General features: G+C 35.4%; 47 protein-coding genes (2 of these 47 only partly in view). 26 read left to right on the forward strand and 21 right to left on the reverse strand.

Annotated features, from left to right (window positions below; genetic code table 11):
- Both JST55_02760 and JST55_02765 read left to right on the forward strand, forming a co-directional pair.
- Positions 1–169, forward strand: partial view of a VOC family protein gene (locus JST55_02760; protein ID MBS1492401.1) — the end only. The gene continues 203 nt to the left of window position 1, outside the view; the window shows 169 of its 372 coding nt (coding positions 204–372); its start codon lies beyond the left edge, outside the window; its stop codon occupies positions 167–169.
- Between the two features lie 204 nt (positions 170–373).
- The gene (locus JST55_02765; GenBank protein MBS1492402.1) at positions 374–805 is read left to right on the forward strand and encodes a DUF1761 domain-containing protein; all 432 of its coding nucleotides are present in this window, start codon (positions 374–376) and stop codon (positions 803–805) included.
- Positions 806–1,027: 222 nt separating this feature from the next.
- Here the strand turns inward: JST55_02765 and JST55_02770 are convergent, their stop codons facing one another.
- The gene (locus JST55_02770; GenBank protein ID MBS1492403.1) at positions 1,028–1,189 is read right to left on the reverse strand and encodes a hypothetical protein; all 162 of its coding nucleotides are present in this window, start codon (positions 1,187–1,189) and stop codon (positions 1,028–1,030) included.
- 234 nt (positions 1,190–1,423) lie between these two features.
- On the opposite strand from JST55_02770, the gene JST55_02775 reads away from it, so the two are divergent.
- The 4 genes from JST55_02775 (at position 1,424) to JST55_02790 (ending at position 8,518) form a co-directional block, all read left to right on the forward strand.
- Positions 1,424–1,840: an SRPBCC domain-containing protein gene (locus tag JST55_02775; protein MBS1492404.1), complete on the forward strand. Its 417-nt coding sequence runs from the start codon at positions 1,424–1,426 to the stop codon at positions 1,838–1,840.
- 952 nt (positions 1,841–2,792) lie between these two features.
- On the forward strand, positions 2,793–5,303 hold the full coding sequence (locus JST55_02780; GenBank protein MBS1492405.1) for a T9SS type A sorting domain-containing protein: 2,511 nt from the start codon (positions 2,793–2,795) through the stop codon (positions 5,301–5,303).
- Between the two features lie 222 nt (positions 5,304–5,525).
- Complete coding sequence (locus JST55_02785) at positions 5,526–6,938, forward strand: hypothetical protein (protein MBS1492406.1); 1,413 nt, start codon at positions 5,526–5,528, stop codon at positions 6,936–6,938.
- A 191-nt stretch (positions 6,939–7,129) separates the two neighbouring features.
- Positions 7,130–8,518 carry a hypothetical protein gene (locus tag JST55_02790; GenBank protein MBS1492407.1) on the forward strand — a complete coding sequence of 463 codons (1,389 nt, stop codon included), beginning with the start codon at positions 7,130–7,132 and terminating at the stop codon, positions 8,516–8,518.
- A gap of 59 nt (positions 8,519–8,577) precedes the next feature.
- Here JST55_02790 and dinB read toward each other — a convergent pair whose 3' ends face one another.
- The 5 genes from dinB to JST55_02815 all read right to left on the reverse strand — a co-directional run bounded on the left by dinB (position 8,578) and on the right by JST55_02815 (position 13,573).
- Positions 8,578–9,744: a DNA polymerase IV gene (gene dinB / locus JST55_02795; protein MBS1492408.1), complete on the reverse strand. Its 1,167-nt coding sequence runs from the start codon at positions 9,742–9,744 to the stop codon at positions 8,578–8,580.
- A complete protein-coding gene (locus JST55_02800) occupies positions 9,741–10,430 on the reverse strand; it encodes a 1-acyl-sn-glycerol-3-phosphate acyltransferase (GenBank protein MBS1492409.1) in 690 nt (229 codons plus the stop codon). Before JST55_02800 ends, dinB begins: the two co-directional genes overlap by 4 nt.
- Before the next feature lie 43 nt (positions 10,431–10,473).
- A complete protein-coding gene (gene ggt / locus JST55_02805; protein MBS1492410.1) occupies positions 10,474–12,171 on the reverse strand; it encodes a gamma-glutamyltransferase in 1,698 nt (565 codons plus the stop codon).
- A gap of 189 nt (positions 12,172–12,360) precedes the next feature.
- Positions 12,361–13,179 carry an NAD+ synthase gene (locus tag JST55_02810; GenBank protein MBS1492411.1) on the reverse strand — a complete coding sequence of 273 codons (819 nt, stop codon included), beginning with the start codon at positions 13,177–13,179 and terminating at the stop codon, positions 12,361–12,363.
- 145 nt (positions 13,180–13,324) lie between these two features.
- Positions 13,325–13,573, reverse strand: coding sequence for a hypothetical protein (locus JST55_02815; protein ID MBS1492412.1), 249 nt, complete (start codon positions 13,571–13,573; stop codon positions 13,325–13,327).
- 637 nt (positions 13,574–14,210) lie between these two features.
- Between JST55_02815 and dsbD the strand changes: the two genes are divergently transcribed.
- The 4 genes from dsbD to JST55_02835 are packed head-to-tail and all read left to right on the forward strand — an operon-like array spanning position 14,211 to position 18,449.
- A complete protein-coding gene (dsbD, locus tag JST55_02820) occupies positions 14,211–16,046 on the forward strand; it encodes a protein-disulfide reductase DsbD (protein ID MBS1492413.1) in 1,836 nt (611 codons plus the stop codon).
- An 18-nt stretch (positions 16,047–16,064) separates the two neighbouring features.
- Entirely contained in the window at positions 16,065–16,784 is a 720-nt protein-coding gene (locus JST55_02825) for a hypothetical protein (protein MBS1492414.1), read from the forward strand.
- A gap of 12 nt (positions 16,785–16,796) precedes the next feature.
- Complete coding sequence (truA, locus tag JST55_02830; GenBank protein MBS1492415.1) at positions 16,797–17,558, forward strand: tRNA pseudouridine(38-40) synthase TruA; 762 nt, start codon at positions 16,797–16,799, stop codon at positions 17,556–17,558.
- Positions 17,559–18,449 (forward strand): hypothetical protein, encoded by an 891-nt coding sequence (locus tag JST55_02835; protein MBS1492416.1) that lies wholly within the window; start codon positions 17,559–17,561, stop codon positions 18,447–18,449.
- A 38-nt stretch (positions 18,450–18,487) separates the two neighbouring features.
- Here the strand turns inward: JST55_02835 and ispE are convergent, their stop codons facing one another.
- The 3 genes from ispE to JST55_02850 all read right to left on the reverse strand — a co-directional run bounded on the left by ispE (position 18,488) and on the right by JST55_02850 (position 22,983).
- Positions 18,488–19,351 carry a 4-(cytidine 5'-diphospho)-2-C-methyl-D-erythritol kinase gene (ispE, locus tag JST55_02840; protein ID MBS1492417.1) on the reverse strand — a complete coding sequence of 288 codons (864 nt, stop codon included), beginning with the start codon at positions 19,349–19,351 and terminating at the stop codon, positions 18,488–18,490.
- Between the two features lie 91 nt (positions 19,352–19,442).
- Complete coding sequence (locus JST55_02845) at positions 19,443–20,447, reverse strand: ketoacyl-ACP synthase III (protein ID MBS1492418.1); 1,005 nt, start codon at positions 20,445–20,447, stop codon at positions 19,443–19,445.
- Positions 20,440–22,983: an ATP-dependent Clp protease ATP-binding subunit gene (locus JST55_02850; protein MBS1492419.1), complete on the reverse strand. Its 2,544-nt coding sequence runs from the start codon at positions 22,981–22,983 to the stop codon at positions 20,440–20,442. The genes JST55_02845 and JST55_02850 overlap by 8 nt, the downstream gene beginning before the upstream one ends.
- An 800-nt stretch (positions 22,984–23,783) precedes the next feature.
- Here JST55_02850 and JST55_02855 point away from each other — a divergent pair.
- From JST55_02855 to lspA, 4 genes are all read left to right on the forward strand, one after another.
- Positions 23,784–24,614: a hypothetical protein gene (locus JST55_02855; GenBank protein ID MBS1492420.1), complete on the forward strand. Its 831-nt coding sequence runs from the start codon at positions 23,784–23,786 to the stop codon at positions 24,612–24,614.
- 260 nt (positions 24,615–24,874) lie between these two features.
- On the forward strand, positions 24,875–28,015 hold the full coding sequence (locus JST55_02860) for an isoleucine--tRNA ligase (GenBank protein MBS1492421.1): 3,141 nt from the start codon (positions 24,875–24,877) through the stop codon (positions 28,013–28,015).
- Between the two features lie 32 nt (positions 28,016–28,047).
- Complete coding sequence (locus tag JST55_02865) at positions 28,048–28,779, forward strand: conjugal transfer protein TraR (GenBank protein ID MBS1492422.1); 732 nt, start codon at positions 28,048–28,050, stop codon at positions 28,777–28,779.
- A 101-nt stretch (positions 28,780–28,880) separates the two neighbouring features.
- Positions 28,881–29,624: a signal peptidase II gene (gene lspA / locus JST55_02870; GenBank protein MBS1492423.1), complete on the forward strand. Its 744-nt coding sequence runs from the start codon at positions 28,881–28,883 to the stop codon at positions 29,622–29,624.
- Between the two features lie 9 nt (positions 29,625–29,633).
- On the opposite strand, the gene JST55_02875 is transcribed toward lspA, so the two are convergent.
- On the reverse strand, positions 29,634–29,966 hold the full coding sequence (locus tag JST55_02875) for a 4Fe-4S dicluster domain-containing protein (protein ID MBS1492424.1): 333 nt from the start codon (positions 29,964–29,966) through the stop codon (positions 29,634–29,636).
- A 429-nt stretch (positions 29,967–30,395) separates the two neighbouring features.
- On the opposite strand from JST55_02875, the gene secA reads away from it, so the two are divergent.
- From secA to JST55_02915, 8 genes are read left to right on the forward strand one after another with little or no spacing between them, the layout of a single operon-like run.
- Positions 30,396–33,476: a preprotein translocase subunit SecA gene (gene secA / locus JST55_02880; protein MBS1492425.1), complete on the forward strand. Its 3,081-nt coding sequence runs from the start codon at positions 30,396–30,398 to the stop codon at positions 33,474–33,476.
- Between the two features lie 3 nt (positions 33,477–33,479).
- Entirely contained in the window at positions 33,480–33,917 is a 438-nt protein-coding gene (locus tag JST55_02885; GenBank protein MBS1492426.1) for a hypothetical protein, read from the forward strand.
- 1 nt (position 33,918) lies between these two features.
- Positions 33,919–34,296 carry a cupin gene (locus tag JST55_02890; GenBank protein MBS1492427.1) on the forward strand — a complete coding sequence of 126 codons (378 nt, stop codon included), beginning with the start codon at positions 33,919–33,921 and terminating at the stop codon, positions 34,294–34,296.
- Between the two features lie 9 nt (positions 34,297–34,305).
- On the forward strand, positions 34,306–34,701 hold the full coding sequence (locus JST55_02895; GenBank protein ID MBS1492428.1) for a thiol-disulfide oxidoreductase DCC family protein: 396 nt from the start codon (positions 34,306–34,308) through the stop codon (positions 34,699–34,701).
- 25 nt (positions 34,702–34,726) lie between these two features.
- Positions 34,727–36,721, forward strand: coding sequence for a methionine--tRNA ligase (metG, locus tag JST55_02900; protein ID MBS1492429.1), 1,995 nt, complete (start codon positions 34,727–34,729; stop codon positions 36,719–36,721).
- Positions 36,721–37,554, forward strand: coding sequence for a dihydropteroate synthase (gene folP / locus JST55_02905; GenBank protein MBS1492430.1), 834 nt, complete (start codon positions 36,721–36,723; stop codon positions 37,552–37,554). Before metG ends, folP begins: the two co-directional genes overlap by 1 nt.
- Positions 37,551–39,794 (forward strand): copper-translocating P-type ATPase, encoded by a 2,244-nt coding sequence (locus JST55_02910; GenBank protein ID MBS1492431.1) that lies wholly within the window; start codon positions 37,551–37,553, stop codon positions 39,792–39,794. The genes folP and JST55_02910 overlap by 4 nt, the downstream gene beginning before the upstream one ends.
- A 10-nt stretch (positions 39,795–39,804) precedes the next feature.
- Positions 39,805–40,293, forward strand: a complete 489-nt coding sequence (locus tag JST55_02915; protein ID MBS1492432.1) for a heavy-metal-associated domain-containing protein — start codon at positions 39,805–39,807, stop codon at positions 40,291–40,293.
- A gap of 30 nt (positions 40,294–40,323) precedes the next feature.
- Here JST55_02915 and JST55_02920 read toward each other — a convergent pair whose 3' ends face one another.
- From JST55_02920 to JST55_02945, 6 genes are all read right to left on the reverse strand, one after another.
- A complete protein-coding gene (locus JST55_02920) occupies positions 40,324–41,223 on the reverse strand; it encodes an NAD-dependent epimerase/dehydratase family protein (protein MBS1492433.1) in 900 nt (299 codons plus the stop codon).
- A 9-nt stretch (positions 41,224–41,232) separates the two neighbouring features.
- Positions 41,233–42,156, reverse strand: a complete 924-nt coding sequence (locus JST55_02925; GenBank protein ID MBS1492434.1) for a glycosyltransferase family 2 protein — start codon at positions 42,154–42,156, stop codon at positions 41,233–41,235.
- Between the two features lie 24 nt (positions 42,157–42,180).
- Positions 42,181–42,951, reverse strand: coding sequence for a class I SAM-dependent methyltransferase (locus tag JST55_02930; protein ID MBS1492435.1), 771 nt, complete (start codon positions 42,949–42,951; stop codon positions 42,181–42,183).
- 65 nt (positions 42,952–43,016) lie between these two features.
- Positions 43,017–43,985 carry a Gfo/Idh/MocA family oxidoreductase gene (locus JST55_02935; protein MBS1492436.1) on the reverse strand — a complete coding sequence of 323 codons (969 nt, stop codon included), beginning with the start codon at positions 43,983–43,985 and terminating at the stop codon, positions 43,017–43,019.
- A 1-nt stretch (position 43,986) separates the two neighbouring features.
- Entirely contained in the window at positions 43,987–45,387 is a 1,401-nt protein-coding gene (locus JST55_02940; protein ID MBS1492437.1) for an NDP-hexose 2,3-dehydratase family protein, read from the reverse strand.
- Between the two features lie 13 nt (positions 45,388–45,400).
- Complete coding sequence (locus tag JST55_02945; GenBank protein ID MBS1492438.1) at positions 45,401–46,990, reverse strand: hypothetical protein; 1,590 nt, start codon at positions 46,988–46,990, stop codon at positions 45,401–45,403.
- Positions 46,991–47,468: 478 nt separating this feature from the next.
- Here JST55_02945 and JST55_02950 point away from each other — a divergent pair, with 478 nt between their 5' ends.
- On the forward strand, positions 47,469–47,924 hold the full coding sequence (locus tag JST55_02950; protein ID MBS1492439.1) for a hypothetical protein: 456 nt from the start codon (positions 47,469–47,471) through the stop codon (positions 47,922–47,924).
- Between the two features lie 49 nt (positions 47,925–47,973).
- On the opposite strand, the gene JST55_02955 is transcribed toward JST55_02950, so the two are convergent.
- A complete protein-coding gene (locus JST55_02955) occupies positions 47,974–48,504 on the reverse strand; it encodes a porin family protein (protein ID MBS1492440.1) in 531 nt (176 codons plus the stop codon).
- A gap of 260 nt (positions 48,505–48,764) precedes the next feature.
- Between JST55_02955 and JST55_02960 the strand changes: the two genes are divergently transcribed.
- On the forward strand, positions 48,765–49,133 hold the full coding sequence (locus JST55_02960) for a DUF559 domain-containing protein (GenBank protein ID MBS1492441.1): 369 nt from the start codon (positions 48,765–48,767) through the stop codon (positions 49,131–49,133).
- A gap of 226 nt (positions 49,134–49,359) precedes the next feature.
- Complete coding sequence (locus JST55_02965) at positions 49,360–50,715, forward strand: NgoFVII family restriction endonuclease (protein MBS1492442.1); 1,356 nt, start codon at positions 49,360–49,362, stop codon at positions 50,713–50,715.
- A 392-nt stretch (positions 50,716–51,107) separates the two neighbouring features.
- On the opposite strand, the gene JST55_02970 is transcribed toward JST55_02965, so the two are convergent.
- From JST55_02970 to JST55_02985, 4 genes are all read right to left on the reverse strand, one after another.
- A complete protein-coding gene (locus JST55_02970; GenBank protein ID MBS1492443.1) occupies positions 51,108–52,955 on the reverse strand; it encodes an aryl-sulfate sulfotransferase in 1,848 nt (615 codons plus the stop codon).
- A 308-nt stretch (positions 52,956–53,263) separates the two neighbouring features.
- Positions 53,264–55,705, reverse strand: coding sequence for a sodium-translocating pyrophosphatase (locus JST55_02975; GenBank protein ID MBS1492444.1), 2,442 nt, complete (start codon positions 55,703–55,705; stop codon positions 53,264–53,266).
- A gap of 45 nt (positions 55,706–55,750) precedes the next feature.
- A complete protein-coding gene (locus JST55_02980) occupies positions 55,751–56,335 on the reverse strand; it encodes an aminoacyl-tRNA hydrolase (GenBank protein MBS1492445.1) in 585 nt (194 codons plus the stop codon).
- Between the two features lie 198 nt (positions 56,336–56,533).
- Positions 56,534–57,172 carry a 50S ribosomal protein L25 gene (locus JST55_02985; protein MBS1492446.1) on the reverse strand — a complete coding sequence of 213 codons (639 nt, stop codon included), beginning with the start codon at positions 57,170–57,172 and terminating at the stop codon, positions 56,534–56,536.
- 105 nt (positions 57,173–57,277) lie between these two features.
- On the opposite strand from JST55_02985, the gene rsmG reads away from it, so the two are divergent.
- A protein-coding gene (gene rsmG / locus JST55_02990) for a 16S rRNA (guanine(527)-N(7))-methyltransferase RsmG (GenBank protein ID MBS1492447.1) crosses the window boundary here: on the forward strand, positions 57,278–57,671 show its 5' portion. Its footprint extends 230 nt past the window's final position; only the first 394 of its 624 coding nucleotides appear in the window; its start codon is at positions 57,278–57,280; its stop codon lies beyond the right edge, outside the window.

A 57,671-nucleotide genomic window follows, 5' to 3' on the forward strand; every position in this document is an offset into this window, starting at 1 on the left:
CGGTTCATTATACATCAATACAAATGAAGTAGATGATGTATGGAATGAACTGAAAGATAAATGCAAGGTCTGCTACCCGATTGAAGATTTCTCCTATGGAATGCGGGAGTTTGCAATTTATGATAACAACGGATATCTTCTACAGTTCGGGAAAGAAACCCGAAAGTAATTCATCGGTCACTTTTATAATTATCTCTTGTAATTATTTCTTGCCCTTTAAAAAGATATTCCGTAATTTTACCAATCACACCGCACAGATAAAAAGTTAAGTCATTTTGACCGCGTCAGAATAAATTATTTGGCTCCGCACAATTTTTCCGGATCTCATATAAATTTTGTATTTCTCATATTATAAAATTTATTTCTTACTCATATGGCTTTTCTTTCAATGATATTAGACCATATAAACATTCTTGCCGTTATCGTATCGGGTGTTGCATATTGGCTTCTCGGAGCTGTCTGGTTTTCACTTATTTTCGGGAAAACCTGGGGCAGTGAGCTTGAAAAGCACGGTGTCAAAGTCAGTATGCCTGAAAAAGGCGGAATGGCAGCAAAATTCATTGGTACATTCGTAATGGAAACCCTTGTTGCATTCGGATGCGCATTCTTAGTCTGGTACATGAAAATTGTTACTGTTACACAGGCAATCAAGCTTGGTTTGGTAGTCGGTATTATCTTCGCCGCTCTTCCTATGATGATTGCTTACTCATGGGAGAGCAGGCCAATGAAACTTGTATTAATTGATATCGGCTATCCTGTAATCGGCATTACCATTTGTATGATAATTTTAACAATCTGGAAGTAACAAACTATAATTTTCGCTTTATGTAAGAATAAGCGAGGTTATTATTAAAACGGGACTTGGGCACTTTTTATAAGAAATAAATAATTTCGGCTTCACCGGACAGATTTTTGGTATAACTTATTTCATCCATAGGTTAAGCGAGGTGAAACCGCATGAACGGCTTCTTTCCGGACTTAGGTTTGGGGGAAGCCGTTCTAATTTTCCGGCTTCCAAATTGAAAGATTAAGAAATCTGCCAGCCTATTAAGTTCTGGATATTTTTTATCTCGGAATCTGATACTGAAAGTTTAGTATTGGATTTTTTCTGAACGGACAGTTTTTGATTTTTATTGCCTGCACCTTCAGAACTTAACTGCGATGATTTTTTTGAGGGATTGTCATTCATTTGTTTCTTATTAATCCACATTGGAGTAGGTCTTCCTGTTTATGTTTTCTTAATAATGTTTGTATATTTTACCTCAAAAATAGTACCGAAACACATTGCTAATTTTGCTCAGATTCTCAATTAATTTATTAAGATTAATGTCACTTTATAAAAAGAATGTCATGTTTGTCTAATAAGGTATAATTTGAATTCATTTATAAGTTTGAAATTTGTATTTTTAACCATTATCCCCCTATGGCGCAGCATAATTTAAAAGTAAACGATTCAATAGAAATCAACGCATCACCCGATCTTGTTTTCTCATATTTCACCAATGCAGAAAAGATAGCAAAGTGGTGGTCAAAATCCGCACGCTGTGATGCCCGGCAAAACGGAACGCTCGTTTTTAACTGGGAAAACGGCACATCGCTCGAAACGCAGTTTAAAGTGTTCCGTCTTAATGACAGGCTATACTTCCCTTTCGGTCCCGAGTTTGTTGAAGTCATCTTTAAGGCAAACAAGAGTAAAACTATTCTTTCCGTCTGTCATTCAAATATTATAATTGAAGATAACGACTTTTCACTGCTTATTCATATCACTCAGAGCTGGAGTTTCCTGCTTATAAATCTCAAAATGTTCATTGAGCATAATATCGATTTAAGGATCTCTTGAAACCTGTTATCAAAGTAACATTATTGTCACATTTTTTATTGTATGAAGTCAAAAGTAGAAGGTATAAAGTAATTTTGCTCGCTATATCTCCTCTAACTATTTCAATATTTGAAAAAAGTCGGAAAATAGTCTGGTTTTCATTTAGTATTTAGTAACAAGTAGTTAGTATCAAGTAAAACCCCTAATTTTTTTTTGAAAAAAGTCGGGTTTTGGTCGGATTTTTATTATTCATTATACTTTATTAATTATTCATTAAATAAATTTGTCGGGAAATAGTCGGGTTTTTTCTGTTAATTGATAAATTGTTAATTGCATAGTCGCATTATTGTCACATTTTAAACCACCCCCTTAATCCCCCTCCTTCTAAAGGAGGGGGAAACTTGTTTAAGATCAATTTCAACAACCCTCGTTACGAACGTCCTCGTTCGTAACGTATGCATTCTCAACGAGGACATTGGTGAATGAGTATAAAAAAGTAACATTATTGTCACATTTTGTTCTCCGAATATTGATTTAACAATCCCGCCGATTTTTATTCTTCAATTGACGGGTTTTTGACGGATTTTGTTTACATCCGACAAGGCGGATTCTGCAAAATAAGGTTACTCTCAATTACGAAGTATTCCCTCAAATACTTCACTCTAAAATATAAAATTTATTTTTCGGAACAAAGCTTTTCTTCCCTATTAGTAGGTATGGGGAGATAAATATTATAACCACCCCTCGTTCCAATGCTGGAGCATTGGAACGAGGGGTCTTGTTTAAATATACAATCTCCTTGCATAGATACAGAGATTAAGATATTCATAATTCTACATTCTAAATTCAGAATCTCCATCCCCCCTCACAAACTGAAATCTTTTTCCCTTCTGATACGTTCATATATAGTGAAATAATCCTTTAATATCGTTAATTTCAATTTCTGAAAAACTAAACCGGAATAAATCCAGCAATGAGAAAACCCTTTCTGTACCTTTTTGCAGTTCTATCCCTGATTCTTTCAAACAACTTTGTTCTTGCCCAGGCAGATGACGAGGAAAACGAAGAAACTTCTGAAACCATCTTCCAGCGCGAGCAATATATCTACGAAAGAAGAGCCGGCGGACCCGGTAAGATAATCTCCCCCGACGCTTATCATAATGCCATCGTTCAGATGCAGCAAATGAAAAGAACTTCCGAAATTCCTGATGCGCCTTACGGCACAGCTACATGGCAGAGCGTTACTCCAACGGGTATGTTCTATCAGGTAACTAACGCAAACTATGTTTCAGGAAGAACTAACTCAATTGCCTTCCATCCTACTAATGCCAATATAATGTACATTGCAACAGCAGGCGGAGGAGTATGGAAAACAACAAACGGCGGAGTGAACTGGACTGTAATGACGGACGGGCTTTCAAACATCGCAGGCGGTGATATTGCAATCGACCCGAATAATCCTAACGTACTTTATTTCGGTACAGGTGAGCTTAACTATTCGCTCGATAGCCATTACGGAGACGGAATTTTTAAATCTACCGATGCTGGTTTAACATGGGCACAGGTAGCGCCTTACAGTCTTAATTCGAATTACTCAAAAATAATTGTAACACCATCAAATTCTAATATAGTTTACGCTGCAGGCAAGAACGGAGTTTTTCGTTCTATAAATGCCGGAGCTAACTGGTCTCAATTATCATCTGCGGGAAATGTAAACTCGCTGATTATGGATTATACAAATAATCAGATAATGTATTTTACAAACTCAGCTAATACAGGTGCAGGCGCAGTAAGAAAATCAACTGACGGCGGAACTACATGGGTAAACCTGACTAACGGACTACCCACAGGTGGACTTGGAAGGTCACCAATGGTAATGTCAACGACAGACCATTTAACTTTGTATTTAGGTTTTGCCTCAAGCAGCAGCGGAAGTCTGCTCGGTGTTTATAAAACAACTGACGGCGGAAGCAATTGGACACTTCAGAACAACTCAACAAATTATATGGGTACACAGGGATGGTATGATAATGCAATGGCAATAAAACCGGGCACAACGGATTTTATTGTTACAGGAGGACTTGACTTATATAATTCAACAAACTCAGGTACAACACTTACAAAAAGAACAAACTGGTCAACAGGCACAACTTCAAATTTTTGCCACGCAGATATTCACTATTTAACATACAACCCGCTTAACAATTATCTTTATTGCTGCTCAGACGGAGGAATTTATCAGTCAACAAATGACGGCGCAAGCTGGACAGATCTGAACACAACAATTTCCACGCTTCAATATCAAAGCGCAGATTACGATCCTGTAAATCCTTCATTGATGCAAGGGGGATGTCAGGATAACAATAAACAGACTTCAACAAATAACGGACTTGTATGGGTACAAAGAACGACAGGAGACGGCGGATACACAGTTATCGATGCTGAAAACTCACAATATGTTTACGGTCAGTATGTTAACGGTTCAATACAGCGCTCTGCAAACTCAGGCGCAAGCTTTAGTGATATAACTCCAACCGGTTCAGCAGGCGGCTTATTTTATAATCCTTATGAAATGGCTTCAGGCAACAGTCAGTTCATTGTATTCGGAAGAGCAGACGTATGGGTAACTTCAAATGCAAGAACAGCAAGCTCTGGCAGCGGATGGACTCAGATTGCAACAACAACAACTGTCAGCGGAAGCGTATCAGGAATTGGAATCGGGAACGGAACGAATCCAACTAAAATTTACATCGGAACATCGAACGGAAGAATTTTATCAACATCAAACGGAGGAACAAACTGGACTACTTATACAGGACTTCCATATATAAGTGACTTCGCAGTTGATAAAACTAACGATGATATTTGTTATGTATCATGCGCCGGCACTTCACAAAGCCAGAAAGTATTTAAAACAACAAACGGCGGAGTGACATGGGTTAACATTTCAGGCAATTTGCCGAACGCAGCAGTAAACACAATTATACTCCGCAATGCTGCGCCAAGAGCAATATTTGTGGGGACAGACTTAGGTGTGTACATGTCTTACAACGATGGAGCAACATGGTCACTCCATAATACAGGAATGCCGACTGTAGAAATTTTTGATTTAAAATACAGAGAAGGAAATAAAATTTTGTTAGCTGCAACTCATGGAAGAGGATGCTTCAAGCTTGACCTTACAACCTTCACAGGAATATCCAATAACAATATTACTGCTGAAAGTTTTGGATTATCACAAAACTATCCTAATCCGTTTAATCCTACTACAAAGATAAGATACTCTATACCATCATCTGCCTTTGTAACATTGAAAGTATACGATATACTTGGTCATGAAGTTGAAACAATCGTAAGCCAGAACCAGGGCAGAGGAGTTTATGATGTTCAGTGGGATGCAAGCAAATACTCAAGCGGTGTTTACATATATAAAATTAATGCAGGCAGCTTTAATGAAAGCAAATCAATGCTGCTTGTGAAGTAAATATTTTATAAAAAATTATTTAATTAAAAGGGACGTGATTTTTTTATTGCGTCCCTTTTTTATTTATCACAAATCTTCGTTTTCATAGGTATATATACTGATTAATTTTATTGGAAAATTAATTAATATTTAATATTTTGAATAATATCCCGCTATTAAATCTCATCTGAAAAATCTGCATCAGCAGAATGTTCGGTATTTTTTAACCCTAATCATCCAGGCATGAAAAACATTTATTTTTCTTGTATTCTATTGCTTGTGTTTTTTGTAAGCAATAAATCTTATTCACAAAAATTGTACGACGATATTAATCCCCTAGCTGAAACAAAAGGAAGAAGGTTAACTGTCGGAAGCTCTACAAATCCCATGTTCCCGGGAGATTTACTTTCCCTTGAATATCAGGACACTGCAAATTTTAATTATAAATTAAATTTATATGCTGATTACAGGCAGTGGAAATTTACAAAAAATCTTCTGCTTGGCGGATATGTACGCGCAACGGTAGAATATCAGAAAGCAAAATTCAATGCGGGAATTATCCCTGTATCAAATACATCTGAATCCAAAAATTTTAATACACAGCTTTACGGAGCAGCCAGTTATTATTTAATGCCGAATAAAGTTTATGTAACGGGAGCTTTAGGTTTAAGCCTTCAGCATACTAAACAGGTTTATACATCAGACCCGGGTCCAACACCCCCAACAGTTGATTCAACAATTGCACCCGCTTTTTTCTGGGGAGCATTGGGTTACGGAAGAATTAATAACAGGCAGGTTGTTGAAGTCGCTTACGACTTTGACGAGAGCCTTATGAAGAAAGGAATTACAGACAGAAAGCTTGATGACAATACTTTACGCAAAATTTCTGAAATGCTTTATCGCCAGGCAGACGGAGAGTATCAGGATAAATATGAAGACGATCAATACTCAAAACTCTTTAAAGATATTGAAGCAGAGCTTTTAACTGCAGGTTATATCGACGGAAAATTAGGAGCAGAGCAGGCAATTACCATGTATGAAATTTTAAGAAATACCAGCAAGAAATATATTTTCTATCCTAAGTACAGCGGTTATCAGGTGCAGGGGCAGGTTCAATATCAGCTTGCAAATGAAAGCAAAGATAAAACGCATGAACATTATTTTTCTCTTTCGGGAGCATATTGCCTGAACCTGACAAACAAAACAAATATGGTCTTCTCAGGTTTTTTTGCAGTTCCCCTTGATACAGCTGCATTCAAAGAAGCGCCGATTGCAACAACTACTTCTGACTTCGAAAATTATCTTGCATTTCTTCCTGATAGAAACAATCTGGATTTCTTTAAGACTTTCATAGGGGCAGGTGAATACGGAAAGAGATATGTAACCGGCTTGCATACAATGTACGGTGTCCGCGCAGATGTATATCACAGCCTAAGTTCAGTTGCCGGCGTTTCAGGAACACTGGCAGTAGGTGTAAATAAATTCAAATATCTTGATGCAAACGTGCAGTTTTTACTCGGAGCAAGAATAGATTATAATATATTCAACAGCCTCACATCTTACGGTAAGATAGAAGTGCTGAAAGAAACCGACCCATTTGAAGTTACTCCGACTAAATATTCATTATCGGCAGGATTTTCATACAGAATATTCTGAAATACTTTTTTAATATGATTTATATAAAAGCCCTTTGATTTTTCAAAGGGCTTTTTTTTAAAATGATTTTGAATTGATTAGTAATAATTGATCTAAATCTATATGTTGTAACATATCCCGCACTTATTTCATCCATCTGAAAATTCGCCTCAACGAATTCTTCAGCCTTTTCTAAATTAATCTTACTTAATATGAAAAAAATTTACCCGTTCCTAGTACTATTATTATTTTCTTTTGTGAGCAATTCTTTTGCTCAAAAGCTTTACGACGATATGAATGTGCTTTCTAATACTCATGGGAAAAGACTTTATCTTACAAGCAACCTGGGTGATGAGACTGCTGATTTCCTCAGCTACAAGAAAAATGATTCCGTAGGTATAACGGAATTCAAAATGAATCTAACTGCTGATTACAGACAGTGGAAGTTTACAGACAACTTGCTGCTTGCAGGTTATGGAAAAGCAAGTTTTATAAGAACTTGGTCAAAGACTCCACAAGGACCTGATACAGGTAACTTTGGATTCTCGCGTTTTCAGGCAGCATTATATGCCGCAGCAAGTTATTATTTTAAGCCTAATAAATTTTATATTACGGGAGCTATTGGCGGCGGTAATGATATGTTTAAGCTCGATAGAGATTTTCAGGAAGTTGAACACATTGATACAAATGTTTCTTCATCAGCATTATGGGGAGCATTAGGTTACGGAAGAATTAATAACAGAGCAGTAGTACAGGACGCTTATGACTTTGATGAAGCACTTGTAAAGAAAAAAATTATCGACAGAAATTTAGATGATAAAACTTTAAGAGAAATTTCAGTATTACTTTATCAGCAGCGCGATGGAATGTACCTTGATAAATATGAAGATGATGAATTTATCGAGCTTTTTGGAGATGTGGAAAAAGCCCTTTTACAGGCAGGATATATTTCAGGTCCTCTGGGCGCAAGACCATCTATTGAGCTCTATGAAATTTTAAGAAACACAAGCAAGAAATATGTTTTTTATCCAAAGTATGCAGGATATCAGGTACAAGCACAGATTCAATATCAGCTTTCTAACATTGAAAAAAATAAACCGCACGAACATTATGCATCTGTTTCAGGAGTTTATGCTATAAACATGAATAAGAAAACTAACTTACTGCTTTCAGGGTTTTATTCAATGCCGTTAGATACAATGGCAGTTGGCAGCGATTTAAAGTCGGGCAGTAATCCTGAAAGTATATTTCAGAATTATTTAGCATTTCTTCCCGATAGGAATAATCTTGACTTCTTCAAAGAGTTCAACGGCACAGGTGTTTTCGGAAGCAGATACGTTCCGGGCTTACAAAGTCTTATAGGCGCAAGAGTAGATATGTTTTACAACTTAAGTTCAGTTACAGGTGTGCAGGCAAATCTTTTAGTAAGCAACAGATTCTTTAAATACGCCGACTCAAGACCACACGTAGGTCTTGTTGCGAGATTTGATTATAATATATACAGTCAGTTATTCTCGTACGTTAAAGGTTCATGGATTGCCGAGAAAGGCGTTCCCCCATCTTATGTATTCGGAATTGGCTTTGGATACAGAGTATTCTAAAAAAAATAGAAGTTAAAATTTCTTTCAATAAAAAGCTCTTCTGCCATGGCGGAAGGGCTTTATTTTTTTATATTCTTCCCATAAGATAAAACTCCAAAGTTATATTTACTTCGAAGTAAATCTATCTTCTCTACAAGATTTTTTTCTTTATCTACATCGGTAAACAACTCTTCCTGATATGTGTTATCAGATTCTTCCAGCTCGGAAAACTTTACGCCAATCAGTCTTATTTTTTTTCTTGAAGACATCATCATCTCTAGCAGTCTGACTGCGGCTTCGTAATAATCTTTTTCCATGTTGGAATATTTAGTCCGTGTGAATGATTTCTGATTCACTTTGAAATCAGTAAATTTAATTTTCACTGTAATAGTTTTCGCAACAGTGTTCTCTCTTCTCAGACTGAAACAAGCTCTTTCCATCAAAGAGTATAGCTCCGCTTTTAAAAACGTCATGTCATTAGTATCTTCCCAGAAAGTATTTTCTTTAGATAGAGATTTTCTGTCATCTTCACCTTCAAAATTAACTTTGTCGGAAGTTGTTGCATTGGCAACGTTCATTAAAAAATCAGTGTGCATTCCAAGCGACTCGTAAAACTCCTTATCATATTTTAGAATATCTCCTATAACATTAATGCCGTACTTTTTTAATTTCGGCTGTGATGACTTACCCACTCCCGGAATATTTTCAATCGGAATGTTTTTTATAAAATCTTTTTCTTTACCAAGCGGCATTATTGTTAGTCCGTCAGGCTTCTGCATTTTCGAAGCCATCTTTGCGCATAGCTTTGTTGATGCAACACCTATTGTAGCAGTAATATCAAGTGTATTTTTTATTTCAGCTTTTAATTCTTTTGCCAGCTTAATGTAATCATTATTATATGCATGCAATACATCTGTTACATCCATGTAAGCTTCATCTACGCTTACAGGCTGAACCATAGGAGTGTATTTATAAAAAATTGCGCGGACTTTTTTAGAGTAATCAGAATACAATCCCCTTGTGCTGCGGATATAATTTGCTTCGGGACAGAGCTGAATTGCTTTTCCAATAGGCATGGCAGTACGGACTCCTTTTGCGCGGGCAAGATAGTTGGGGCACATTACAATTCCCCTCCTGTCTTCTTTGTTGCCGCCGACAATAAGCGCTTTGCCTCTTAGCTTAGGATTGATGGCCTCCTCGCAAGATGCAAAGAATGCATCCATATCGATATGAAAAATAATTCTCAATGTTTGCCTGTCAATATTTTCTTAAAATCTTTTGTATCTCTGTTTGCAATTTTCTGCTGAAATTCTTTTATCTTGTATTCAAATTTCTGTTCAAGGTTCATCGTGAATGACTCTTTATTCAGATAACTTATCCCCGTAAAATTTTTGCTTTCAAAAAAATCTATGAATATCTCCGGCTTCTTGCTATCGATGTAATGATAATCAATCATGCAGCTTAATAAAATAACTTCTTTAAGACTTTCAACAAGGTCTGAAACTATAGGAGTAAATCTTATCTCTTTATTTATATCGGTAATATCGTTCTGCGGGAAAATCCATAAGAATTTTGAACTTTCTTTAAGATAATTTGAGATTGATTCAATTTTATCTTTTAAATTTTCAGAATCAATATGAACAGCACCGAGCTTGTTAAGATTTTTATTAAATCTTTCTTTACCGGTTGTGATGAAATAAGAATCTATTTTAAAATACTCGAGACATAATAGTATTACAAGGTTTACATCCCACCAGTTAGAATGGTTTGAACAAAAAATAACAGGAGTATTATTTTGCCGTGATTGCGATATTACGTTAATTACATTCTCAAAATTTTTTACATTAATGCCTGCAAAGTTTTTCTTAAAGTTATGATAGAAAATCTGCTTATATAAAAAATTATCAAACTTGCTTTTAGGGGCAAATATCACGGGGGAATTAAAATTAATATTTAAACTTTCTTATATATCTAACTTAGTATCCTATGGCCTTGCCGTAACCTCTTCTGTCTGAGTGTCCTATAAAACTCCCGTCTTCTTTAAATAAAATTGCTTCAACTCTTCCGAATTGAGGGATTTCTTTTAATCCATATCCCATATTCTTCAATGCTTTCTCTGTACTATTATCGAACACACCTTTTTCAATCTGAATTTCATCCGGCAGCCACTGATGATGGAAGCGCGGTGAATCAACTGCATCGCTTAAGCTCATGTTAAACTCAATAACGTTCACAATCGTTTGCAGAACGGAAGTGATAATTCTTCCTCCGCCGGGAGAACCGACAACCATGAACGGCTTATTATCTTTGAGAATTATTGTCGGAGTCATACTGCTAAGCATTCTTTTTTGGGGAGCGATTGAATTTGCTTCGCTGCCTACAAGTCCGTACATATTCGGCGCTCCTGGTTTGGATGAGAAGTCATCCATTTCATCATTCCAGAAAAATCCCGCGCCTTTTATAATAAGCTTGCTTCCGAAGTTATCGTTGAGAGTTGTTGTTGTTGAAACTAAGTTCCCGTCCTTATCAACAACGCAATAGTGAGTTGTCTCAGTTTTTTCTTTCTTTGTAATTTCTCCCGGCTGAACATCCTTGCTGTTGCCTGCCTTGCCCGGTTCATAATTTTTCATTCTCTCCTTCGCATAATTTTTGGATACAAGAACATCAACAGGAACTTCTACAAAATCAGGGTCGCCCATGTATTTACTTCTATCTGCATAAACTCTTCTCATTGCTTCAGTCATAAGATTGACCGTTTCAGGTGAATGAAATCCCAATGATTTCAAATCATAATTTTCAAGTATGTTCAGTAGATACAATAAACAAATTCCGCCGCTTGAAGGAGGAGGCATTGAAATAACTTCATACCCTCTGTAATTCCCAACTAACGGAGTTCTTTCCTTTACATCATATGCTTCTAAGTCTGTTTTTGTAACGATGCCGTAACCCGTTCGCATTTCTTCAGAGATATATTCGGCAGTTTCTCCATTGTAGAATCCGTCTCTTCCCTGCTCAGATATTCTTCTTAATGTTTTTGCCAAGTCCTTCTGAACTAATAAATCACCTTCTTTAAATTTGCCTCCGAAAATTTCCATTGTTGAAGGAAACTTTTGAAATTCTTTTTGCTGTGAGTTTATATTTTCCGCTAAGCGTTTGTGGATTTTAAATCCGTTCTCTGCGTAATCAATTGCATACTGCATTACTTCCTGTCGGGACATTGTGCCGTACTTCTCAAGTGCATAAAGCATTCCTGCAACAGAGCCCGGAACGCCTCCTGCAAGCGGTCCTGTGGTGCTTAAACCATTAACTACATTGCCGTTGGAATCAAGATACATATCTTTGAACGCACCAATCGGAGCTTTCTCTCTGTAATCGATTGAAATATTTTTTCCGTCCTTAAGATGTATAAGCATAAATCCTCCGCCGCCTATATTTCCTGCTCCGGGATAAACGACTGCAAGCGTGAATCCCACTGCAACTGCAGCATCAACTGCGTTGCCGCCTTTTTTAAGAATTTCAATTCCTACCTGTGATGCAAGCTCATCTGCGGAGCTGACTATTCCGTTTCTGAATCCCTCTGAATTAACTGAGCCGGAAGAAACTTTAGAATCAGTTTGCGCAAAGCAGCCGTTGAAAAGGAAAAGAAGAAGAAATGTGAGTTTGAAAATTTTCATTTTTGATACCGCCCCCTAACCCCCTCCTTATAATGGAGGTGGAACAAGTGCTATAAAATTTTATATGAATAGTTTTATTTGGGCTTTAATCAATTGTGTTTTTGATAGCCACCCCCAACCCCCTCCTTGAAAAGGAAGGGGCAAAGGTTTAAGTGAGTTTTAATCTGTTAATTGTTAATTACTAATTGATTATGTCATCCAGTCCCTATTGTATCTGAAGTCAACGTTTACTGTTCTGTTCATAACTTTTGCAATCAAAGGAGGAAGACGCTTGAACTGATTCCTGTGAATCATTTTATTAACCCGTTCGATAAATTCTTTTTCAAACCCCATTGCTTCAATCTCTTCATTTGTTCTTCGTTCATCAATTTTCTGAAATAAGAACTCATCAACTTTTTTATAGGTAAAACCGAGTTCGTTTTCGTCTGACTGCCCTTCCCACAAATCTGCGGATGGCTGCTTTTCAATTAACTCTTTAGGAATGTTAAGATGTTTTGCTAAATCCCAAAGCTGGGTTTTATATAAATCACCTATGGGATTTATTGCCGAAGCAGAATCTCCGAACAAAGTCGAGTAGCCAAGAAGTATTTCCGATTTATTACTCGTCCCTATTACAAGTGCATTTTCCTTTGCTGACTGGTCATATAAAATTATCATTCTTGCGCGAGCCATCATATTTCCTTTGCGCATATTTGTGATGTCCTTATCATTCGTGTTTTTGATAAAGGCATCTACCATATCGGTAATTTCAATTTTTTCGTGCGGGACTTTCAAATCGTTCACGACTCGCATTGCATCAATGACAGATTCCTTGCTGCTGGTTTTGTAAGGCATAAGAATGCACTTAACATTCTCCGCTCCGAAGGCACGGACAGCAAGATAAGTTGAGACGGCAGAATCTATTCCGCCGGAAAGACCGATGACGGCTTTTTTAAGACCTATCTTATATGTTTCATTTCGCAAAAACTCTGTCAGGAGTTTTTCAACAATTACATTATTTAGCTTCATTATTTGTTAAAATCATTTAATTAATTCAAATTTTCAATTCATTCTCATTTTACATCTTAATCTCAATATACAATTGATATAAATAAAAAAGCCGTCCTGACAATGCCCGGACGGCTTTACTTTTTTCAAATATAATCAAATAAAATTATTTGGAAACCTGATAAACGATTTTTCTGATTGTATCGAATTGGAGATAAGGAAATAATTCCTGAATCTTGTCAATAGCTTCACCTGCACTCATTTCTCTCCTCATATCCTTGTACATCTGACGGATTTTGTAATCCCTGATAGCCTTCTCGTCGAGTAATTTGTATTTTTTCAGTGTATTGTACACATCATCATCAATCAGCTCGCTCAAGGGATTATCACTCTTGGATTTTGTTGTTGGTTTCAATTTATTATTTCTCCTTTAGTTTTTAAAAATTTTACAGCCAATGGTATTGTTTTATCTCTATAGCGCTTTTTAAATTGACTTTCAAATAAACTTTGTATATACAAAAATAACTTAATTTAATTGAAGTTTCAAGGATGGGAGCCCAATGATATTACACTAAAATTGTTAAAACAATAACTTAGCTCTCTATTTTACTATTTTTTATTTACAAAATAGAACCGAATTTATACCTAAAAAGTTTAAAATCATAGTAATCATATTGTCCCTTTGAATTTCAAGGATTAAAAATACTTACTTTCCGGAATCACTTTCATTGTCACATTATTGTTACATTTTCAAAAAGTGTATACTGTTTTTTCAGTACTTTTATTTTCAGGGATTGCTGATTGTCACATTATTGTTACATTTTATTTCCGGTAGAAGTTCCTGCTTATAACTATCACAAATCTTATTTCATAACAACTTTTTATTCAATTAAGTTGTTGAACTTTACATCAATATAATAAATTTGAGGCATAGCACAAAACAGTTACCCCCTATTAGTAGTAATACGCATTAAAAATTTTTTTTAACGTTTTATTTTATATTGAATTTAAAATATTATGGGTATAATTTATTCATTCACTAAATCCCAGCCATGCCAATAAAAAGTATATTCAAAAATATTTTTGTTCTGCTTCTTTTACTGATTTCCTCAGAAAGTTTTTCACAGACTCAGTATATCGACGCAAAGTTTTTCACAGGACAAAGTTCTTATAAAAATTCCGATTCCATTTTAATCGCAGCAAAAGTTTATGTGAAAGAAAAATATCACATGAATTCTTACGAAGTTTCTGACCCGACTTTAATTCCTACTTCCATCTCATCTTCATCAGATAATTTTGCAATCTCAAAAATTTATTATCCGAAGGATGAACTGTTAAAATTTGAATTCAGCTCAACTCAGCTTCGAGTCTATCAGCACGAAATTATCATTGGTATTTTACTAAAACCTAAAGAAGGTTTAGCTGAAGGGAATTATTCAGTACCTCTGCAAATCGGCTACCAAGCATGCGATGATAAAGTTTGCTATCCTCCTAAAACATGGAAGGACAGCGTGCAGATTTCAGTCTCTGCCAAAGGAGACAGCAAAGCGGGACTTAACTCACTTTACTTTTCAAAAATACAATATACTTTTCCTCAGGTACCGACAGCTAAAACCGAAGGGACAAAAAATACAACTAAGCTGACTGAAAATCCCAAGACTTCAAATCCTGACGAAGAACAGGTTACGAACATCGTTGAAGAAAAAGGATTAGCATTAGCTTTGATATTTATTTTCCTTGGCGGACTTGCATTGAACTTAACTCCCTGCGTTTACCCGCTTATTCCAATTACAGTCAGCTACTTCGGCGCGCAGGTAAGCGGAAGCAAATCACAGAGTGTTATGATGGGAGTGTTCTATGCTCTCGGTATGTCAGTAACATACTCATCACTCGGTGTTTTTGCCGCATTAACAGGAGGACTTCTAGGTACTGCATTACAAAATCCTTTTGTGATTGCAGGCGTTGCATTAATATTAATTGCACTTGGTACAAGCATGTTCGGACTCTTTGAAATCCGCGTTCCGCAGAAACTTGCATTGATGGGAAATAAAAACCGTTCAGGTTACGTCGGTTCATTAGTTATGGGATTAACCGTCGGTTTCATCGCCGCGCCATGTATCGGTCCCTTTGTATTAAGCTTGCTTGTTTATGTCGGTAAAACAGGAAGCGCATTCATGGGATTTTTATTGTTCTTCGTTCTCTCATTAGGACTCGGAGTTCCGTATATATTTCTTGCAGCATCATCAAGTTCACTCAGCAAGCTGCCGCGTTCAGGCGCATGGATGGAAGGCGTGAAAACAATTTTCGGACTGATACTTTTCGGAATGGCGCTGAACACACTTGCTCCTATTTTCGGCAAACATTTGTTCGCACTCATATACCCTATATATTTAATAGCAGCGGGAATTTACTTAGCTATCCTGGATAAAAAAGGAAGCAACTCAACCGGCTTCTCAAAATTCAAAACTTTGATTGCACTGCTTGCAGTATTTTACGGAGCATGGATATTAAAACCAAACGAAGGAAAAGAAGAAGTTAAGTGGAAGAATTTAACATCGGTGGAACAAATCAGCAGTTCAGTCAGTTCAGATAAGAAACCTGTTATGATTGATTTCTACGCTGACTGGTGCGCGCAATGCAAGGAACTGGACGAATATACCTATACAGATAAAGAAATTATTGACTTGTCTTCTAAGTTAAACACCATTAAAATTGATTTAACAAAGGAGAACGAAGCCATCTCCAATAAATACAACATCAAAGGGCTTCCCGTAGTATTATTTATGAACTCAAAAGGAGAAGAGATTACCGGATTGAGAGTTACTGGTTTTTTAAAGCCGTCTGAATTTAAACAAAAAATTACAAAATTATTAGAGTCGGAGAAATAAATGTTCAAAAAGTTTTTAATGGTAATACTCTGCGTTTCATTTGCTAACGCAGCATTCTCTCAATCAACTGAGTTCTCACAAGAGAAATTTAACAAAAAGGATTTAACGAACAACTTTTTAAATCTGAAATCGGATTCCGCAAAAGTTGAAATCAAAACTGCCGGCAGCAAAAAATCTGCAGGACTTGCAATGATACTCTCATTAATTCTACCCGGTGCAGGACATCTTTACATAGATAGAATGGACGTGGGTAAATTCTTCGTAATGGGTGAAGCCGCCTCATGGCTCGGTTATGCAGGATTAAATATCTATGGAAATGCTTTGAGAGAGGATTCAAGAACATTTGCAGCTGAAAACGCAGGTCTTAATAAAACCGGTAAAGATGATAATTATTATGCTAATGTTGGAAACTACAACAGTATTTATGATTACAATAACGATGCATTAGCCAGAGGACAGTACACTCAGTTATATGATGTAAACACCTATTACTGGAACTGGAACAGCGTTAATAACAAAAGCACATTTGAAGAGCAAAGAAAGAAAAGTGAAAGAGTTTATAATACAAGGGTTGTGTTCGGCACAACACTTATAGTTAACAGAATTGTAAGCGGGATAAGCGCTCTTATTTTAGCGAACAGAAGGAATAATTCGACTACGTTAAATATTCAGCCTGAACTTATTCAGAAAGATTACGGAATCGACGGACTTAAGCTGAACTTCTCTAAGAATTTTTGATAAAAAAAATTTTTGGATAAAGAATTAAAAGGAAATAAGTTCTACAACTACAAGCTGACAATTGAATATGATGGAACAGATTTTTTAGGATGGCAAAGACAATCTTACAGTAAAGAAACAATACAAGGACATTTAGAAGAAAAGCTTGAAGTTTTATTAAAAGAGAAAATAACTTTATATGCAGCCGGCAGAACAGATGCCGGCGTGCATGCAATAAACCAGATAGCAAATTTCAAAACTAATCATAAAATCCATTCTGATAAATTCCTCTACCGGTTAAATTCACAGTTACCAAAATCTATTACAGTTAAAAAAATCAGTATTGTACCTGAGAAATTTCATGCGCGTTTCTCAGCTAAACAAAGAGAATATATTTATAAAATATCTTTGCGAAGAAAATCCATCGAAGGAAATTACTATTGCAGAATTTTCGGAGAGCCTGATTTTAAAGTAATCGATAATTTAATCAAATTCTTCATCGGAAGAAAAAGTTTTTTCCCTTTAACTAAAAAGAAAGACGATAAGCATAATTTTATCTGCGACCTTAACCTGCTTACTTACAAATTTTACAAAAGTAAAGGTGAGATAATTTTTAAATTACGCGCCGACAGGTTTTTACACAGTATGGTAAGAAGTATTCTCGGCTGCTTAATAGATGCGGGAAGAGGAAACATAACTGTTGAAGAAGTAAAAAAAGAATTTAACGCAGGAGAAAAAATAAAGACTCAATATTTACCGGCTCACGCCCTATTTTTAAACAAAATTTATTATTAGATGAAAAACGCATTGGTAATAATCATTTCTTTCGTTCTTATTTCCTCGTCATTTGCACAGGAATTATCCAAGAAAGAAGACCTTACAAATTATATTTTATCCGCAAAAAAAGTTTCTCAGGCAAATGAAGTAGAAAAAGATGTAAAAGATAATTTTCATAAATCTATTTCTGCTTCAACTGAAAAATCTCCCGTACTTGGAGCAGTGCTTTCAGGCATATTACCCGGCGCAGGTGAATTTTATGCAAAGAGTTATATCAAGGCAGGGATATTTTTAGCAATTGAAGCAGGCTTGTGGTACGGATATGTTAATTACCAGAACAAAGGCGATGCGCAGACAGATTATTATCATACGTATGCTGACCAAAACTGGAACATTCATAAATACGCTCAGTGGATTCATGATAAGGTAACAGGCGGAGCAACCGTTAACCCTAATGAACAGGATTTAAATGTGCTCCGTTCACAGCTTAATGCAGTCGAGTCGCAAAATTTTTCGCACACACTTCCTGTATTCGGAACTCAGCAGTATTATGAACTCATAGGTAAATATCAGAACTTTGTAGCAGGATGGCCCGATGCAGATATATCGGTAATAAATCAGAACGGTGGAGCAAATGATCCCAACTGGTACGAAAATTATAAGACACCTATTTTTATAAGTTACTCGTATGACAGACAGAGAGCTAATGATTATTATGATACCTCAACAAGATTTGTGATGGGAGTAATCGTCAATCACGTGCTAAGTGCTGCAGATGCAGTATGGAGCGTAAACATGTTCAATAAAAAAATGGAAGTGAAAACAGGAATGAGAGTTGAAGAAAGATACGGGGGGATATTTATGGAGAAGTATTCACTGCCAACTGCAAAACTGACAGTTCAGTTTTAAAAAAATTTCAAATCCCCTTCTTAGAAAGGGGATTTTTTTTATGATATAAACACAAAATAATTTCTTTCCTTAAAATACCTGTAAGCTCTGTTCAAAAATTTCTTATCATCTTTTTTAAAGAAAGCATACATCGTCGCTCCGCTTCCGCTCATTGATGAAAACACTGCTCCCTGATTTATCAGTTCATCTTTAATCTGCTTAAGAGTATTATATTTCTGGAATACAACTCTCTCAAAGTCATTTACAAACATTTCTTTTTTATCTAAATCAAAAGAAGTTACTTTCTTCAAATCTGATTCATATATTTTTCCGGGTTCAAGTCCTAGATTTTCATAAGCCCATTTTGTAGAAACATGAAGATTGGGATTTATAATTAATATATCATAAGGGATATTAAACTCGGGCAAAATTTTCATCTTCTCTCCCCTGCCTTCACCGAAGCAAGGTTTCATTATAAGAAAGAAAGGAACATCACTGCCGATTGATAAAGCAGTCTGCATTATTTTTTCACGGTGCTCTTTTATATTTATCTTGAAAAATCTTATGAGCTGCTTAAGCACTGCTGCAGCATCAGAGCTTCCGCCGCCAAGTCCCCCACCGACAGGAATTTTTTTGCTGATATTAATGGCAATCTTGTAACAATCTTTTATATGAAAATTTTTAAAGAATGCTTCAACAGCTTTAAAGCAGATATTATCTTTATTGGACGGAACGTAATATTTATTGCAGGTGATATAAACTGTGTTGTAATTCTCGCAGGGCTCTATTGAGATTTGTATTTCATCGTGCAGCTTTACCGGATAAAAAATCGTCTCTATATTATGAAAACCGTCTTCACGTTTGCTGACGATTTTCAAACCTATATTTATTTTTGCATACGAGTCTAATCGTACTTCTTCCATAAACTTATTTGTAACAAATATAAATGAAAATGCCCTCTTTTGAGAGGGCATTTTTTATATAAAAATTTAAGTACAACTACTTATGATTATTTTAATAAGCCCAGCGGACTAACACTGAACCCCATGTATATCCTGCTCCGAAACTTGCAAGCACGATGTAATCGCCTTTCTTTATCTTCCCTTCATGCCAGTATTCCGAAATGCAAAGCGGAATAGTAGCGCACGTTGTATTGCCGTACTTATGAATGTTCACCATTACTTTCTCAGGAGGCAGTCCCATTCTTTCACCGGCAGCAGTTATGATTCTCATATTTGCCTGGTGAGGAACAAGATAAGAAATATCCTCGCCCTTGAGATTATTTTTCAAAACAATTTCTTCCGATACATCTGCCATGCCTACGACTGCGACTTTGAACACTGCTTTTCCGTCCTGATGAACGTAGTGCATATCCTTATCAACAGTTTCATGTGATGCAGGATGAAGGCTTCCGCCTCCGGGCTGATATAAAAATTCTCCACCCGAACCATCGATGTGGAGAATTGAATCTATGATACCGTACTCTTTATCTTCAGTGGGTTCAAGCAATACTGCAGCTGCGCCGTCACCGAATAATATACAGGTGTTTCTGTCTTTGTAATTCGATATTGATGTCATCTTATCAGCGCCTACCACTAAAACTTTTTTGTAGGAACCTGACTCGATTAACTTTGCTCCCGTGTTAATAGCAAATAAAAATCCTGAACATGCCGCAGATAAATCGAATCCCCAACAATTCTTTGCACCAATGGCTTCCTGAATAATACAGGCAGTCGAAGGGTAAGGCATATCGGGTGTAACAGTCGAAACAATTATTACATCAAGCTCATCCGCTGAGATACCTCTGTTTTTCAGGAGCATCTGTACTGCCGGAATTGCCATCGTTGATGTCGGCTTATCTTTATCGAGATATCTTCTTTCTTTTATTCCCGTCCTAGTCTGTATCCATAAATCATTCGTATCTAAAAAACTTTCAAAATATTTATTATCGACAACTCTCTCAGGCACATAGTGTCCTACGGCAGTTATCATTGCATTAACAGGGCTTGTTTTAGACATTTTTCTCCCCGGAGTTATTATTATCCGAATTTGATTCTTCTAAAATTTCAGTGATTTCTTTTTCAATATCGCTTTCTTTTTTCAGGTCAACAAATTCAAAATCCTCCGCATTCTTTCTGTGCTTAACTTTTATTACTGAGCCTTCTTTGAAGTTACCTTTGAGTATCTCTTCACTGAGAGGATCTTCAAGATATTTCTGAATTGCTCTTCTTAAAGGTCTTGCGCCGTAGTTCTGGTCGTATCCTTTATCTGCAAGGAATTCCTTCGCAGCTTTTGTTACATCGATTGTAATTCCCTGAAGCTTGATTCTCTTGAGTAATTTTTCAATACCAACGTCAACAATTTTAACGATGCTTTCTTTAGCAAGCTGTTTGAATACAATCATCTCGTCAATTCTGTTCATGAACTCAGGAGAAAATACTTTCTTCGCTGTTTCATCAATAGCTGATTTCATCTTATCATATTTGGTACCTTCTTTACCTTCGCCGAATCCGAATACTTTATCAAGCTTAATATCGCGTGTTCCGATATTTGAAGTCATGATAATAATTGTATTCTTGAAGTCAACTTTTCTTCCGAGACCATCTGTAAGAATACCGTCATCCAATACCTGTAAAAGAATATTGAATGTATCAGGGTGAGCTTTTTCGATTTCATCTAAAAGCACAACTGAGTATGGTTTTCTTCTGACTTTCTCAGTAAGCTGACCGCCTTCTTCGTATCCCACGTATCCGGGAGGCGCTCCGACAAGTCTGGAGACGTTAAACTTCTCCATGTATTCACTCATATCAATTCTAATCATGTTATCTTCGGAATCGAATAAGAACTTTGCAAGCTGTTTGGCAAGCTCTGTTTTACCGACACCTGTAGGACCTAAAAATACGAATGAACCGATAGGTCTGTTCGGATCTTTTAATCCTGCTCTTGCTCTTCTTATAGCGCGTGAGATTTTTTCAACTGCTTCATCCTGACCGATAACCACTTTCTTAAGATGCTCTTCCATCTTAACAAGTTTTTGTGATTCGCCATCGGCAATTCTGTTTACAGGAATTCCTGTCATCATTGCAACAACGTCTGAAACGTTATCTTCAGTTACATCGAACACCATGCTCTGTGATTTTATATCCCATTCAATCTTAAGCTGTTCAAGCTCGTTCAGTAATTTCTTTTCGTTATCACGAAGCATTGCTGCTTCTTCATAGTTCTGATTTTTTACAACCTGATTTTTTGACTGACGGACTTTTTCAACTTCAAGCTCAAGGTCAACAATTTCCTTAGGAACAGTTATGTTCGCAAGGTGGACTCTTGAACCGGCTTCATCCATTACGTCAATCGCTTTATCAGGTAAAAATCTGTCTGTAATATATCTGTCTGAAAGCTTTGCAGCTTGTGAAAGCGCTTCAGGTGAGTATCTTACATTGTGATGCTCTTCGTATTTGCTCTTAATATTATTCAGAATCTGAATGGTTTCATCCACTGTTGCAGGCTCTACCATTATTTTCTGGAATCTTCTGTCAAGCGCTCCGTCTTTTTCAATATATTGTCTGTACTCATTTAAAGTTGTTGCACCTATGCATTGGAGATCTCCGCGTGCAAGAGCCGGCTTGAAAATATTTGAAGCGTCCAATGATCCGCTTGCTCCGCCTGCGCCTACAATTGTATGAAGCTCGTCAATGAAAAGAATAACATCTTTTGCTTTTTCAAGCTCATTCATTACAGCCTTCATTCTTTCTTCGAACTGTCCTCTGTATTTTGTGCCTGCAACAAGTGCAGCTAAATCCAGTGTAACAACTCTTTTATTATGTAATACTCTCGATACCTGTTTGTTGATAATTCTTAATGCAAGACCTTCGGCAATAGCAGTTTTACCTACGCCTGGCTCACCGATGAGCACCGGATTATTTTTCTTTCTTCTGGAAAGAACCTGCGCTACTCTTTCAATTTCTTTTTCACGACCTACGATTGGATCAAGCTTGCCTTCAATAGCGCTCTTAGTTAAGTCGCGTCCGAAGTTATCAAGCACCGGAGTCTTAGTCTTCTCGGCTTTCTTTTCTGCCTGAGGCTTAGGAGCAGATTGAGGCGCTCCGCCTGCAGTAGGTTTTCCGCTGAGAATGTTTAAAAGTTCGTTCTTGGTATTTTCATAGTTGATGTTGAACTGATGTAAAATCTGCGCTGCAAGATTATCGTCTTCTCTTAATATAGATAATAAAAGATGCTCCGTACCGATGACATCCGATTTGAAAAGCTTTGCTTCTAAATATGTGATCTTTAAAACTTTTTCTGCCTGCTTTGTGAGAGGGATATTGCCGACAGTAAGTGAACCGCCTGATTGACGCACTGTATCCTCTACAGCTTTTTTGATCTTGCTTGCTTCAACTCCGAGGTTCTTAAAAATCTTGATAGCTATACCTTCACCTTCGCGGATAATTCCGAGGAGGAGATGTTCAGTCCCGATGTAATCGTGCCCTAACCTTATTGCTTCTTCTCTGCTTAGCCTGATCACATCCTGAACTCTGTTTGAAAAGTTACTGTCCATAGTGGTTTTAGTTTGTTGTAATTTCTAAAAAATTTTATTCAATTAAAATTCAAAATTTTTATATCTTATTTATTTAAAAATAACTTTGTTCTTAAGTCTTTAACCAAATTCTAAAAGAATAGTTCATTTAATTATTAGCAATTAGTAAGCCAAAGTTAATTTTGGAAAATTAGTTCATAAATTTGAAACGTTCTTCGGAGGGAGTGAATCAGGGTTCAATTTTATGAAGTATCGAACTTAAATAGTAGTTTGCCTGCTGCGCTGTACATTTGAATAGTATAACAAATGGCGTGTGAAAAAAATCTCATGAAAGGAGTAATAAGTTCCCCCTCCTTTCTAAGGAGGGGGAAAGGGGGAGGTAAAGAGGATTAACAAATTAAATTTACATGCATCCCATAACTCCTCCCTAACCCTCCCCTTAGTAAGGGGAGGGAATTTAAATACCTATGTGCTCACTTTCTCCTACTTCCCAAACCCTGTTTGGGAAGTTATAATTCAATGAAACTTGCTTCACTGCGGAACGGAGTTTCGCTCCTTAGTTCCGTCACAAACAGGGGTTTGGGACGGAGAACGCAGTGCCTAGACAACTTCTAAATTTCTCCGGAAAATTCCTGATTTTTACACAGATGAGAATACTACTTCCCCGACACTTCTGACATTTATTTCGTCTTATGACACACATTTCTTATTTGACAGCAGATTAATTTATTAATAAAACAATTTTTAAGTGGCTGCCATTCGGTATATATATTGCTTTAATGTCTTGTAGAAACTTTTAGCATTAAATTAATATATAAGCCATGAAAAAACCAAGTTCGTTTTTAGCCTTTCTCATAACAGGAATTATTTCTTTATCCATTTTCATTAATTCCAATGCGTTTTCGCAAGGCGGAGCAACGGTAACAACCACACCTCCGACTGATAATGCGAAATATTTATCGCAATCGACACCCGGAGTTATGGAATCAGGAAAATCTTACGATGCAACGATATCTATGAAAAATTCAGGCTCAACAACCTGGCAGAAAGGAAATTACAAACTGAGATTGATGAATCAGACAGAAGCGCTTTCTAAAATCTGGGGAATAAGTGATTTGGATTTGGGCTCAAACATTGCTCCCGGCGAATCTGTAACTTTCAGCCTTACATTAAAATCACCTGAAACTCCCGGCGATTATAATCTTCAGTGGCAGATGGCAAACGGAAATGCATTTTTTGGCGAACCGACTGCAAATATCCCTGTAAAAGTTGTTGGACCAGAAACAACTCCGCAGCCTAAAAACGATGTAAACTATAATTCTACTTATAAATATAATAATTTCCCTGCAGAAGTTTCTGAGGGTGGAGTTTATGATATTGTGATTACAATGCGAAATACAGGAGCAACTGGATGGAATCCATCAGAAGACCATCTTAAATTAACAACATCAGGTATAAACGATACAAAAAACACATGGACTATTGCCGATGTGAATTTACCTGAAACAGTAGTTGCCGGCGGAGAGTATTCTTTTGCTTTCAAATTAACTGCACCTCAGGAATCAGGTGAATACAGCGTTCAGGCACAAATGGTGCATAAAGATGTGCCTTTTGGCGAGCCGTCACCGGTTGTACAAATAAAAGTAAAATAATTTTTCAGTACTTCTTAATTAGCGAAGCCGGGCCAATACCGGCTTCGCTAGTTAAGCCCTCTTCATTTCCGAAAATGCATCTTTTGAACTTACTGTCCTCTTTTCGTGTTATTCATCAACAAATCTCTTAAAAGTATCTAATTTCCTTTTACATTGAATATATTTATTTATTTCAATACCTTTAAAGATTTACCAAATTTTTCATTAATTACTGTTAAAATCAGAATTTAGAGCAGATTAAAATACGATAACCCTTCTATATGTATAAAGATTTACCTGAAAATATATCATTACCCGAACTCGAAAAAGAGATAATAAATTTCTGGCAGGAGGATAATACCTTCGAAAAAAGCATAGAATGCAAGTCGCCGGAAAAATCATTTACTTTCTACGAAGGACCTCCGACAGCTAACGGCTTACCGGGCATCCACCACGTAATTGCACGTACAGTTAAAGACTTATTCTGCCGCTATAAAGCAATGCAGGGCTATAAAGTGAACCGCAAAGCGGGATGGGATACTCACGGACTTCCGGTAGAAATTGAAGTTGAAAAGCAGCTTGGACTGAAATCCAAAGCAGATATAGAAGAATACGGAGTTGTTGAATTTAATAAGGCATGTAAAGATTCCATATTCAAATATGTAAGCCGATGGGAAGAACTGACTCAAAGAATGGGTTACTGGGTCAACCTTGATGACGCTTATGTTACCTACCACAATTCTTATATAGAATCAGTCTGGTGGGCATTAAAAAATTACTTCGATAAAGATCTAATATATAAAGGATATAAAATCCTTCCATTCTGTCCTAAGTGCGAATCTTCACTTTCATCACACGAAGTTGCGCAAGGATATGAAGATTTAAAAGACCCTTCAGTTTATGTGAAGTTCAAAATCACAACAGGTGAATTTGCCGGAAGTGATTTTCTTGTATGGACAACTACACCATGGACACTACCATCTAACGTTGCATTGGCAGTAAATCCAAAATTTACCTATGTAAAAATCAAAACGGCTAAAGGTGAGGATTTAATTTTATTAAGAGAAAGACTTTCAACCATAAGCGACGAGTATACAATTGAAAAAGAATTTACAGGAAGCAGCTTAGAGAAAACTGAATACGAACCTTTATTCTCATTCTATGAATTAGAAAAGAAAGCTTATTATGTAACTCTTGGTGATTTTGTATCTGCCGAAGACGGTACAGGCATAGTTCATATTGCCCCGGCATTCGGTGAAGATGATTATGCCATAGGAAGAAAATACGATCTGCCGATAATACAGGCAGTCGGTAAAGACGGACTTTTCAAAAAAGAAGTTACTCCATACGCAGGTAAAAATTTCAAAGAATCAGATAAACAGATTTCTGATGATTTAAAAGCAGCGGGACGTTTATATAAACGCGAGATGTTCACTCACTCATATCCTCATTGCTGGAGACATCACGTACCGCTTATGTATTATGCCACTGACTCATGGTTTATAAAGACTACATCATACAATAAAAAGATGATGGAGCTTAACTCAAAAGTTTACTGGTCACCTGAAGATATCGGTACAGGGCGCTTTGGGCAATGGCTTGAAGATAATATTGACTGGTCACTTTCACGCGACAGGTTCTGGGGCACTCCCCTTCCGATATGGTCTTACACAGATGAAAACGGCAAAGAGCAATTTGAATGTATAGGCTCAATAGAAGAATTAAGAGAGCGCTCATATAATTTTAATGAAGTATTCCCGACTGACATAGATATTGATTTACACAAACCGTTCATAGATGAAGTAAAGATAAAAAGCAAAGACGGACATGAAATGAAGCGCGTGAGAGAAGTAATAGACTGCTGGTTTGACTCCGGCTCTATGCCTTTTGCTCAGTGGCATTATCCTTTTGAGAATAAGGAAAAGTTTGATAAAAATTTTCCTGCTGATTTTATTGCAGAAGGAGTTGACCAGACAAGAGGATGGTTCTATTCATTGCTTGCGATAAATTCTTTCTTATTTGATAAAGCTCCTTATAAGAGTGTAATGGTTAACGGACATATACTTGATAAGTTTGGGAAAAAAATGAGTAAGTCATTGGGTAACGTTGTAAATCCTTTTGACATGATGGAAAAATACGGAGCGGATTTATTAAGATGGTACCTTGTTGGAAATTCTCCTGTAGGAAAATCGAAGCTGTTCAATGAAGACGAGCTTGTTGAACTAAAAAATAAGTTATTCGATACATTACTTAATACATATAAGTTTTTTACAATATATACAGGACTTACAAATTTTGATTATAAAAAATCAGAATATGTTCCTGTAGAAAACCGTTCTACAATTGATAAATGGATTATCTCAAAGCTTAATACTCTTAAGAAAGAATATTTTGAGCTGATGGATAAATATGAAGTTACGAAGGCATGCAGACTGATATTTGATTTCACGATCGATGAGCTTTCAAACTGGTATATAAGAAGAAACAGGAAACGGTTCAGAACACCTGAAAGCGAGCAGGATAAAAACTCAGCTTATCAGACTGTTTATGAAATATTAACAGACATATTAAAAATGATGGCGCCGGTTTCTCCGTTTATTACAGAGAAACTATATCAGAATTTAAACGAAGTCGGTTCATCCATACATTTATCTGAATTCCAAAATTACGATGAGAAATCTATAGATGCAGACCTTGAAGAGCAGATGGCAATTGCTCAGAGAATTGTTTACTTAACAAGAGCAATCAGAGTAAAAAATAATTTAAAAGTGCGTCAGCCGTTAAGACAGATTTTAATTCCTGTTTTAAACGCTCACGAAAAAGAAACTATTTCCAAATTTCAGGATATAATACTCGAGGAAGTTAATGTAAAGGAACTGAACTTTGTAGAAGGCGATTCTGAAATCATAAAGAAGAAAGCGAAACCAAACTTCAAAGCAATAGGTCCTAAATTCGGAAAAGATGTTAAAGCAGTTCAGGCAATTATAAACGGTTTTACCAAGGAAGATATTAAAACTGTTGAGACAGAGAATTGTATTTCAAAAGACGGATTCACCATTTCACGCGAAGATATAGAAATCCTTACTGAGAATATAACAGGATGGATTGTTGACACGGATAAAAATTTAACAATTGCAGTTGATACAACTCTTGATGAAAGCTTAATAAGCGAAGGCATTACAAGAGAGTTCATAAACAGAGTACAAAATTTCAGAAAGAACTTTGGATTTGATATAAACGATAAGGTTGAAATTTTTGTGAAAGCCGAAGGTTATTTATTAAATGCCATCCTTGATAATAAAGGGTACATAAATTCGGAGACTTTAAGTGAAAGCATAACTGAAGCAAACGGCGAAGATATGGATTTTTCTGAAACAGAAATTAACGGAGAGCTGCTCAAGTTCTTCGTAAAAAAAATATAAAATTCTTTTTTTACTTTTTATCATAATAAAAAATGAGCAAGACAACAACAAAAAAAGCTGCACCGAAGGCATCAAAGCCGAAAACTAAAGCAAAACCAAAAGCGGCAGCGAAACCAAAAGGGGCAGTTAAGTCAACGATAAAAGTGAAAGCAAAAGGAAAGATAACAACAAAAATGAAAGCCAAACCAAAAGCAAAGACAGCCGCAAAGGCACCGGTAAAAAAAGTTAAGAAGATTTCCCCTACCAAGGCGAAAAAAATTCTTAAGGCGAAAAGACTTCCGGTGGTAAAAACTAAACCGGTCGTACACAAAGAAGATATAGAAGTACCGGCGCACGTTAAAAAATATAAGCCGAACAAAAAAACAAAATATACTGCAGCTGAGCTTAAAGAGTTTAAGGAAATAATTCTTGCCGAAAGAAGAGACATTCTTGAATCTGCAAGAGCAAATATGCAGTCACTTGTTGATAATGAATCGGGTGATTATGTAGGAGATAACTCTACATACTCAACTCACATGGCTGAGCAGGGTACCGATGAAATGGAAAGAGAAAAGAACTATATGTTTGTACAGAGAGATGAAAAATATCTCGGCTATTTACAAGATGCTCTTATCAGAATTGATAACGGAACATACGGCATTTGCCAGGATTGTATAGAAGTACCGAAGAATATGTGCAAATCATGTCCCCTTATCCCCAAGGAAAGACTTGAGCTTGTTCCTATTACCCAGCATTGCATAGAGTGCAAAAATCTCAGAGGGTAATTTGCAGGAACTTTAAATAATTTTATACACTTATTGAAAGTCGGAGGGATTCTCTCCGGCTTTTATTTTATAATTGGTTCATCAAAAAGATTACGCTATAAATGAAAATACTATATTGGTCAATTGCTATTGTTATAATCGATCAGATTACAAAGCTAAAAGTTAAAGGGCTCAACTTCCCGGATCTCGGAATTTTTGTTCAGGGAATGCCTTACCAGTCATCTATAAAAGTACTTGGTGACTTTTTTCAGATAACATTTATCGAAAATCCGGGAATGGCATTCGGTCTGCAACTTGGCAGCAAATTATTCCTGACTCTTTTCACAATCTTCGCAACAATATTAATTTTCATTATAATTTATAAAAACAGGAAAGAAACATTTCTTCTCCGCCTTTCGCTTGCTTTTATATTAGGCGGCGCGCTAGGTAATTTAATTGACAGGACTTTTTATGGTGTGCTTTATGATTATGCTCCTTTATTCTATGGCAGAGTTGTGGATTTCTTTCATTTTAATATTCCGGATTTCAAAATATTCGGAAAGACAGTTTACACATTTCCTATTTTCAATGTAGCGGATATTGCTGTAACGGTTGGATTTGTTTTAATTCTTGTAGGATACAAAAAAGTATTTAAGAAGAAAGATGAAGAAGCTGCTCAGGTAATAGATTACCAGCTGGCAAATACAAATGAAACTATCACGGAAACTTTCCGTGATAATTCCAGTTTTAATACTTCAAGTGAAAATTTGAATGAAATTTCTGAAGAGAAAATGATTTCAGATGATGAGATAATTGAAAAGGAACATAAAATAATTCCTCCTAATCACGACGAAACAAAATCGTAATTTATAAAACTATCTTCCTAAATCGTCAAGCTTTTCTTTTCTTGCAAGTAGAGTATCTTTATCTTCCACATGATTTGGATCAGGTACGCAGCAATCCACAGGACAAACTGCAGCACACTGAGGCTCATCGTGAAAACCTACACACTCCGTGCATTTATCAGGTACGATAAAGAAAAAATCAGATTGGACAAAACCTGTATTTCCGTTTGGTGAAACATCGTCAGCCCCGTACGAATTTCCTCCAAGAGTCCAGTTATTTCCGCCTTCGTAAATCGCTGTATTAGGACATTCCGGTTCGCATGCTCCGCAATTAATACACTCACTTGTAATCATTATAGCCATTGAATAAGTCTCCTTTTGTTTGTATAAATTAGGTAATATAAAAAATTATTTCAATGAAGTATAATTTAATGCATTAAAAAATAGTTTAGTAAATTCTTAAGGTTTTAATGAATATGATACATCATTATTAAGCGAGTTTCTCTTTGCATATTATAATTACATTTGTGCATTTAGACCACCCCCTCAGTCCCCTCCTTTTAAAGGAGGGGGATGTAGACTCCTAATTAATTCAGGATTGTTATACTGATTAACTATTTTGATGCAAGATTTGTTAACATTTGAAGCGGAATGAACAAATCAATCAATTATGACGTAACACTACTATAGGGCAGCTGGAAAAACTACCCTAATTTATAAATTTATTTTGTTCAAATAAACCGTTAAATTTAAAATTATCAAAAAATTAAGTGAGGAAAGAAATACTAATTTATGCTTAAGCTACTTAAAAAAATATTCCCGTCTAAGAATGAAAAAGATGTAAAAGAACTTCTTCCGTTAGTGGATGAAATAAATTCTTTTTACGAAACATATCAATCTTTATCCGACGATGAATTAAAAGCAAAAACAACTGAATTCAAACAGAGGATCAAAGATGCGACTTCAGAGATAGAGACCAGAATAAACGAACTGAAAGAAAAGTTAAAAACAGACATAGAGCACGATGAAAGAATGGAAGCATACGATGAGCTGGGAGATTTAAACAAGCAGCTTTATGAAACCATTGCTGAAACTCTTGACGATTTACTTCCCGAAGCATTCGCTGTTGTAAAAGACACATGCAGAAGACTTGTCGGTAAAACATGGGAAGCAGCAGGACAAAAAATCACATGGAACATGGTTCCTTATGATGTGCAGCTAATCGGCGGTATGGTATTACATCAGGGAAAAATTGCCGAGATGGCAACAGGTGAAGGTAAAACTTTAGTTGCAACTTTACCATTGTATCTTAATGCTCTTGCTGAAAAAGGCGTACACCTTGTAACAGTTAACGATTACCTTGCCAAAAGAGACTCTGACTGGATGGGTGAAATTTTCCGTTTCCATGGAATGAATGTCGGGGTTATCCTAAATGATATGGATAACGACAGAAGAAGAAATAATTACTTAGCAGATATTACCTACGGTACCAATAACGAATTCGGTTTTGATTATCTGAGAGACAACATGGTAACAGATAAAAACCAGATGGTGCAGAGAGAGCATTACTATGCTATAGTGGACGAAGTTGACTCCGTGTTAATTGACGAAGCACGAACTCCGTTAATTATCTCGGGACCTGTTGACGCTCCGACACATAAGTTCGATGAAATGAATCAGCGTGTTAAGAAACTTATCGAAGCGCAGAAGAGATTAGTCAACCAGCTTGTATCAGAAGCAGAAGCAATATTAGCTAAAGACAGAAAATCAATTTCGAAAGATGAACTTGAAGAAGCAGGACTTGCTTTAACAAGAGCAAATCACGGTCTGCCGAAACACTCAAGACTTCAGAAAGTTTTCAGCGAACCTGAAAATAAAACATTAATGCTTTCTGTTGAAGCAAATTATCTGAGAGATAATGCAAAACAGATGCATATTGTTGACGATGAGTTATATTTTACAATCGATGAAAAATCACACATAACGGATTTAACTGAGAAGGGACGTGAGTTTCTTGCTCCCTCAGCGCAGGAAAAAGATTTCTTTACTCTTCCCGATGTAGGAACTGAAGTCGCTATACTTGATAACGATACTTCACTTTCACCTGATGAAAGAGAATTAAAGAAAGACGAGCTAGCAAAAGTTTATGCAGAGAGAAGTGACAGACTTCATACAGTTCAGCAATTGTTAAAAGCTCACGGACTTTATGAAAAGGATGTTGACTACGTGATTCAGGACGGCAAGATTATGATTGTTGATGAATTCACCGGTCGCGTACTTTCAGGAAGAAGATATTCAGAAGGACTTCACCAGGCGATCGAGGCAAAAGAAGGTGTACACGTTGAAAAAGATTCGCAGACAATGGCAACAATTACACTGCAGAATTATTTCAGACTGTATAAAAAACTTGCAGGTATGACAGGTACTGCAGAAACAGAAGCTGCAGAGTTTTTTGATATCTACAAACTTGATGTGACTGTTATTCCTCCGAATAAAATCTGCACAAGAAATGATATGAACGATTTGATCTTCAAAACGAAGAGAGAAAAGTATAATGCAGTTATAGATGAAATAGAAAAAATGAGAAAAGAAGGAAGACCTGTACTTGTTGGTACAACTTCCGTTGAAGTCTCTGAAACTATTTCAAGATTATTGAAGAGAAAAGGCTTGCCACATGAAGTATTGAATGCTAAGCAGCACCAGCGTGAAGCACAGATTGTGCAGAATGCTGGTCTTGGCGGCGCAGTAACAATTGCAACTAACATGGCAGGTAGAGGTACTGATATTAAATTAGGACCGGGTATACAGGATAACGGCGGTCTTGCAATCATAGGTACAGAAAGACATGAATCAAGACGTATCGACAGACAGTTACGCGGTAGAGCGGGACGTCAGGGCGATCCGGGTTCATCAAGATTTTTCTTATCACTGGAAGATGACCTAATGAGATTATTCGGAAGTGAAAGAATTGCTTCAGTAATGTCACGTCTAGGATTAAAAGAAGGCGAAGCGATTGAGCACAGCATGATTACAAACTCAGTAGAGCGCGCTCAGAAGAAAGTTGAAGAGAATAACTATGCTATCAGAAAAAGATTGCTTGAGTATGATAACGTAATGAACCAGCAGAGAGAAGTTATCTATGAAAAGAGACGTCAGGCATTAATGGGTGAAAGACTCAAAGATGAAATTTTAGAGATGGCTAAAAAATCCGGCGATGCGATTGTTGAAAAACATTATGAAGCCGGCGATGTGCAGGGACTGATTGATGAAGTTGGAAGAACATTCTTAGTAAGATTGAATTTAACACCTGCTGAATTCCAGAAACAAGGTGAAGCAGGATTGAAAGATTTAATCGAGAAAGAAGTAAAAGCTTTCTATCAGAGAAAAGAAGAAAGATACGGAGCAGAGCTAATGGCACAGGTTGAAAGATTTGCAATGCTTTCAGTTATCGATGAAAAATGGAAAGAGCATCTTCGTGAAATGGATGACCTGAAGGAAGGTATTAACTTCAGAGCATATGGTCAAAAAGATCCTTTAGTGGAATATAAAACAGACGGATTTAAAATATTTGCAGAAATGCTTGATAGCATTGGTACTGATGTTGTGGGATTCTTATTCAAGTTCACAACACAGACACCTGAAGAGACACATATTCAGACTCCGAGGGCAGCAAATACTTCACGCATGAGAGCTGTACATCAGTCATCAAGCGGTATGGGATATGTAGGAGCAGGAGTAGAAGAGAACGGAAATGTTGATCCTTCAATGAAGAAATCACCTATAAAGGTTGAGCATAAAATCGGAAGAAACGACCCTTGCCCGAACCATCCGAATAAGAAATATAAAAACTGCTGCGGCAAAGGATTAGTGTAATTTATGATTATCTCCGATAAAACGAGAGAGTTGTTATTTGAAATCAGAGAGTATTCAGAGAATACTCTCTCTGATTTTAATGATGTTTCAGTCTTGATTGAAAATGTTTTTTACACTGAAGATAAACAGAAGTTTCTTGATATAATTTTTAAGGCAAAGTTTCTTAACGGAATGTTAACGATTTTTGCCGATGATTCAAAAGAACAAAGCACGAAAGAAAAGATATCAGATGAATTTCAAGTACAGTTAACAGGATTTATAAATGAGTTTAAATCACTTACAAAAAAATTCAGTCAGCAGGATAAAGATTTTTTTGAAAGAAAATATTTTCAGTTAACACCTGACTCATTGGGCAACAATATAAAGCTTGTGAAAGATTTAACCATTTGTAAAAATTTTTTCCTCGATAAACCTGAGTTTTTAAAGACTGGATTAAACTAAGATGAGCGGATACGTTATACAAAAAGAACCATTTGTAGTCCCAACAACAGATGGAAAGTTAATAGAAGAATTTTTTGGCAATGCGAGTATTTCACTGGGTGATTACAGTATAGCACATATGGTTGCACCTCCCGGCTGGAGCGAGCCGTTTCAGACACCTGAATTTGATGAAGTAACATTTATAATTTCCGGAAAAAAGAAATTTGAAATAGACCACGTTGAAATGATTGAGGAAGTTGTCTTAGGTAAGAATGAATCGATTTGTATAAAGAAAGGAAGCAAAGTAAGGTACTCAAATCCTTTTGATGAAGCTGTTGAATATATGTCATTCTGCATTCCTGCATTTACTCCTGAACGCGTAAACAGGGAAGAAAGTTAAAAGAGAAAAATGTATAATAATATAATTTTATTTGACGGAGTTTGTAATTTTTGTGATTCGTCGGTAAACTTTATTATTGACAGAGACAAGAAGAATATTTTCAAGTTTGCAGCGCTGCAATCCGAAAAGGGACAGGAGATTCTCGAATACTTCAGCCTTCCCAAAGATGATTTTGATTCATTTGTTTTTATAGAGAATGATAAAGTTTTTAAGAAATCTTCTGCAGCATTAAAGATTGCAAATAAGTTAGGCGGTATCTGGAAGATTTTTTATCCGCTGATAGTTGTACCAAAGTTTTTACGGGATTTTTTTTACAGTCTGATAGCAAATAATCGTTACAAGCTTTTTGGAAAAAAAGATGCGTGCAGAATTCCCACTCCCGAATTAAAACAAAAATTTTTATAGACAATTTTAGTACACTATATTTTAAATGAGTAAAACCAAACAAAAATATTTAGTCACCGCTGCTTTACCATATGCAAATGGATATTTACATTTAGGACACGTTGCTGGAGCATATCTGCCATCTGATATTTACGTCCGGTACAAAAGATTACAAGGTGAAGATGTTATATTCATCTGCGGCTCCGATGAACACGGCACACCGATAGAAATTTCAGCAATAAGAGAGAAAGTCACTCCAAAAGAAATAATTGATAAATTTCATTCTTCCAATAAGGAGTCATTTGAAAAACTGGGAATTAAATTCGATATATATTCAAGGACTTCTAATGAAAAGCATATAAAAACTTCTCAGGAATTTTTTCTTAATTTATACAACAAAGGAATATTAAAAGAAAAAAAATCTAAGCAGCTTTATTCGGAAAAAGATAAAATGTTTCTTGCTGACAGATTTGTTGTCGGGACATGTCCTATCTGCGGATATGAAGATGCGAATGGTGACCAGTGCGAAAACTGCGGCTCGGATTTATCTCCTCTTGAATTAAAAAATCCCCGTTCGAAAGTATCAGGTGATATTCCTGTTATAAAAGAAACAACAAATTTTGTTTTTCCTTTTGCTGATTTTCAACCTAAGCTTGAAGAATGGATTAACTCCAAAAAGGACTGGAAGCCGAATGTAATAAATTATTGCAAAGGCTGGTTCAAAACAGGATTGCAGGATAGAGATTATACACGTGATTTAAAGTGGGGTGTTCCTGTTCCGCTTCCTGACCATGAAGGAAAAGTTATTTACGTTTGGTTCGAGGCTCCCATAGGATACATATCATTTACAAAAGAATTATTTGAGCAGCGAGGTGAGCCTGATAAATGGAAGGAATACTGGCAGGATGAAAATACAAAGCTTATACATTTTATAGGAAAAGATAATATTATTTTTCACGCATTGATATTCCCTGCAATGATAATGGCGCATGGTGATTATATTTTACCCGACAACGTTCCTGCCAATGAGTTTTTAAATATGAACGGCGGAAAGTTTTCTAAAAGCAAAGGAGTGGGTTCTTTAGTTAAAGATATACTGGCTGAGTACAATTCTGATTTAATCAGATATTGCCTTGCATCTACTTTTCCTGAGAATAAGGATTCGGAATTCAGCTTTGATGATGTCATAACAAAAAACAATAATGAACTTGCAGCTATACTGGGTAATTATATTAACAGGACGGTGGTTTTTGCAAAATCTAAGTTTGATAATAAAATCCCCGTAAGACAGAGTGCAAGTGCTGACGGTATAGAAATTTTTGATCACATAAAAGCTCTTGCAAAAACAGCAGCGGAGTTATTCGATGCTTATAAGTTAAAAGATGGATTAACAGAAGTAATGAATATTGTAAGAGCTGCAAATAAATATTTTAATGATTCAGAGCCATGGAAAATTTTAAAAACAGATAAAGATAAATGTGCTGAGATAATAAATAATTGTCTGCAAATTTGTCATTCAATCGCAATCGCTATATCACCGGTACTTCCAAATACATCTGAAGAGATTTTGAAAGTATTGAATAAAGATAAATCTGATTTCTCATGGGATAAAATCGGAGAGATAGTATTACAAAATGATACTGAACTCGGTGAAAATAAAATACTCTTCCCTATTCTTGAGAAAAAAGAACCTGCTCCCGAAATAAAAGAAGAAGATAATTTAATTTCTATTGATGATTTTAAAAAAGTAACTTTGAAAGTGGGTGAAGTTATTGAAGCAGAGAAAGTACCAAACAGTAAAAAATTACTTAAACTCAAACTAAAGGTCGGAGATAAAGAGAAACAAATCGTTTCGGGAATTTCAGAATATTACACTGCAGAATCTTTAATCGGGAAATTAATTATAGTAGTTGATAATTTAAAGCCGTCAAAGTTAATGGGAATCGAATCGGAAGGAATGTTACTTGCTGCAAAGACTGGAAAAGAATTAAAAATTGTAACTGTTGACGGAAACATTAACAACGGAGCAGAAGTAAGTTAATGATTTATAAGTTTGGTAATGTAGTATATGATCTGAATTCAAGAACTCACATTATGGGAGTTCTGAATATTACCCCCGATTCTTTTTCAGACGGGGGAAAATATTTTGAAAACAAAGTTAAGATTGATAAAGTTATAGAAGATGCTGTTCAGATGGAAATGGATGGAGCTGATTTTATAGATGTAGGGGGTGAGTCAACGCGGCCGGGTTCAGAAGCTATTACAATTGATGAGGAGCTTAATAGAGTAATTCCGGTAATAAGCCGTTTAAAAAAGAAAGTAAATGTTCCTATCTCGATAGATACTTATAAGCATCTAGTTGCAGAAGAAGCTTTAAAAGCAGGGGCGGAAATTGTTAACGATATAAGCGGATTTAATTTTGATGAGAAGCTTCCTGAAGTTACTGCAAAGTATAATGCTTCATGTATTTTGATGCACATAAAAGGAACGCCGAGAGATATGCAAAAAAATCCTACATATACGAATGTAGTCGAAGAAGTTTTAGAGTATCTGAAAAATGCAGTTAACAAAGCAGAGGAAGCAGGGATAAAACAGATTATGACGGATGTCGGTATCGGATTCGGTAAAAACTTGCAGCACAATCTAACTTTAATAAGAAATATTTCAAGGTTTAAAACTCTTGGATACCCAATACTGCTTGGAGTATCAAGAAAAAGTTTTATGGATAAAATATATCCTACACCTATGGAAGAAAGACTTGAAGGAACTATAGCGGCAAATTCCATTGGTATTGCAAACGGCGCGAACATTATAAGAGTGCATGATGTTTTAGAAAATAAGAGAGCAAGCAGAATTGCTGACAAATTAAAATGAGCAACATAAAACAAATAGAACTTGATATAGTAGGAATGAATTGCTCGGGCTGCGCAAACAGCATTAACTCCTATTTATCAAAAATGGACGGCGTTAAAAAAATTGATGTCAGCTTTTCTTCTGAGACCGCTAAGATCGATTATGAAGAAAGTCTCATATCCATTCCAAAAATAATTTCTACAATAAAAAGTCTTGGCTTTGATGTTATTGAAGATGAAGAAAGTCTTGAACAGGATAAAAAAGAAAAACTTAAGAAATTACAAAGAACGAAAATATTTACTGCTATAGGATTATCATTAATTGTAATGGTTCTTGCAATGAAAGAGCATCTTGGTATATTTAGCAGTATAACCATACCTTATAATTTTAATTTATTACTTCAATTAGTTTTAACTTCAATTGTAGTTTTCTGGTGCGGAATAAAATTTTTAAAAGGCGCCATCTCTTCGACAAAGTCCGGAGTTCCTGATATGAATGCTCTTGTCAGCCTTGGCACAATGTCTTCGTTTACTTTCAGTTTAGTTATCACCGTAAACCACATCTTTAATTTACAATGGGAAGCACTGGCAACTTCGCATGACGTCTATTACGAAACAGCTGCGATGATAACCACATTTATTCTCATTGGTAATTATCTTGAGCTTGTTATGAAATCAAAAGCTCAGACATCCATTAAGAGTTTAAAAAGTTTACAGAGCAAAACAGTTACTTTAGAGCGAGGCGGTGAAGAAATTACAATTCCATTTAAAAAAGTTAAGAGCGGTGATATTGTTTTAATAAAAACTGGGGATAAAATTCCTGTTGACGGTACTATTACAACCGGCTATTGCGTAATTGATGAAAGCGCGATGACAGGTGAATCATTGCCTCTTGAAAAGAGAGCAGGTGATGAAGTTATAAGTGGTACAATTCTTAAAAATGGGTTTATAAAAGTTAATGCTTCAAAAACCGGAAACGATACCAGGCTCGCAAAGATTATTAACTTAGTTAAAGATGCTTCCGGTTCAAAGCCTGAAATACAAAAACTTGCTGATAAAATTTCAGCAATATTTGTTCCGACAGTAATTTTAATTGCCATAGTAACATTTGTTATCTGGGACTTCATTGTTGGAGTACCATTTTCTGCAGCAATGTTAAATGCAGTTTCTGTTTTAATTATTGCCTGTCCCTGCGCATTAGGTTTGGCTTCACCCATGGCAGTAGTTGTAGGTATCGGACGCTCTGCAGATAACGGAATATTATTTAATAATATTAATGCAATCGAAAAACTTAATAAAATCGATACGATTTGCTTTGATAAGACAGGAACGATAACGACAGGTGAATTAAAGTTTGAAAGCATAATTTCACTTGGAAATTATTCAACGAAGGAACTACTCAAATATGTTTTTTCATTGGAGAAACACTTCAATCATCCAATAGCGAAATCAATTGTGCATCATTGCTTAGATAATGGTATTGGATATTTCTCCGATGTTGAGGAACTGAATAATGAGCAGGGACTAGGAGTGACCGGCTTAGTTAATAAAAAAGATGTTTCCATTGGAAGTCTTCGTTATATTAAAGAAAAAGTGCTTACGAACACTTATACTGAAACAAGTTTCAGAGAGTTTGAAAATCTCAACTCAAAAGGAAATTTATTTATCAGTATCAATAATGAAATAAGCGGAAGAATTTCATTTGATGAAGATATTAAAGAAGAGTCACGGGAAGTAATTGAAACACTAAAAAGAAACGGATTTGAAGTCTGCATGATTTCAGGTGACAATGAACTTGTAACTAAGAGTATTGCAAAGGAAGTAAGCATCGAGACATATTTTTCAAATGTATTTCCCGAAGATAAATTAAAAATTGTTAAAGAGCTGCAGTCAAACAATCAAAAAGTTGCAATGATTGGTGACGGGATAAATGATGCTCCTGCTCTTGCAAAAGCTGATGTAGGAATTGCGATTGGAACGGGTACTGATGTTGCAATTGACAGCGCTGATGTAATTTTAGTTAAAGGCGATTTAAGAAGTATTTCTAAGTCAATCAACATTTCAAAGAAGACTGTTAAGATTATTAAACAAAATATTTTCTGGGCTTTCTTTTACAATATAATTGCAATTCCGTTAGCAGCAGGTTTGCTTTCCCCTATTGGAATTATAATTAGTCCGGTACTTGCTGCAATGCTTATGGCTTTCAGTGATGTAGTAACAGTTATTGGAAATTCACTAAGATTAAAAACAGTAAAAATCTAAACTATATAAAATGATCAAATTAAATTTAATTGCCTTCTCAATTGCAGTTGTGTTTCTTTTTGCAGGCTGCGGAAAAAACGAGACAAAAACAGCTGAGAATAAACCTGTTGAAACAAAAACTGAACAAGTAAAAACCGAAAGCACGAGCAACGCTCAAACTTCTGATAAAAATGTTCAGACAGTAGAATTCAAATGCAAAGGAATGACTTGCAGCAGCTGCGAGAATAAAATTTCCAGCGAAGTAAAAAAATTAAAAGGAATAAAAGAAGTCATAGCTGATTCAAAAACAAAAACAGCAAAGATAGTTTATGCTGCAGGCGAAGTTTCAGCAAAAGATATTGAGAATGTAATTAATAAGGCAGGTTACGATACGGAAACATCAAAGTCAGATAATCCTCATGATTGTTCAAAGGAGAATTCTGAAGAGTGTAAAGATAAAAAAGACGGAAACAGCGATTGCTGCAAAGACAAGAAAACAAAGAAGAAATCTAATCTGTAAATAATTTTATAGCTGGCGGAGGTAACTTCGTCAGCTTTTTAATTTCTTCACCCACTCATCATATTTATAATCATACTTCTTTTCTATAATCGAATCAAGTTTTGTCGAATCAAAAATTGTATCACCTGATTCCAGTTTTAAATCAACTTCAGGCCAATCAGTAAACTCTACAACTACACCAAATTTATCAGCAATTATTTCAGCAGCATTTTTCAAGTTAAAAGTTTCTCCTCCAATGTTGTAAACATCGTTTAAAGTCTTTATTGAATTAGTGGCAGACCACATAGTTGTACATATATCTTTAATATGTGAAAATGTTCTTTTCTGAGAGCCATCACCATATAAGCTGATATTTTCACCTTTTGAAGCTTTATTTAAAAAGAAACCAACCGTACCGAATGAATATTCATTGCCTACATTATTTCCATATGGTACACAGATTCTGAATATAGTGTAATTTAGTCCAAACATGTTGTTATACATTTTCAAGAATTGTTCACATGAATATTTATTTATAGCATAGGGAGTTTTGAATTCTTTTTCTGAATCTTCTTTTAATGGAGTGTCTTTTATTCCTTTATATACTAATCGAGTTGAGGGAAAAATAATCCGCCCCTTGTAATTTTGTTCTTTTAGTGTGTCTATAATATTTAATAAACCAAGCTCATTCACTCTGATGTAATCCTCATATTTTGTGAATCCTGCCCCTGTTCCTGTTAATCCGGAAAAAATAAAAATAAAATCTGAATCGAAGTTGATTTTAGAAACTTGTGATTTATCTGAAATATCTAAAAAAGAATATTGAAGATTAGAATGGATAGAATCTGTTTGAACATCAAAGAGTTCTAAATCAATATTTCCAAGGGAGTTTAAAAAATGAGTGAAGTTTTTACCTATATAACCATTGGAGCCGAGGATTTGAACTTTCATAAGAGAGTATCAATCGTTTAGTTTTTCTTCGATGATATAGATTGGACGATGTTTAACTGTTTCAAATGTTTTTCCTAAATATAAGCCTACCATTCCAAGTACGGAAATTATTAATCCTGAAAAAAACCAGATGGAAATAAATAAACTGGTCCAGCCTGTAACATTTACTTTTCCTTCAAAAAATAAAATCACAGCGTATATAGAATACAAAGCCGAGATAAACGAAATTATCAGACCAAGTTTTACTGCGAGACGCAAGGGTTTATCAGAAAAAGATAGAATAGTATTAACTGCAAGGTCGAGTCGTTTTTTGTAAGAATAAGATGATTTCTTTCCGTCTTCCCTATCGGCATGTTCAATTTTTAAGGTTGTAAGTTTAAATCCCACCCACTTGACCATCGTGGGAAAATATCTGTGATAATCTCCCATGGATTTTATTGCATCAACAACTTTTCTGCTCAGTACTGCAAAGTTAGCTACGGTATCATCCTGCTTTGTTCCGGTTAGATATCCAAGCAAAGCATAAAAATATTTTGAGAGCATTTTTTTTATTATGTCATCTCTTCGCTGAACTCGGCTTGCAAGTACTATATCGTATCCTTCCAAAGCTTTATTATATAAGTTTGGAATTTCCTCCGGTCTGTCCTGTAAATCGCAGTCCATTATAACAATCCAGTCACCTTTTGCATTTTCCATACCTGCAGCAAGTGCATGCTGTTGACCGAAATTTTTGCTGAGTTTAATTCCTTTTACAAGAGAGTGCTTTAAACAATTCTCTTTTATTTTTTTCCATGAGCTATCGGGACTGAAATCATCAACAAGTATAATTTCAAAATCAGATGTTATTTTAGAAACTGATGCAATTACCCTTTCGACTAATGCATCAACTAATTTTTCCGCATTATATACAGGGCTTACAACTGATATTTGAATTTCATTATTCAATGATAATTTCAATTATTTTTTCTTTCGACAGAATAAGGTCTGGTGATGTCCTGCATTGAATGGTTTTGAAAGTCCGAACAATACTAATGTTGCAAATTTATAAACTCCTGCCACTATTGGATTATTTGACGGAACATCAACCGCTTTCAGTTTATAATTATGATTTCGGATTTTAAAAACTTCCATACCTTCCATTTCAATAACTTTTTTCAGTGACTTATTGGAATAATGCTGCAAGTGGTGATGGTCATACAATCTGTCATGAGCAACGGAAAATCCAATTCCGTTCAATGCTCTAGCGAGTTTATATATTATACTGTTGTTATGAATTGTGTTTACTATAAGAATTCCGTCATCCGTCAAAGCGTCATGCATTTTTTTAACAAATAAACGAGGATCAGGCACGTGTTCTATCACCATAAAATTCGTTATAGCATTATATTTTTCCGGCACATCCCATGTAAGAAAATCTGCCGCTATAAATTTTATTCCGGGTGATTCATTTGTAACAAAATCCATCCCGGTTAAATCCATAGAAGGGTCAATCTTATGAATGTGTTTCAGGAAGCTCCCTGTTCCGCATCCTACATCAAGCATTTTTATTTTTTTGCCTTTCAGAAAATCCTTAATGACATTCAGACAATATTCAAATAAAGGAGTATCGGGATTTGCAAACCAGTTCTTATGTGTTTCTATAAAATAATTTTCATTGTATGGCTCTTCTTCTTCTTTTGGAATGATAGTAAATGTGTGGTCGCATGCATCGCATTTATACAAACTCATTCTGGCATTTTTCAGATACGTATTTTTATTGTAACAAATAGGACAAGGGTAAGACATAGTTCAATTTAATTTATAAAGTTTTTTGTGCTTAGCAATCTGATTTCTTCCTGCAGCTTAGCCTGATTTAATAATTTTTTATAGTGAGTATCAAAATCTTTTTCTTTTATTGCGCGAATAAATTCATTTAGAATATTCACAAAATGATTATCTGCTGGAACAGGAAATTCCTGTCTGTGATTATCTTTTTCGATTACAATCATCGGTGAGTAATTTGGCTGTGGAGTAAAAGCTCGCAGAGCAGTTATTTTCCCTTTTGAGCCCCATAACTCATAGTTACATTGGTAAAAATTGTCAAATCCAAAAGCAATTTCTGCTGCAACAGAAGTATTACTTGCTATATATGCAGAGCCGAAAATATCAACATCAAAAGATTTATCAATAAAAAGATTTGAAGCTTTTACCATAACATCGTAGCCTAAAAACATTTGTGCAGCTTTTATTGGATAACCTGCTGCATCAAGTAAAGAACCGCCGCCGAGTGCTTTATTGTAACGGAAATTATCTTTAGGGAGCGGCGGAAAACCGAACGAACTTCTGAATAATCTTAACTCCCCAATCTCGTTATTTTTAATTAAGTCCAAAACAAATTTATGCTGCGAGTGATATTCGAACATATAATTTTCCAAAAGCAAAAGATTTTTTTCCTTTGCTAAGTTTACCATAGTTTCAACTTCCGTATAATTCATACCAAGTGATTTTTCAGCAATGATATGTTTTCCGCTCTCTAATGCTTTTACAACATACTCCAAATGCATTCCTGTTGGAAGCGGAACGTATAGTGCATCTATGTCTTTTCTTGAAATTAAATCATCGTATCCTACAACCGCTTCGCATTGAAATTTTTCAGCATACTCATTTGCTTTTTCAATTGTTCTGCTTGCAACTGCAACTAAATTAAAATCAGGAATTGATTTTATTGCAGGGATTACAGAACGCATTGCTATATTTGCACAGCCAAGAACGCCAATATTCATATTATATAAACCTTGCAGAGGAAATTAAGCTCCGCGCTTCAATGTTTAAATAATTGTTAAATTTCAAAAAGACCTGTATCTGATTCAATGTCATCCAAATAAAATTTTCCGGAACTTCTATCGGAAAATTTTCATCTACTTCAATTATTAAATTTTTATTCTGCTCTCTGTAAAATCTGCCGCCCTCTTCTGACTGATAAGCAGAATACAGTATTTGTTTTTTATCTACATTAAGAACGTAATTCAAAAATTCAGGTTCGTATTCACTTAATCCTTTTCGGTAATTACCAGTCAGACATTGCAATGTAGGAGCAAGTTCTATTATATCAAAATTCCCCGCTTCAAGTTTTGCCTGAACAAGAAAATGATAGACTCCGTTTATTTTTTTAATCAGAAATGCAATGATACCTTCCTGAGCAGATTTTATTAACGGCTGTGACCAGGATTTAACTTCCCGGTTATCAATCTGAACGTTTACTGCTATTACTGAAAAGTACTTTTTATCCACGTGATAGATAGAATAATCATCTTTATACCAGTTTTTTACATCCTTTAATGGTATCTGCCTTACATCTAAATCATATTTAGATTTTATTTTTGTAATCCACGAAATTATTTCATCTGTTTCATTAAGATGATTTTCAGTATTAATAAAAGAATTCAATAAGTCTTTACCAAAGCCGTCATTAATTTTTATATCAAAATTTTCCACATCAAAAGGAATACAGGAGATAACAGTGCGTGTATCCATATTAACGACATTGTCGTTCATCATCATTTTTTTTATCTGTCCTAAAGTAAGCCATCTGAAATTTTCATGAATTTCGATATCATCTTCAACTTCAATGATGATATTCCTGTTTCTCTTCTTTAAAAATCGTGCGCCCTGCTCAGACTGGAGCTGATCAAGTAATACTCTTGATTTTTTTTCCCCATTAAAATATTCCAAATACAAAGGTTTTTTACCTTTATGAACCTGTGAATAATTACTTCTTGTTGCCTGAATTGTAGGTGATAACTGAACATAATTAATATTGCCGGGTTCAATCTTAGCCTGCATTAAAAAATACAGCACTCCGTTAAACTTTTTTGTTATTATACCAAGGTATCCGACTTCAGGCTGATTTATAATCGGTTGAGTCCATTCAGGAACTTTACCCCAGTTTGTTTTTACATCAATACCTTCTATTGAAAAGAACTTGCCTGATACATGCCTTAAATTTCCCGTTGATTCATCAAAATACCAGTCAGGCATTTCACTGAATTTTATTTCATCTATCTTTACATGAATTCTATCATTCTCTTTCTTAAGCCAGTCTAATGCATCTTCCGTGCTGATAAACGGATTTTCAAAAGTTAACGCTGAACTTAAAAATAATATTTTCTTTTCGTCTTTTACCAAACTATTATCAATACTAATTCAATTTTTCAAAAGCGTATGCAGCGAATTTTCTATCGGTGGACATGAACTGATTTAACAACTTATAATTCGTCGAATCTTTTAACACATCAAGCTTAACATCTTTTTTGTATTCAGGTCTGTATCCGTAATGAGTATCCCAGATTATGATTGAACCTTTTGGTGACTTTGATAAGTTCTCCATGTTCAGTGTCTGAAACTTCTTGCCTCTCTCGCCAAATACATCACCAAAGAATAAAATATTGCTGTTAGTATAATAAACGTTTTTATCTTTTATTTCCGGAGTGTTTACGTATTCACCGATTTTTATTATTGCTTCATTTTCAGGATTTAATTTCCTCGGCTCATAATTCATAAATAAATATCCTGCAGCAAGTATTAAACTTACAATCGCAATTGTATTAAGATATTTCTGAATGTTCCCACGGCTGATTACAAGAGTCGCGACAAAAAATAAAGTTATACACAAAATTTTTGTAAATTCAGAAGGGTCCTGAACATCTAAACCGTTTGAAGTGTGAGAAAGAAATCCAAGCGTAAGTAATGCCAATACACCTATTATCCCCATGAAAACACTTTTAAATTTTGCATCTGCAAGATTGTTCAAACCTACTGTTGCAAAAAAAGCTGCTAATGGTGAAACGGGAATTAAATATCGCCACGTACCCGGATTAACACCCTTCAGCATTAATGCAACGGGAACAAGAAACATCAGAGTAAAAACTATATAAATTAAATCGAAACGTTTAAAATATTCTTTTGTATTTTTACCTATAAAGCCAAGGTAACCGGATAAAAATAATGCAAGGCATATAGGTCCAATAATAAAAATATAAACTTTGAAATAGTGTAATGCTCCGCGGTTTGCTCCGCCGAAATCCATTTCTCCGACATTCTTCATTTCATTAATTATAAACATAATATCACCGGATTGCAGATATCCTGCAAACATATACAGCAAAGGAAAAATACCCAAAGAAATTATAGCAAGATAATTTTTTCTCATAACAAACATAACTGCAAGTATGAGTCCGAGTAAGGCAACTTCCTGACGGACTGTAAATAAATATCCAAGTATTAATCCGCTTAAAAAAAGTTTATCTTTTTTGTAGAAATAGATGACAAATATAAGAAGTAAACCTGAGAAAATTTCTGCATAAGAACGGAAAGATAAATCAAAATAAAGCGGCTGCAGTGCAAGGAGTAAAGCTCCGAAAAAAGCATACTTAATTTTGTATTCCTTAAGCAGAACATAAGTCATGAAAACAGTTACGGAAGCAATCAGAGAATTGAAAAATAAAACGCCCTGATATCCCATTAAACTGGGTATTACCATAACCAGCTTGTAGCCTGTCTTTGGCCAATTGCCAAGAATTGCGCCGGGATGAGTCCAGAAATCCCTCATATTGAGGTAGTGACCCATCTCGTCATCCTGATAAAAACCTGTAGATGATTTGCTGACGATAAAATAAATTACCGCTAAAATTGGTATAATAAGCCAGAAATACTTTTCGAAAATTTTATCTAAATCTGGTGCCTTAGTTTCTGTTTTCGAGGAGACTTTTTGAGTTGAAGTTTTTGCCATAAAGAGAAAGATAGTTATACAGTTTGAGAAATAAAATTTATAAAAAAAACTCTATTTTTACCTATGAAAAATATTTTAGGTTTTAGGGTTGAATTTGTATTAGAAAAAATTTAATTTTGGTTTGGGATCGAGGTGAGATACTACGATTCCTTTCTTAGAGGGATGCCCGTCAGCTATGTTGGCGGGCATTTTTTTTGTCCAATTCTGAGCTAAAATCACAAAAGTTTCGCGAAAATTTTTTTCATAAAAATAAATACATATTTATCCATAATTTTATTTCCGGATTATGTAAAGTTGATTTTATCTTCCTGTTTTTTCTTCCACATATTTGAACGAAATCCGCTCCTTTTTTCTGAATTTTTCCTGTCAAGTATTTTTTTATAAAAATCACCTATTACTACTAATGAGATTTGTATTTTGAAAATTATATTAAGTCTGAATATTTTATTCTCAGTAAAAAAAAATTAAAAATATTTTTATGGCAGGAAAAGTTACACGCGCAAAAATAACTAAAGCTATTCCCTTCAGCTTTGGAATTTTACAAAACATTGCAGACGATTTACGTGTCACCCGTTCAGCAGTTTCACGTTTTATAAACCTCCCCGATAACAGTGACCTGAAAGAACTTATCACAGAAGAGGGAGAAAGAATTTCCGACTACGCAAAAATGAATGTTGCAAGAAATCTTATCACCGGTGATATCGAAGCTGCTAAATGGTTTCTTTCAACTTTTCCGAAAGGATTAAAAAATCCGCGAAGAAAATACAAATCAAAAAAAGATGACTGGAAGAACCAGCCGCAGATTACTTTTGAGCGCAGCGCTCAAAAACTACGTCAGGGATTTTATAACAGGCTTATGATTATTGACAGGACGAGAGAAGATATTAACCCAAGGCAGCTGCCGGGGAGGAAAGAAATTATAATCCATGATTAAAGAAATTCCCCCATGTAAGGGGGAATTTCGGAAACAGGAATTTATTTTTTTAAAGAGGAACAGATAATCCAATAGTTGTATTTACCCAGTTAGCCTTAACGCCGCCTGTAGTGAATGGATTATGATATTTTACTTTGAGATTAACAATAAGCTTATCGCTGAAGAAACCTTTGCTTACTCCACCGCCAAGATTAATTCCTGCGTAAGTCTTGCTTTCTAAAACAATTCCGAAAACTTCAGCTTTTAAAGTGTAAGCTCCCAAGCCTGCCTCGCCAAAAAATTTGTATTCTGACTCAGGTTGAAAATAATATCTTCCGTTAACAGTAACTTCCCAGAACGTGGCGTTAACATCCCACGTAGCAGCGGCTGTTGCTACAAGAGCATAATTATAATTCAGCCGGTATGAAGATTCTAAACCAAGATGAACATCGGTAGGACTATCGCCTCCTCCGGAAGTAAATGATGAGATGCCTAAATTCAGTCCTGTATAAAGTTTGTTAATTGTCTGTGCATTTGAAGAATTTGAAAAGCATACAATAGCGCACAGCACTACTACAAAAAATAGTGAGATTTTTTTCACGAGAGTTTGTGGTTTGATTTTTTAAATGGATGTGGGATATGCGATAGTAATATTGCGATTTGTATGATGAATTACAAATGCAAACAGAGTATAGACTTTAGCGAGTCTAGTGCACTTCATAAGAAAGCTTGAAGGGATATTAGGTATAGCGTAAAAGCAAGAACTTTCAAAACACGATGTATGTCCCCCTCCTTACTAAGGAGGGGGCAGGGGGTGGTTTAATGTGTGCTATGAATTTAGAAAAATTACTAAATTTCTGAATGAAATTATTCAATCAGACAAAATATAAGGAATTCAGAAAAGAATTAAGAAATAATTCTACAGTTGGGGAACAAGTGTTATGGCAAAAATTAAAGGGAAGCCAGTTTTTAGATTTGAAATTCAGACGACAATACAGTGTAGAAAAATATGTTATAGATTTTTATTGTCCTGAACTTAAATTGGGAATTGAAGTTGACGGTGCATCTCATAACAGAGAAACCTCAAAAGAAGATGATGAAGCGAGAACAAGATACTTAAACGCTCACGCAGTTAATATTGTTAGATTTAAGGATTACGAGATTATAGAAAATGTTGAAAAGGTATTGCAAATACTGGAAACAAAAGTTATGAAATTGAAGCAAACGTAATCGACTCTCCCTCTCACGCTAAAGCGGGACTCGATAATTGAAAGCTTACTAAGGAGGGGGCAGGGTTTAAAATAAAATATTATTTGTAAAAAACACGTTTGGTGCTCCCCCTCCTTACTAAGGAGGGGGCAGGGGGTGGTTTAAGGAATAATTTTTTATTCTTACTAATAGGTTATTTTAAAATCTCTAAAAAATAATTATATTTTGCAAATTTAATATTACCCCTATGCCATTAATTTATAATTTAAAAGAAGAGTTAGATGTAATTCTACCGAAAGCAACTGATGTAAAGATTGCAGTTGCTTTAGCTAAATATACAGCTTTCAATAATCTTCGCAATCTTATTAAGCCTTCAATTCCTCAATCTTATATTTTGGGGATAGATTTACCCACAGATTATGAAGTATTTGAAACACTTTTTAAGGAAAAAGTAAATTCAAGAGTTTATATTTACACAGATAAGGTATTTCACCCAAAAGTTTATATATTAGAACTTGGAAAGACCCTAACTGCCTATATATCTTCAGCAAATTTGACTGATGCAGGATTTGTTCGAAATGAAGAAGTTACCTATAAAACAGAAAATGATGAGGAAATAAAAAATTTAATAGAGTGGTATAACCAATTATATAATGAATCAAATATTATTGATGAAAATTTCTTAAAGAAATACAAAGAAAGAAACAAAGATAAAAAAATAGAAGATGCTGAAAACAAAAGAACTTTTTTTATAAATGGTTTAAAAAATGAATTTGGTAAAAGTCATTATAAAGATATGGATGAATATTTAAGAGAACAAGAAATAGATATAACTAAGTTTAATTATTCTGACCAATTTTTTAAATTAGAACATTATTTAGCATTTGAAGACCACAAAATTAAAAATGTCAAGTTTAACGATGAAAGACATGCAGTAGTTCAAAAGTTTTTAGAACTTCATGAAGCAATTTATAACCAATTCAAATCGTATAGTTTGAATTCTTTAAACGCACATTACAAACCTAGATATATTACCTCTTTATTCGATTTTGCTCAAACAGATCCTAGAGCATTAACAAGCATTTGGCTTCATTATGGGAAAAGCAAAAAAGAACTAGATATGTTTGAAGATCCAAATGAGAAAAGAGAGCTAAGGCGATACAATGACAATAATGAAGATGACCAAGGTTCATTTATCAATCATATTCGCATACAATGCTATCTTAGGAAAAACTGTTTTGGTATTTCATTATTTATAGGAAAACCCAATGGAAGTTTATGGGATAGAGATAACTTAAGAAAAATTCTAAAAAATACAGAAGATAGAAAAAAGCTATTAGATATTTTGAGAGAATTAAACGGAGATTATTGGATAAATTATTATTGGCCAAATACTGAAGAAAAATACTTATTTATTCACAAATCGACTGAAGAACAAATAATAAAATTTTTACAGATAGATGATGACGGCTCTTACTTTTCAATTGGAAAAGAATTTAGTCCTGACAATTTTTTGATTTCTACGAAAAATATCAGCCAAACAATATTAAAAGAATTTCAATTGCTTTATCCATTATATGAGTTGATAAAGAAAAATATATAATTATTCTTTAAACCACCCCCTGCCCCCTCCTTATTAAGGAGGGGGAATACTATTTTTTTTTACAAACAAAGGTTACTAAATAAACCATCCTATCTTTTAATACGGAGGGGAAATACGATATATTCTTTTTACAAACATAATTACTCGTTAAACCACCCCCTACCCCCTCCTTAGTAAGGAGGGGGGACACTATTTTTTATAAACAAAAGATACTAATTAAAACCACCCTACCTTCTAGTACGGAAAAGGAATTCATATTTTTATTTAATTTATAAATGGTAGAGTATTTATACCCAACAAAAAAACCCTTGCACTACTCTCTCTGATGCAAGGGTTTTATTAAATTATTAAACGGAAGGTAGAAATTACTTTATAAAAAATGTTCTTTTAAATTATTTAATAAGCATCATTTGTTTTGTTTGCGTAAATGTATTTGTTTTCAGTTCATAAAAATATATACCTGATGAAAATTCAGAGGCATTCCATTTATATTCATAGCTGCCGGGAGATTTTACTTCGTAATCAACCTCTTTTACTTTCTGCCCTATTAAATTATAAATGCTAAGCTTTACATCGGTTAGTGCAGGTATATCAAATTTAATTGTAGTCGAAGGATTGAACGGATTCGGATAATTCTGATAAAGACTGAACTTAGACGGCGTTACGCTTTGAAGCGGTTCCTGCACACTCACAGATGCATCGCCAAATCTGTAAGCGCGGTAACTGCATATTCCATCTGGCAATGTAAGCTCAAAAACTTTTTCCCTGTTAGCATTCACCTCAGTGACAGTAGGATTCGCCGCTCCCCATCCGATTATTGTATTACCGTTTGCAAGCCTTTGCGTATATCCCATAGCATAACCGTATGTGGACCTGTTATTAATGTACTGCCAGACTAATTTAGCAGTATGGCGTGTTTCATCAAGCTGATATTCAGCAGCTCTGGAAAAAAAAGTAGGGTCACTATCAGCATTGGGTTCTCCTGTGGGGTCTCTGGTAAACCGGTAGTTTCCATTATCAAAAATCGAAATATTTCCGTTTGCAAGTCTTCTTACTGCATGCTGATAAGAAAATTTTATTGAATCATTTAAAAAAGTAAACTGATTATGCCTCCCGCCGAATCTCCACATTATTTCCCCGTTGCTTCTGTTTATTTTTGTCAGTTCTTCCTGATGCCTGCTGGATATTATTATATTTCCGTCGTTATCAAGCTCGATAGCATTCCCGTGCACATAGTCAATCTGATGCGCATAAAGATTTTCATATACAGCATCGGTTATCTCAAAGTTATCCCAGCTTCTCCATTGAAAAATAACATTTCTTGCTCTATCCAGTTCCTGTATTACCAGACCTGTAACTATTGCAGCGGAGTCTCCGCCCGCAATAAAATTTCTCATATCTACTAACTGAGGATCATAGCTCATTAATAATATGTGATTGCTGTTATCAACCAAACGGAGCTCATGCAGGTCCGTACTGTACCCGTTACCGCAGTAGAAGCTATCTATAATTTCATAGTTCGAATTCATTTCAATAAATTTTGCTGCCCGGCTATCATAATACGTCATGTTTCCGTCCGGCTGTTTTTTAAAATCTAAGCAGTTAGAAGGCATCTCCCTGTAAAATACCGGTTTCCCTGAATTTTCTAAAATCATTAAATAAGGTGTGTTAGCAGTTCCGAATATGGAAAAATTACTAAGGTAAATATATCCCGGACTTGGCGCATCCGAATTAGAAACTGTTATCTGTGGAAAATCAAGCGGCAATGATGCCGTTCGCCTTGAAGAATTATTGACAGTATTATTACTGATACTATACATTATCGACTGTATTCCCATTTCTTTATTAAGCACATCTAATGGTTCAGAGGGTAATGTCTGTTTTTCAGTTTGAAATTTAAAGCTTAGCTCTTCCGTGAATTTGTTTTTTGTTCCGGATGAAACCTTAACAAATACCGTTTCATCATTAAAGAATTTACTGTCAGGATAAAAAATTGCTGTATATCCGTCATCGCTTATTCGGGATGAAAATGTATGCTCGCCTGATTTGCTTCCAATAATAGAAACCGATTTTTCATTTAAATAACCGGAAGCAATTTTTTGGCTGAACCTGATGGAAACAGATGTAGATGTTTTATTATACTTTGAATCAGGTTTGGGAATGAGTAAAACAGGATTGGAATTCGGTAATGCCGATTGTACAAAGAGAAATAAAAAAAAGACAAGAGGGACTGCTTTCATCTCTTTTGATTTTAGTTTTTTGGTGAATAACGGTGAATTATTCAGGAATAATGGTGAATTAAACCTTGAATTTGGTGAATTATAGCTTACTTATATTGTTTGAAGTACGACAATCTATTTATTAAATGGTTTAATGGTTTATTAATATATTAGACGGAAAATTTTCGGAGAACTTACAAGGATAACCCAAAAACCCTCACACGATTATCTCATGAGAGGGCTTTGGTTTTACTAATAGTGACTCTTTAAATTTCAGAGTTCTGATATCAGACTTCAGATATTAATTCTGAATTCTGCACTCTGAATTCTTAATTCGATTTAATTCTCATTTTGTAGAATGAACGCCATACGAAAATAAGAGCGATTGCGAAGAAAATTAATCCGATTTTCGGAGCAATTTTTCTGAAGCCTTCAGAGATTGCAATTTCCATAGCAAGAAGTCCGAACAATGTTGTGAACTTAATTATAGGGTTCAATGCTACTGAAGATGTATCTTTGAAAGGATCACCAACTGTATCACCGATAACTGTTGCATCATGTAACGGAGTTCCTTTTTGTCTTAAGTCAGTTTCAACAACTTTCTTTGCATTATCCCATGCGCCGCCGGCATTAGCCATGAAGAGAGCCTGGAATAAACCTATAACTGCAATAGCAATAAGGTAAGCAATAAAGAAACATGTCGGTGCTGATGCTGCAAGAGCAGATTTAATATCCATTCCGGGAACTAAATCGGAAGGGGCTGAGAACATTGCAAAAGCAAGAGCGAAACAGAAAATTGCGATGAAGATATTGAACATACCCTTCTGAGCATATTCAGTACAGATCTTCACAACTTCTTTTGATTTTTCCGTTGATGCAGACATATCTGCATTTTCATCAAGGTTAATATTTCTCTTAATATATTCAACCGCTCTGTAAGCGCCAACTGTAACTGCCTGTGTAGATGCGCCTGTAAACCAGTATATTACTGCGCCTCCGCAGATAAAGCCGAGAAGCGACCAAGGATTTAATAAGTTAAGAACAAGCTCAGGCTCAAATCCTAAAGTGCTTTTTAATACAAGGATTAGAGAGAAAATCATTGTTGTAGCACCCACAACTGCTGTTCCGATAAGCACCGGCTTTGCAGTAGCTTTGAATGTATTTCCTGCGCCGTCGTTTTCTTCAAGGTAAAGCTTAGCTTTCTCCCAGTCAGGTTTGAAACCGAAATCTCTTTCGATATCTGCTGAATTTTTTTCTTTGTTTTCTTCGATAAGTGAAAGTTCGTAAACTGACTGAGCGTTATCTGTAACAGGACCATATGAGTCAACGGCGATTGTTACAGGACCCATACCAAGGAATCCGAATGCAACAAGACCGAATGCAAAGATAGCAGGGTAAATCATAATTTCAGGTGAGCCTGCAGGATTTATATTGTGCGATGCGTAGTAAGCTGCAAACATAAGTCCGAAGAATACCATACCTTTCCAGAATGCAGAGAAGTTACCTGCAACAAGACCGGAAAGAATTGTAAGTGATGCGCCGCCTTCTTTTGATGATTCAACAACTTCCTGAACGTGAGCTGATTTCGGCGATGTAAAAATTTTTGTGAACTCGGGGATAAGCGCTGCGCCGAGTGTACCGCAGGATATAATAATGGAAAGCGTCATCCATAAATTATTTGCAAGATGACCGATTAAAACATATGATACTGCGAACGTAACAAGAATAGAAAGGATAGATGTAATCCAGACTAAAGATGTTAACGGTTTTTCGAAATCTAAATCTTCAGCTTTTGAATATTTTGCGCTGGAGTAAACTTTATTAATATAGAATGCTGCAATAGATGTAAGAATCATAAGCACGCGCATAACGAAAATCCAGACGAGAAGCTCTGCCTGAAATCCAGCGCCTGTTACTGCAAGAACGATAAATGAAATAAGCGCAACACCTGTTACACCGTATGTTTCAAAACCGTCAGCTGTCGGTCCTACAGAGTCACCTGCGTTATCACCGGTACAGTCGGCAATAACACCCGGGTTACGGGGATCATCTTCTTTGATTTTGAAAACAACTTTCATTAAGTCAGAACCGATATCAGCAATTTTTGTGAAGATACCGCCGGCGATTCTGAGAGCAGATGCTCCAAGAGATTCACCGATTGCAAAACCTATAAATGAAGCTCCTGCAAGTTCACGCGGAACGAACAAGAGAATGATAAGCATTAAGAATAATTCAATACAAATGAGCATAACACCGATTGACATACCGGCATCAAGCGGGATGTTCAAAAGGTTTAACGGTCTTCTTTTTAAAGAAGCGAAAGCCATACGTGAGTTAGCGAGCGTGTTCATTCTTATACCGAACCAAGCTACACCATAAGAACCAAGAATACCAATTACCGTCCACATAAGAATCAGTACAACTCCGCCTGCTGACTGATGCTGCAGGAATCCGAAATAAAATCCGATGATGGCGCCGATAATAACAAAAAGAATAAACAGAAATTTTCCCTGCTGAATAAGATATGTTTTACAGGTTTCAAAAATGATCTGTGAAACATCCAGCATGGATTTATGGGCAGGAAGTTTTTTAACTTTAATGAACTGCATTAAAGCGAAAAGCAAGCCCAGAACACACACAGCGAAACCCATATAAAGATATTGGTTTTGTGCCGCTGAGAACTCGGGAATTTTAAGGTCGGCTTCGCTTGCAAACGCAAACACAGGTAACACCAGCACCATTAAAATAGAGAGTAATAAGTTTTTTTTCATGTATATTTTTGGTTGAATAAATTAAAGCCTGCAAGTAATGCTGCTTTATTCTTTTGTTATAAAGCTTCTGTTGTATTCATTCATTACTTGAACAATATCTTTTGTCAGAAAACTAATGATACAGTTAAAATAATGCGGGAGAAGCTGCTTGATTACTTCAATTTCTTCATCTGTAAAATTCGAGAGAACATAGTCTACGTAATCTTCCCCTTTGATGATTTCTTCAGGACCGATACCAATTCTCATTCTCGGGAATTCAATTGTATTAAGATGATAGATAACATTTTTGATTCCGTTGTGGCCGCCGTCAGAGCCCATTCTTCTCACACGGATTGTTCCAAGCGGAAGCTGGAAGTCATCATAGATAAGAAGTATATCGGAATATTTTATATTGTGTGTGTCTGCGAATTCTTTAACAGCAGGTCCGCTGTTATTCATAAAGGTAGTGGGCTTTAACAGGATAAAGTCTTCATTATCGATTTTTCCCTCAGCGTAGAACCAGTCACCTTTGCCCGCTTTAAAGGTGAGACCGAGATTATCGGAAAGTAAATCGAGAACTATGAAGCCTATGTTGTGACGGTTTAATTCGTATTTAGAACCTGGGTTGCCAAGACCAGCGATTAATTTCATTGTTCAATTTAGTTTATCCCTTTTTACAAGGAAATAATTATTTTCTAAAACTTATATCAATAACAGCGGGGAACTATCTTAATACTTGTGCCAGAGTGCCTTAGAAAATTTTCTCTTCTCCCTTTGTGAGGAAGAAGAGAATTATAATATAAATATTTTAAATGAAATTTTAGATGTGAATATTACTGTAGTACTAAATTATTTTGCTTCTTCTTTCTTACCCTTTGCAACTACTTCAGGTTCTTTAGTAGCATCTGCGCCTTCAGCTGTTGCTGCATCTGTTACACCCTTAGGAGCAACAACACCGACTATAGTAGCATGTGAATCATTAATGAACTTTACGCCTTCATATTTCAAATCAGAAATCTTAATTGAGTTTCCTATTTCAAGACCGGCGATATCTATATCTATAGAACCCGGAATATTTTTAGGAAGACAAATCACTTCAAGCTTATGATATACGTGCTGTAATAATCCGCCGTTTCTTACACCGATAGGGTTACCTGTTAAATGCACAGGAACTTCAATGTGGATTTCTTTATCTTCGCTTAATGACTGGAAGTCAAAATGAATCGGTTTATCCGATAAAGGATGAAACTGAACATCTTTTATAATGGCATTAAACTTTTCGCTGCTGCCCTCAATATTAAGATTTACAACATGAGATTCCGATGTGTAAATCAAAGGTCTTAATGCTAATTCATTAACGGCAATAGGAATATTGCCTGAAGCATGTCCGTAGAATATTCCCGGAACCATACCTTTTTTTCTAAAATTTACCGTGGCTGAGCCTCTAAAGTCTTCTCTTTTTACAGCCGTTATATTAATTTCTGACATAGTTGATGAGTTAAAAAATGAATAAACTTTAAAATAAGGGTTTTTATGAATTTAATCAATGTAAAATAATAGCTAATTTCAGGAAACTCAGAAAAAGGTAAAATATTGGAAACATTAAAGAAATTTCTTGAAAAAGAACTAAAAATTGAAGATTCGGGCATCTATCAGCAATTTTTGCAGTACAATGAATTATTAATGGAATGGAATTCAAAAATAAATCTTGTCTCACGCAAGCTCGAAAGCATAGAGAACAATATAATAAACTCTATTTTCTTTCTCACTAAATACAAACTTGAGAATAAGTTCTCTTTAGTTGATATCGGAACAGGCGGCGGCTTCCCGGCCATTCCCTTAAAAATATTATTCCCTGACGCAAGAATTCTGTGCGTTGATTCAATCGCTAAAAAGATAAAAGTTGTTAAAGATGTAATTGATAAAATGGGACTGAGAAAAATCAATGCTATAGTAGGACGAGGTGAAGTAATCGGAAAAGATAAAG

It is taken from the genome of Bacteroidota bacterium, assembly GCA_018266835.1.
Taxonomy (GTDB): Bacteria; Bacteroidota; Ignavibacteria; order Tepidaquicellales; family Tepidaquicellaceae; genus JAFDZO01.

Excerpts from the sequence above, each read along its gene's own strand:
- JST55_02765 (MBS1492402.1), top strand. The coding sequence starts at position 374 with ATGGCTTTTCTTTCAATGATATTAGACCATATAAACATTCTTGCCGTT.
- JST55_02770 (MBS1492403.1), bottom strand. The coding sequence starts at position 1,189 with ATGAATGACAATCCCTCAAAAAAATCATCGCAGTTAAGTTCTGAAGGT.
- JST55_02775 (MBS1492404.1), top strand. The coding sequence starts at position 1,424 with ATGGCGCAGCATAATTTAAAAGTAAACGATTCAATAGAAATCAACGCA.
- JST55_02780 (MBS1492405.1), top strand. The coding sequence starts at position 2,793 with ATGAGAAAACCCTTTCTGTACCTTTTTGCAGTTCTATCCCTGATTCTT.
- JST55_02785 (MBS1492406.1), top strand. The coding sequence starts at position 5,526 with ATGAAAAACATTTATTTTTCTTGTATTCTATTGCTTGTGTTTTTTGTA.
- JST55_02790 (MBS1492407.1), top strand. The coding sequence starts at position 7,130 with ATGAAAAAAATTTACCCGTTCCTAGTACTATTATTATTTTCTTTTGTG.
- ggt (MBS1492410.1), bottom strand. The coding sequence starts at position 12,171 with ATGAAAATTTTCAAACTCACATTTCTTCTTCTTTTCCTTTTCAACGGC.
- JST55_02810 (MBS1492411.1), bottom strand. The coding sequence starts at position 13,179 with ATGAAGCTAAATAATGTAATTGTTGAAAAACTCCTGACAGAGTTTTTG.
- dsbD (MBS1492413.1), top strand. The coding sequence starts at position 14,211 with ATGCCAATAAAAAGTATATTCAAAAATATTTTTGTTCTGCTTCTTTTA.
- JST55_02825 (MBS1492414.1), top strand. The coding sequence starts at position 16,065 with ATGGTAATACTCTGCGTTTCATTTGCTAACGCAGCATTCTCTCAATCA.
- JST55_02835 (MBS1492416.1), top strand. The coding sequence starts at position 17,559 with ATGAAAAACGCATTGGTAATAATCATTTCTTTCGTTCTTATTTCCTCG.
- ispE (MBS1492417.1), bottom strand. The coding sequence starts at position 19,351 with ATGGAAGAAGTACGATTAGACTCGTATGCAAAAATAAATATAGGTTTG.
- JST55_02845 (MBS1492418.1), bottom strand. The coding sequence starts at position 20,447 with ATGTCTAAAACAAGCCCTGTTAATGCAATGATAACTGCCGTAGGACAC.
- JST55_02850 (MBS1492419.1), bottom strand. The coding sequence starts at position 22,983 with ATGGACAGTAACTTTTCAAACAGAGTTCAGGATGTGATCAGGCTAAGC.
- JST55_02855 (MBS1492420.1), top strand. The coding sequence starts at position 23,784 with ATGAAAAAACCAAGTTCGTTTTTAGCCTTTCTCATAACAGGAATTATT.
- JST55_02860 (MBS1492421.1), top strand. The coding sequence starts at position 24,875 with ATGTATAAAGATTTACCTGAAAATATATCATTACCCGAACTCGAAAAA.
- JST55_02865 (MBS1492422.1), top strand. The coding sequence starts at position 28,048 with ATGAGCAAGACAACAACAAAAAAAGCTGCACCGAAGGCATCAAAGCCG.
- lspA (MBS1492423.1), top strand. The coding sequence starts at position 28,881 with ATGAAAATACTATATTGGTCAATTGCTATTGTTATAATCGATCAGATT.
- JST55_02875 (MBS1492424.1), bottom strand. The coding sequence starts at position 29,966 with ATGGCTATAATGATTACAAGTGAGTGTATTAATTGCGGAGCATGCGAA.
- secA (MBS1492425.1), top strand. The coding sequence starts at position 30,396 with ATGCTTAAGCTACTTAAAAAAATATTCCCGTCTAAGAATGAAAAAGAT.
- JST55_02885 (MBS1492426.1), top strand. The coding sequence starts at position 33,480 with ATGATTATCTCCGATAAAACGAGAGAGTTGTTATTTGAAATCAGAGAG.
- JST55_02890 (MBS1492427.1), top strand. The coding sequence starts at position 33,919 with ATGAGCGGATACGTTATACAAAAAGAACCATTTGTAGTCCCAACAACA.
- JST55_02895 (MBS1492428.1), top strand. The coding sequence starts at position 34,306 with ATGTATAATAATATAATTTTATTTGACGGAGTTTGTAATTTTTGTGAT.
- metG (MBS1492429.1), top strand. The coding sequence starts at position 34,727 with ATGAGTAAAACCAAACAAAAATATTTAGTCACCGCTGCTTTACCATAT.
- folP (MBS1492430.1), top strand. The coding sequence starts at position 36,721 with ATGATTTATAAGTTTGGTAATGTAGTATATGATCTGAATTCAAGAACT.
- JST55_02910 (MBS1492431.1), top strand. The coding sequence starts at position 37,551 with ATGAGCAACATAAAACAAATAGAACTTGATATAGTAGGAATGAATTGC.
- JST55_02915 (MBS1492432.1), top strand. The coding sequence starts at position 39,805 with ATGATCAAATTAAATTTAATTGCCTTCTCAATTGCAGTTGTGTTTCTT.
- JST55_02920 (MBS1492433.1), bottom strand. The coding sequence starts at position 41,223 with ATGAAAGTTCAAATCCTCGGCTCCAATGGTTATATAGGTAAAAACTTC.
- JST55_02930 (MBS1492435.1), bottom strand. The coding sequence starts at position 42,951 with ATGAGTTTGTATAAATGCGATGCATGCGACCACACATTTACTATCATT.
- JST55_02935 (MBS1492436.1), bottom strand. The coding sequence starts at position 43,985 with ATGAATATTGGCGTTCTTGGCTGTGCAAATATAGCAATGCGTTCTGTA.
- JST55_02945 (MBS1492438.1), bottom strand. The coding sequence starts at position 46,990 with ATGGCAAAAACTTCAACTCAAAAAGTCTCCTCGAAAACAGAAACTAAG.
- JST55_02950 (MBS1492439.1), top strand. The coding sequence starts at position 47,469 with ATGGCAGGAAAAGTTACACGCGCAAAAATAACTAAAGCTATTCCCTTC.
- JST55_02960 (MBS1492441.1), top strand. The coding sequence starts at position 48,765 with ATGAAATTATTCAATCAGACAAAATATAAGGAATTCAGAAAAGAATTA.
- JST55_02965 (MBS1492442.1), top strand. The coding sequence starts at position 49,360 with ATGCCATTAATTTATAATTTAAAAGAAGAGTTAGATGTAATTCTACCG.
- JST55_02970 (MBS1492443.1), bottom strand. The coding sequence starts at position 52,955 with ATGAAAGCAGTCCCTCTTGTCTTTTTTTTATTTCTCTTTGTACAATCG.
- JST55_02975 (MBS1492444.1), bottom strand. The coding sequence starts at position 55,705 with ATGAAAAAAAACTTATTACTCTCTATTTTAATGGTGCTGGTGTTACCT.
- JST55_02980 (MBS1492445.1), bottom strand. The coding sequence starts at position 56,335 with ATGAAATTAATCGCTGGTCTTGGCAACCCAGGTTCTAAATACGAATTA.
- JST55_02985 (MBS1492446.1), bottom strand. The coding sequence starts at position 57,172 with ATGTCAGAAATTAATATAACGGCTGTAAAAAGAGAAGACTTTAGAGGC.